The 57,671-nt window shown below is 63.4% G+C and carries 49 protein-coding genes (1 of these 49 running past the window's edge); 24 read left to right on the top strand and 25 right to left on the bottom strand.

Annotated elements, in window-relative coordinates; genetic code table 11:
- The 8 genes from NKK51_RS05825 to NKK51_RS05790 form a co-directional block, all read right to left on the bottom strand.
- Positions 1 to 342, bottom strand: the 5' portion of a protein-coding gene (locus tag NKK51_RS05825) for a TA system VapC family ribonuclease toxin (protein ID WP_023813212.1). The gene continues 96 nt to the left of window position 1, outside the view; the window shows 342 of its 438 coding nt (coding positions 1-342); its start codon is at positions 340 to 342; its stop codon lies off the left edge, out of view.
- Positions 339 to 566, bottom strand: a complete 228-nt coding sequence (locus NKK51_RS05820) for a ribbon-helix-helix domain-containing protein (RefSeq protein WP_023813213.1) — start codon at positions 564 to 566, stop codon at positions 339 to 341. Before NKK51_RS05820 ends, NKK51_RS05825 begins: the two co-directional genes overlap by 4 nt.
- 117 nt (positions 567 to 683) lie before the next feature.
- Positions 684 to 3,032 carry a dipeptide ABC transporter ATP-binding protein gene (locus NKK51_RS05815; protein ID WP_128303439.1) on the bottom strand — a complete coding sequence of 783 codons (2,349 nt, stop codon included), beginning with the start codon at positions 3,030 to 3,032 and terminating at the stop codon, positions 684 to 686.
- 67 nt (positions 3,033 to 3,099) lie between these two features.
- Positions 3,100 to 4,257 (bottom strand): ABC transporter permease, encoded by a 1,158-nt coding sequence (locus tag NKK51_RS05810; protein ID WP_023813215.1) that lies wholly within the window; start codon positions 4,255 to 4,257, stop codon positions 3,100 to 3,102.
- Positions 4,258 to 4,269: 12 nt separating this feature from the next.
- The gene (locus NKK51_RS05805; protein ID WP_027035014.1) at positions 4,270 to 5,304 is read right to left on the bottom strand and encodes an ABC transporter permease; all 1,035 of its coding nucleotides are present in this window, start codon (positions 5,302 to 5,304) and stop codon (positions 4,270 to 4,272) included.
- A 227-nt stretch (positions 5,305 to 5,531) separates the two neighbouring features.
- Complete coding sequence (locus NKK51_RS05800) at positions 5,532 to 7,184, bottom strand: ABC transporter substrate-binding protein (protein ID WP_352551708.1); 1,653 nt, start codon at positions 7,182 to 7,184, stop codon at positions 5,532 to 5,534.
- 266 nt (positions 7,185 to 7,450) lie between these two features.
- On the bottom strand, positions 7,451 to 13,504 hold the full coding sequence (locus NKK51_RS05795; protein ID WP_352551706.1) for a translocation/assembly module TamB domain-containing protein: 6,054 nt from the start codon (positions 13,502 to 13,504) through the stop codon (positions 7,451 to 7,453).
- Positions 13,505 to 13,507: 3 nt separating this feature from the next.
- Positions 13,508 to 15,436: an autotransporter assembly complex protein TamA gene (locus tag NKK51_RS05790; protein ID WP_352551705.1), complete on the bottom strand. Its 1,929-nt coding sequence runs from the start codon at positions 15,434 to 15,436 to the stop codon at positions 13,508 to 13,510.
- A gap of 272 nt (positions 15,437 to 15,708) precedes the next feature.
- On the opposite strand from NKK51_RS05790, the gene NKK51_RS05785 reads away from it, so the two are divergent.
- The 7 genes from NKK51_RS05785 (at position 15,709) to NKK51_RS05755 (ending at position 28,478) form a co-directional block, all read left to right on the top strand.
- Positions 15,709 to 21,207 carry an alpha-2-macroglobulin family protein gene (locus tag NKK51_RS05785; protein ID WP_352551703.1) on the top strand — a complete coding sequence of 1,833 codons (5,499 nt, stop codon included), beginning with the start codon at positions 15,709 to 15,711 and terminating at the stop codon, positions 21,205 to 21,207.
- A 174-nt stretch (positions 21,208 to 21,381) separates the two neighbouring features.
- Complete coding sequence (gene pbpC / locus NKK51_RS05780; RefSeq protein WP_352551702.1) at positions 21,382 to 23,463, top strand: penicillin-binding protein 1C; 2,082 nt, start codon at positions 21,382 to 21,384, stop codon at positions 23,461 to 23,463.
- A gap of 206 nt (positions 23,464 to 23,669) precedes the next feature.
- Positions 23,670 to 24,428, top strand: coding sequence for a M15 family metallopeptidase (locus NKK51_RS05775; RefSeq protein WP_352551700.1), 759 nt, complete (start codon positions 23,670 to 23,672; stop codon positions 24,426 to 24,428).
- A gap of 220 nt (positions 24,429 to 24,648) precedes the next feature.
- Complete coding sequence (locus tag NKK51_RS05770; protein WP_352551699.1) at positions 24,649 to 25,674, top strand: sulfate ABC transporter substrate-binding protein; 1,026 nt, start codon at positions 24,649 to 24,651, stop codon at positions 25,672 to 25,674.
- A gap of 21 nt (positions 25,675 to 25,695) precedes the next feature.
- Positions 25,696 to 26,547: a sulfate ABC transporter permease subunit CysT gene (gene cysT, locus NKK51_RS05765; protein ID WP_013530875.1), complete on the top strand. Its 852-nt coding sequence runs from the start codon at positions 25,696 to 25,698 to the stop codon at positions 26,545 to 26,547.
- Entirely contained in the window at positions 26,540 to 27,424 is an 885-nt protein-coding gene (gene cysW / locus NKK51_RS05760) for a sulfate ABC transporter permease subunit CysW (RefSeq protein WP_352551697.1), read from the top strand. Before cysT ends, cysW begins: the two co-directional genes overlap by 8 nt.
- A 13-nt stretch (positions 27,425 to 27,437) precedes the next feature.
- Complete coding sequence (locus NKK51_RS05755; protein ID WP_023813221.1) at positions 27,438 to 28,478, top strand: sulfate/molybdate ABC transporter ATP-binding protein; 1,041 nt, start codon at positions 27,438 to 27,440, stop codon at positions 28,476 to 28,478.
- A 15-nt stretch (positions 28,479 to 28,493) separates the two neighbouring features.
- Here the strand turns inward: NKK51_RS05755 and NKK51_RS05750 are convergent, their stop codons facing one another.
- The 4 genes from NKK51_RS05750 to NKK51_RS05735 form a co-directional block, all read right to left on the bottom strand.
- Positions 28,494 to 28,892: a type II toxin-antitoxin system VapC family toxin gene (locus NKK51_RS05750; protein ID WP_352551696.1), complete on the bottom strand. Its 399-nt coding sequence runs from the start codon at positions 28,890 to 28,892 to the stop codon at positions 28,494 to 28,496.
- Entirely contained in the window at positions 28,893 to 29,165 is a 273-nt protein-coding gene (locus NKK51_RS05745; RefSeq protein WP_023813223.1) for an AbrB/MazE/SpoVT family DNA-binding domain-containing protein, read from the bottom strand. It abuts the gene before it with no gap.
- 155 nt (positions 29,166 to 29,320) lie between these two features.
- Positions 29,321 to 29,806 (bottom strand): GNAT family N-acetyltransferase, encoded by a 486-nt coding sequence (locus tag NKK51_RS05740; protein WP_128303536.1) that lies wholly within the window; start codon positions 29,804 to 29,806, stop codon positions 29,321 to 29,323.
- Positions 29,806 to 30,087, bottom strand: coding sequence for a type II toxin-antitoxin system TacA family antitoxin (locus NKK51_RS05735; RefSeq protein ID WP_023813225.1), 282 nt, complete (start codon positions 30,085 to 30,087; stop codon positions 29,806 to 29,808). Before NKK51_RS05735 ends, NKK51_RS05740 begins: the two co-directional genes overlap by 1 nt.
- Positions 30,088 to 30,340: 253 nt before the next feature.
- Between NKK51_RS05735 and NKK51_RS05730 the strand changes: the two genes are divergently transcribed.
- Complete coding sequence (locus NKK51_RS05730; RefSeq protein WP_352551694.1) at positions 30,341 to 31,327, top strand: sulfate ABC transporter substrate-binding protein; 987 nt, start codon at positions 30,341 to 30,343, stop codon at positions 31,325 to 31,327.
- A 256-nt stretch (positions 31,328 to 31,583) separates the two neighbouring features.
- The gene (locus NKK51_RS05725; RefSeq protein ID WP_023813227.1) at positions 31,584 to 32,033 is read left to right on the top strand and encodes an RrF2 family transcriptional regulator; all 450 of its coding nucleotides are present in this window, start codon (positions 31,584 to 31,586) and stop codon (positions 32,031 to 32,033) included.
- Positions 32,034 to 32,153: 120 nt separating this feature from the next.
- On the opposite strand, the gene NKK51_RS05720 is transcribed toward NKK51_RS05725, so the two are convergent.
- A complete protein-coding gene (locus tag NKK51_RS05720; RefSeq protein WP_502902446.1) occupies positions 32,154 to 32,993 on the bottom strand; it encodes an NmrA family NAD(P)-binding protein in 840 nt (279 codons plus the stop codon).
- A gap of 43 nt (positions 32,994 to 33,036) precedes the next feature.
- On the bottom strand, positions 33,037 to 33,459 hold the full coding sequence (locus NKK51_RS05715) for a DoxX family protein (protein ID WP_352551691.1): 423 nt from the start codon (positions 33,457 to 33,459) through the stop codon (positions 33,037 to 33,039).
- 119 nt (positions 33,460 to 33,578) lie between these two features.
- Between NKK51_RS05715 and NKK51_RS05710 the strand changes: the two genes are divergently transcribed.
- Positions 33,579 to 34,484, top strand: coding sequence for a LysR family transcriptional regulator (locus NKK51_RS05710; protein ID WP_127295468.1), 906 nt, complete (start codon positions 33,579 to 33,581; stop codon positions 34,482 to 34,484).
- 113 nt (positions 34,485 to 34,597) lie between these two features.
- Positions 34,598 to 34,759, top strand: coding sequence for a hypothetical protein (locus NKK51_RS05705; RefSeq protein WP_352551689.1), 162 nt, complete (start codon positions 34,598 to 34,600; stop codon positions 34,757 to 34,759).
- A 63-nt stretch (positions 34,760 to 34,822) separates the two neighbouring features.
- On the opposite strand, the gene NKK51_RS05700 is transcribed toward NKK51_RS05705, so the two are convergent.
- The 7 genes from NKK51_RS05700 to NKK51_RS05670 form a co-directional block, all read right to left on the bottom strand.
- Positions 34,823 to 35,371 (bottom strand): gluconokinase, encoded by a 549-nt coding sequence (locus NKK51_RS05700; protein WP_352551687.1) that lies wholly within the window; start codon positions 35,369 to 35,371, stop codon positions 34,823 to 34,825.
- Between the two features lie 2 nt (positions 35,372 to 35,373).
- Complete coding sequence (locus NKK51_RS05695; protein WP_127295464.1) at positions 35,374 to 36,360, bottom strand: ABC transporter permease; 987 nt, start codon at positions 36,358 to 36,360, stop codon at positions 35,374 to 35,376.
- On the bottom strand, positions 36,357 to 37,337 hold the full coding sequence (locus NKK51_RS05690) for an ABC transporter permease (protein ID WP_127295462.1): 981 nt from the start codon (positions 37,335 to 37,337) through the stop codon (positions 36,357 to 36,359). The genes NKK51_RS05695 and NKK51_RS05690 overlap by 4 nt, the downstream gene beginning before the upstream one ends.
- On the bottom strand, positions 37,334 to 38,881 hold the full coding sequence (locus tag NKK51_RS05685) for a sugar ABC transporter ATP-binding protein (RefSeq protein ID WP_352551685.1): 1,548 nt from the start codon (positions 38,879 to 38,881) through the stop codon (positions 37,334 to 37,336). Before NKK51_RS05685 ends, NKK51_RS05690 begins: the two co-directional genes overlap by 4 nt.
- A gap of 79 nt (positions 38,882 to 38,960) precedes the next feature.
- Positions 38,961 to 40,088, bottom strand: coding sequence for a sugar ABC transporter substrate-binding protein (locus NKK51_RS05680; protein WP_352441169.1), 1,128 nt, complete (start codon positions 40,086 to 40,088; stop codon positions 38,961 to 38,963).
- A 301-nt stretch (positions 40,089 to 40,389) separates the two neighbouring features.
- Positions 40,390 to 41,418: an HTH-type transcriptional regulator GntR gene (gene gntR, locus NKK51_RS05675; RefSeq protein ID WP_352551684.1), complete on the bottom strand. Its 1,029-nt coding sequence runs from the start codon at positions 41,416 to 41,418 to the stop codon at positions 40,390 to 40,392.
- Positions 41,419 to 41,596: 178 nt separating this feature from the next.
- Positions 41,597 to 42,826, bottom strand: a complete 1,230-nt coding sequence (locus tag NKK51_RS05670) for an MFS transporter (RefSeq protein ID WP_352551682.1) — start codon at positions 42,824 to 42,826, stop codon at positions 41,597 to 41,599.
- Between the two features lie 170 nt (positions 42,827 to 42,996).
- Here NKK51_RS05670 and NKK51_RS05665 point away from each other — a divergent pair, with 170 nt between their 5' ends.
- The gene (locus NKK51_RS05665; RefSeq protein WP_031213606.1) at positions 42,997 to 43,287 is read left to right on the top strand and encodes a DUF3175 domain-containing protein; all 291 of its coding nucleotides are present in this window, start codon (positions 42,997 to 42,999) and stop codon (positions 43,285 to 43,287) included.
- 12 nt (positions 43,288 to 43,299) lie between these two features.
- On the opposite strand, the gene NKK51_RS05660 is transcribed toward NKK51_RS05665, so the two are convergent.
- Both NKK51_RS05660 and NKK51_RS05655 read right to left on the bottom strand, forming a co-directional pair.
- Positions 43,300 to 44,076, bottom strand: a complete 777-nt coding sequence (locus NKK51_RS05660; protein ID WP_023813240.1) for a FadR/GntR family transcriptional regulator — start codon at positions 44,074 to 44,076, stop codon at positions 43,300 to 43,302.
- A 102-nt stretch (positions 44,077 to 44,178) separates the two neighbouring features.
- A complete protein-coding gene (locus NKK51_RS05655; RefSeq protein WP_352551681.1) occupies positions 44,179 to 45,075 on the bottom strand; it encodes an NAD-dependent epimerase/dehydratase family protein in 897 nt (298 codons plus the stop codon).
- A gap of 119 nt (positions 45,076 to 45,194) precedes the next feature.
- Here NKK51_RS05655 and NKK51_RS05650 point away from each other — a divergent pair, with 119 nt between their 5' ends.
- Positions 45,195 to 46,133 carry an NAD(P)-dependent oxidoreductase gene (locus NKK51_RS05650; protein WP_352551680.1) on the top strand — a complete coding sequence of 313 codons (939 nt, stop codon included), beginning with the start codon at positions 45,195 to 45,197 and terminating at the stop codon, positions 46,131 to 46,133.
- Positions 46,134 to 46,157: 24 nt separating this feature from the next.
- On the opposite strand, the gene NKK51_RS05645 is transcribed toward NKK51_RS05650, so the two are convergent.
- Both NKK51_RS05645 and NKK51_RS05640 read right to left on the bottom strand, forming a co-directional pair.
- Complete coding sequence (locus tag NKK51_RS05645) at positions 46,158 to 46,940, bottom strand: FadR/GntR family transcriptional regulator (RefSeq protein WP_023813243.1); 783 nt, start codon at positions 46,938 to 46,940, stop codon at positions 46,158 to 46,160.
- Positions 46,941 to 47,138: 198 nt separating this feature from the next.
- Complete coding sequence (locus NKK51_RS05640; protein ID WP_023813244.1) at positions 47,139 to 48,128, bottom strand: sugar-binding protein; 990 nt, start codon at positions 48,126 to 48,128, stop codon at positions 47,139 to 47,141.
- A gap of 466 nt (positions 48,129 to 48,594) precedes the next feature.
- Here NKK51_RS05640 and NKK51_RS05635 point away from each other — a divergent pair, with 466 nt between their 5' ends.
- From NKK51_RS05635 to NKK51_RS05585, 11 genes are all read left to right on the top strand, one after another.
- Positions 48,595 to 49,335: an ATP-binding cassette domain-containing protein gene (locus NKK51_RS05635; RefSeq protein WP_013530854.1), complete on the top strand. Its 741-nt coding sequence runs from the start codon at positions 48,595 to 48,597 to the stop codon at positions 49,333 to 49,335.
- A 41-nt stretch (positions 49,336 to 49,376) separates the two neighbouring features.
- A complete protein-coding gene (locus NKK51_RS05630) occupies positions 49,377 to 50,375 on the top strand; it encodes an ABC transporter permease (RefSeq protein ID WP_023813245.1) in 999 nt (332 codons plus the stop codon).
- Positions 50,376 to 50,441: 66 nt separating this feature from the next.
- Positions 50,442 to 51,209, top strand: a complete 768-nt coding sequence (locus tag NKK51_RS05625; RefSeq protein WP_352551679.1) for an SDR family oxidoreductase — start codon at positions 50,442 to 50,444, stop codon at positions 51,207 to 51,209.
- 175 nt (positions 51,210 to 51,384) lie between these two features.
- Positions 51,385 to 52,212 carry an AraC family transcriptional regulator gene (locus tag NKK51_RS05620; RefSeq protein ID WP_127266791.1) on the top strand — a complete coding sequence of 276 codons (828 nt, stop codon included), beginning with the start codon at positions 51,385 to 51,387 and terminating at the stop codon, positions 52,210 to 52,212.
- A gap of 112 nt (positions 52,213 to 52,324) precedes the next feature.
- Positions 52,325 to 52,768, top strand: a complete 444-nt coding sequence (locus NKK51_RS05615) for an SRPBCC family protein (protein ID WP_128303426.1) — start codon at positions 52,325 to 52,327, stop codon at positions 52,766 to 52,768.
- Positions 52,769 to 52,781: 13 nt separating this feature from the next.
- Entirely contained in the window at positions 52,782 to 53,576 is a 795-nt protein-coding gene (locus NKK51_RS05610) for an FAD binding domain-containing protein (RefSeq protein WP_352551677.1), read from the top strand.
- 60 nt (positions 53,577 to 53,636) lie between these two features.
- The gene (locus tag NKK51_RS05605) at positions 53,637 to 54,119 is read left to right on the top strand and encodes a (2Fe-2S)-binding protein (protein WP_023813250.1); all 483 of its coding nucleotides are present in this window, start codon (positions 53,637 to 53,639) and stop codon (positions 54,117 to 54,119) included.
- 13 nt (positions 54,120 to 54,132) lie between these two features.
- Complete coding sequence (locus NKK51_RS05600) at positions 54,133 to 55,500, top strand: xanthine dehydrogenase family protein molybdopterin-binding subunit (protein WP_352551676.1); 1,368 nt, start codon at positions 54,133 to 54,135, stop codon at positions 55,498 to 55,500.
- A gap of 1 nt (position 55,501) precedes the next feature.
- The gene (locus tag NKK51_RS05595; RefSeq protein WP_352551674.1) at positions 55,502 to 56,506 is read left to right on the top strand and encodes a xanthine dehydrogenase family protein molybdopterin-binding subunit; all 1,005 of its coding nucleotides are present in this window, start codon (positions 55,502 to 55,504) and stop codon (positions 56,504 to 56,506) included.
- An 8-nt stretch (positions 56,507 to 56,514) separates the two neighbouring features.
- Entirely contained in the window at positions 56,515 to 57,396 is an 882-nt protein-coding gene (locus tag NKK51_RS05590) for an AAA family ATPase (protein WP_127295448.1), read from the top strand.
- On the top strand, positions 57,393 to 57,671 hold a 279-nt coding region (locus NKK51_RS05585), incomplete at its 3' end, for a hypothetical protein (protein ID WP_352551672.1). The genes NKK51_RS05590 and NKK51_RS05585, both read left to right, overlap by 4 nt.

Below are 57,671 nucleotides of genomic sequence, written 5' to 3'. Positions count from 1 at the left end.
CTTGGCCAGCGCCAGCAGATAACTGTCGGTTACTTGCGTCGAAGTCAGGATCTTGCCCGCGTCGATCTCTCTGGAACTGACAAGGCTGATGTCATCGGGCCAGAACTGGTGTCCGGCAAGTGCGTGCAATTTGCCGACGATCGGCGCGACGACGGCAGGGGAGCCAGGAGAGTTGGGGTATTTGGGGTTGCCCACGATCCTGATAACGCCATTCTCGGTGATGGGGCATGTGGCCCATGAGTGATGCCCGGTGGATTCGAACCACCGATGGGCATCGTCATGCGCGACATGAGCCGGATCGATCAGCGCAATCAACACATTGACGTCGAGCAGGAAGGTCACGGCAGCTCGTCGCGAAGCGCATTGACCGTTTCGAGATCGACCATCGGCCCGCCGGGCCGCGACGAAAGCAAGGGAATGCCGTTGCGCTCACCGCCCGCCTGCGGCCGACGCAGCGAACGGCGAACCAGATCGGAAATGACTTCTCCCACGCTGCGATCCTGCTGCCGCGCCATAGCCTTGGCGGCAAGAAGGACATCATCATCGATTGCAAGTGTCGTTCTCACAATTCGTCCTCCTTTCCAAGCATCAAACATCACGCATCACATAGAGCAACAGACTGAGATTCTCAAGGGACGCATGTTTTGCGCAGCATATGAATTGATGGCATTGCCTGATGCCGGTCAGTTCGGTTTCCTAGAAACGCCCGGCTTTGGGGTATCGCCGGTTTCCGAAACCTCGTCGCGGACCTCGTGACGGCGGGCTTTCGAAACGGCTTCCGTCTCCTCGCCGGCCTGCCTCGCTGCATCGGCTTCCGCGCTGCCCGTCTTGCCGCGCGGACGCTTCGGTGGCGTGCCGGCAAAACCGGGGCCATCGCCATGCGGCGCGTCATCCGGCACGCCTTCGTGCGCGGCGTGCTCCTTGTCGAACTTGATCACCGGCTCCATCGTTGCCAGCACGTCGTCGGAGAGCCAGCACAGGCTCATATGGCCGCCGCCGAGATGCTTGACCGGTGGCACCTTGGTCTCGCACAGATTGTCAGGCACCAGCTTCTTGTAGCCGCAGCGGGTCTGGAACGGGCAGCCGGACGGTGGGTTCATCGCCGAGGGAATGTCGCCCTCCAGCACGATGTGCCGCTTGACCACGCTGGTGTCGGCGATCGGGATCGCCGACAGCAGCGCCTCGGTATAGGGATGGTAGGGCGGCGCGAAGATCTGGTCGGTCGTGCCTTGCTCGACAATATAGCCGAGATACATGACCACGACGCGGTCGGCGATGTAGCGCACGACCGACAGATCATGGCTGATGAACAGCATTGTCGTCTTGTTCTTGCGCTGGATGTCCATCAGCAGTTCGGTCACCGCCGCCTGCACCGACACGTCGAGTGCCGAGACCGGCTCGTCGGCCACCACCACCTTGGCGTCGCCGGCAAAGGCCCGCGCCACGCCGATGCGCTGCTTCTGGCCGCCGGATAGCTGGCGCGGCTTGCGGGTCTCGAACGCCCTGGGCAGCTTCACCAGGTCGAGCAGCTCCAGCATGCGCTTGCGGCGGTCGGCGACCGTCTTGCCGACATTGAACTTCTCCAGCGTGCGGATGATCTGCGAACCGACCGAATGGCTGGGATTGAGCGTGTCGAACGGGTTCTGGAACACCATCTGGATCGACGACACCGTGTCGACACTCCGCTTCTCGATGCCCGTCGACTGGATTTCCTTGTTGCCCAGCGTCACCGTGCCGGCACTTGCCGTCTCCAGCCCGAGCAGCACCTTGGCCAGCGTCGACTTTCCGCAGCCGGATTCGCCGACGATGGCAACCGTCTCGGATTCGCGCGCCATGAACGAGATCGTCTCGTTGGCCTTGACGACGCGGCCCTCGCTCGAGCCGAACACCTCGCTGCCGCCCACCCTGTAGTATTTTCTGAGATCCTCGATCTTGAGCACCGGAGCGCCGGGCACGACGCGCTCATTGACCTTTTTGGCGCCGGGCGGCAGCGCCTCCCAGTCGATCTCGTTGAAGCGCACGCAGCGCGAGAAATGGCCTTCGTGACCCGCGACCTCGATCATCGGGATTTCGGCGGCGTTGCAGACGCCCTCGACGAAATGGTGGCAGCGAGGGCCGAAATTGCAGCCCTTGGGCCGCTCGTGCGGCAGCGGCAGCTGGCCGGGGATCGAAATTAGCGGCCGCGAGTTCTTGTCGGCGCCGGGCAGCGGGATCGAGCGGAACAGCCCTTGCGTATAAGGGTGGCGCATCCGGTCGAACACGTCCTTGATCTTGCCCGTTTCGACCGCTTCGCCCGAATACATAACCGTGATGCGGTCGCAGGTTTCCAGGATCAGGCCGAGATTGTGCGACACGAAAATCATCGACGTGCCGAACTTCTCGCCGAGCCCCTTGACCAGGTCGACAATGCCGGCCTCCACCGTCACGTCGAGCGCCGTCGTCGGTTCGTCGAGCAAAAGCAGCGCCGGCTTCGACAGCAGCGCCATGGCAATGACGATGCGTTGCTGCTGGCCGCCCGAGAGCTGGTGCGGATAGGAGCGCATCATGCGCTCGGGATCAGGCAGCTTGACCGCGCGCACCATGTCAAGCGCGCGTTTATGGGCCTCTTCCTTCGACACCTTGTCGTGGATCAGCGGCACTTCCATCAATTGCTGGCCGACCTTCATCGCCGGGTTCAGGCTCGCCATCGGCTCCTGGTAGATCATCGCGATCTTGTTGCCGCGAATGGAGCGCAACTCCTCGTCGGAGAGCTCGCCCATGTCCTTGCCCTGGAACTTGATCTTGCCGCCGACGATCTTCCCGATGTTGGAGAGGTCGCGCATGATGCCGAGCGACACGGTCGACTTGCCGCAGCCGGATTCGCCGACGATGCCCATCGCCTCGCCGGGCATGACGGTGCAGGAAAAATCCATGACCGCCGGGATCTCGCCCTTGCGGGTGAAGAAGGAGATCGACAGGTTCTCGATCTCGATGATCGGCGCGTTGGCCGGCCCATTGGTTGGCGTGGCGGGATTTCGAACTGCCTCGTTCATGGGTCGCTCCAATCCTGGTTCTTCTAGGCCTGTTTCTATCAGGCGCATCGGGTCGAAACCCGCGAGATCAGTCTTTCATCGATTGTTCGCGCAGCGAGTCGGCGAGCAGGTTCAAGCCCAGCACGAACGACATCAGTGCGATCGTCGGCGGCAACGCCGGGTGGATGAAGGAGCGCAGCAGGCGGCTGGCGTCCTTGATCGCAGTGCCCCAGTCCGGACTTTCCGGCGCCAGGCCAAGGCCGAAATAACCGAGCGTGCCGAGCAGGATCGTGGTGTAGCCGATGCGCAGGCAGGCGTCGACGATCAGTGGCCCGCGCGCATTGGGCAGGATCTCCCATAGCATGATGTACCAGGGCGATTCACCGCGCGTCTGCGCCGCCGCCACATAGTCACGCGTCTTGATGTCCATCACCAAGCCACGCACGATGCGGAACACGCCGGGGCTGGACGCGAACACCACCGCCACGAAGATATTGAGCTGGTTGGGGTCGATATGCACGATCTTCAGCGGATCGGCGTCGAAGACCAGGCCGGCATAGATCCAGCCGCCGAGGATCAGGGTGATGCCGAGCAGGATGTAGAGCCGGTCGGGCCGGTTTTTGTAGCGGGTCCAGAACAGCACGCTGAAGAAGATGATCGGGAACAGGAAGAAGACGCCGGCCATGCCATAAGGGATCGGCGTGTCCATGATGCCCGGCGTCACCAAAAGGTAGAACAGCAGGATCACAGGGAAGGCCAGCACGAGATTGGCCAGGAACGACAGCACGGTGTCGATCTTGCCGCCGTAGTAGCCGGCGGGCAGGCCGAGCGTGATGCCGACCATCAGCGCGAAGCCGGTTGCCGCAGGCGCGATGATCAGCACGATCTGGCTGCCATAGACCATGCGCGAAAACACGTCGCGCGCCAGCTTGTCGCCGCCGAACAGATAGGTCAGCCCCGATTTCGGTTCGACGGCGCCCGGCAGCACATCCTTCATGATGGGAATCTGGGCCAGCGGATCGAAGGGAGAAACGGTCGCGGCGAAGATTGCCGTGAACAGCCAGAACAGGCAGATGCCGACGCCGACGATGCCGACACCGCTGTCGAACAGCTGGCCGTAGAGCGCCAGCTTCTTCTTGTAGGCGAAGCTCGCGCCCATGACGATGACGAGCGCGATCCAGACCGGCCAGAAGCGCGACAGCACTTCGAGAACGACGGTGAAGCCACTGATGTATTGAACCGGCATCCGCTTCGCTCCCTACTGAACTCTGATACGCGGATTGAGAAATGCGTAGCCGACATCGGAAATGAGCTGCGTGATCAAGACGATGAACACCGAGACCAGCGAGCAGCCGAGCAAAAGGTCGATGTCGTTGTTGCCGGCCGCCTCGACCAGCGTGTAGCCGAAGCCCTGGTAACGAAACATCACCTCGACGATGACGACGCCGGTGAGCAGCCAGGGAAACTGCAGCATGATGACGGTGAACGGTGCGATCAGCGCGTTGCGCAAGGCATGTTTGACCACGACGCTGCCGAAGGAAAGACCCTTCAACCTGGCAGTGCGGATATATTGCTGCGTCATCACTTCGACCATCGAGGCACGCGTCATGCGGGCGATGTAGCCGATGCCGTAAATCGCCAGCGTCATCACCGGCAAAGTGAAATTATAGAAGGTGATGCCCTGGCTGGCCGAAGCCGCCGAGCCGTTCAGCCAGCCTAGCCATGAGGCGAAGATGACGGTGAAGATGACGCCCGACACATATTCAGGCGTCGCCGTCGAGGCGATCGATGCCACCGACAGCACGCGGTCGGTTCGCGACCCCTCGCGCATGCCGGCCAGAATGCCGATCAGCAGCGAGATCGGCACCATCACCACCAGCACCCAGAACATCAGGATGCCCGTAGCGCCGAGTGCCGGAAACAGTTTTGAGGCGACGGTCGCCTTGAACTTGGTCGAGCAGCCGAAATCGCCCTGGAAAACGCCGGCGAAGGTCGGGACGAGCGGATCGTTGCAGAAGGAGAAACGCTGCGCCGGCTTGCCGGTCGCCGGGTCTGTCACAGGTTGCTTGGGCACCACGCCCAGCCACTGCCCATAGCGGACGAAGAAGTTCTGCCGATAGCCATGGTTGACCAGCCAGCTCTCGAGCTGCTCGGCCGACGTATGCATTTCGGTCTGGCTGATCGCCAGCTTCTTCAGATTGGGTTCGAGGTTGATCAGGAAGAAGACGACCATGGTCAGGCACAGCATCGTCAATGCCATGGTGCCAAGACGCCTGATAACGAAGGAAAGCATGGCGGCCCCCTGCCGATGGGTTGGGGTTTGAGCCGGCTATGAAAGCCAACCCTGCCGTAACCGGCGGGGCTGGCTGTCAAACAGGCCTTCGGATGCGATCAACCCTGTTTTTGTTGCATGGCCTTGCCCGCGAGTCCGCAACTTTTTTGAGAAAGTGCGGACCAGGAGGGACGGACGATGCAAAGAGCAGGGGAAGGGAGCGAGCCCCTTCCCCTATGTCGATGCGATCAAGCCTGCTCGAGCCAGACCTTGCCGTAGTCGCGCTCGAAGGTCGGGTGCATCTTGTAGTTCTGCACCGCCTTGACCGAGTGGCTGTAGAGCTTGCGCCAGTACGGCTGGATCATGATGCCGGAATCCTGCAGGGTCTGCTCGATGTCCTTCATCATCTCCTTGCGCTTGGCGGCGTCGGCAACGGCGAGCGCCGCATTGAGCTTGGCATCCCAGTCCGGATTCGACCAGCCGGCCTCGTTCCAGGCCTCTCCGGTGCGATAGGCGATGGCCAGAACCTGGACGCCGAGCGGGCGCATGTTCCAGTTGGTCATCGACAGCGGATACTTCGTCCAGTCGTTCCAGAACGTCGAACCCGGCAGGACGGTGCGCTTCACCTTGATGCCGGCGTCGCGCAACTGGGCGGCGATCGCATCGCCGGTGTTCTTGTGCCAGTCCTCATCGACGGTGATCAGCTCGTGTTCGAAGTCGGCCTGGCCGGCTTCCGCCATCAGCGCCTTCGCCTTGGCCGGATCACGGGCAACCTTGGGCAGCTCGTAATATTCCGGATGGATCGAGCAGACATGGTGGTTTTCGGCGACCGAGCCGGCATTGCCGTAGCCGAGCTGCAAGACGACATTGTTGTCGACCGCAAGCTGCAGCGCGTTGCGCACCTTCTGGTCGCCATAGGGCTTGTTGTTGACGTTGGTGCGGCAGACGATGGTCGACGCGGTGACGATCTCCGACTTCACCAGGTCCATGCCGTCGAGGATCGATACGTAGTCGGCCGAAGTCTCGAAATTGGTGTGCACTTCGCCGGCTTCGAAAGCGCTGACCATGGCTGCCGGATCGGTGCCGTAGTCGATGAATTCCAGGCCGTCGAGGAACACTTCGCCGTCCCACCACTTGTCGTCGGTGCGGCGCTTGTAGACCACCTTCTGACCGACATCATAGGAGACGAGTTCGAACGGACCGGTGCCGATCGGGCAGGCCTTGAAGTCGCCGCCCTTCTCGTCAAAGGTCTTGTGGACGATGAGGCCGGGATAGTCGCACATGTTCGGAATCAGCGCGATGTCCGGCTTGGTGAGCTTCAGCACGACCGTGTGGTCGTCCGGCTTGGTCACGGCGCTTTCGTCGAGCTTGTCGTCCTTGACCAGCGAGCCGAGACGGCCGGGCATGGAGTTGCCTTCGGCTTTCTTGTCGGCCCAGCGCTTCAGGTTGAAGATGACGTCATCGGCTGTGAAGGCATCGCCATTCGACCAGGTGACGCCCTTGCGCACATGCAGCGTGTACTGCGTGGCATCGTCGTTGACGTCCCAGCTTTCCAGCAGATAGGGGCGGAACGTGTATTCGGACGTGTACTTGACCAGCGGCTCGAGCGCCTGGCGCTCGGCATTGGCGATTTCCGACCAGTCGGCCTTGCGCGGGTCCTTGGGATCCTTGATCCACTGGGCGATCTTCAGCGTGCCGCCCTTCTTGCCCTTTACCTCTTCGGCCTTCGCCGGCGTCGGATCGGCGAGCCCGAGCAAGCCGTAAGCCATTGCCGTCGATGCGCCGAAGACGCTGGCCATGGCCAGGAATTCGCGGCGGTCCACCTTGCCTGCCTTGGCTTCTTCGGCCATGGCCAGGATGTGATCCGGAACGCGATCGCCATTACTCTTATAAATTGTCATGACTTAACTCCCATTGTTGGCTTTCCGCCTTTTAACATTCCGCATCCAGGCCATGATGTCAAAGACGGCGTGGATTGAGAACATGTTAGGGAATGTGCAACTTTGAAAGGGGAGCGGTTCGCGTGATAACGACAGTCTTGGCGCAAATTTGCTACTGTCCGACGGATTCTTCTGGAATCTCGATAGTCGATTAAACTGAGACATTTACTCCAGCCCGAACAGCGCCAGAATCGATCCATCATGAGGCCAAAAGCCCTGCCGAACTATCAGTATTCCTTCTCGTAGAAGATGCCGCCCTTGCCTTCGCCGGCATCGTTGGCCTCGCCGCGCAGCTTGACGCCGCGCCCGACATTGAGGTCGATCGTAGCCTTGCCCGAGCCCGGCTTGTCGCCCTTCTGGATCGTGACATAGGTGCGGTCGTTGAGGTATTTGCCCGCCGAAACCGCCGTGCCGCCCTGGTCGTCGGTGGTGACGTCGAGATCGTCGACGCCAATGGCGCTGCGCAGGTTTTCCAGCAGCGACGTCGAGCCGCCGACGCCGGCCAGTTGCCCGGCGGCCTCTGCGAGCTGGGCGATCTGCAGCGGCGACAGGTTCGACATCGAGCGGCCGAAGATCAATTGCGCCAGCACCTCGTCCTCGGGCAGTGCCGGCACGGAGGAGAAGGTGAACTTCGGATTGGTCGCTTCGCCCGACACCACGATGGTGACGGTGGCGCTGGTCGTCGTCGTGGTCGCCGTCAAATTGAGATAGGGCACCAGCGAGCCGGAAAACCCGACCGTGCCTTCGGTGAAGGTCAGCCGCTTGCCGAGGATCGACAGCCGTCCGCGCTGCAAGGTGAAGGTGCCGACCGCTTGCGGCGACGAGGCCGGGCCGGTCAGCCTGAGCGAGCCGCCAAGTTCGGCATCGACGCCCCTGCCCTGGATGAAGATCTGGTTCGGGGCGTTGACCGTGACATCGAGCGCAAGGCCGCTACCGCCGCCCTTGCCGCTGGTCGTCGGCGGCCGCAGCGCCTTGTCCTGTGCCTTGACCGCAGCTGGCGCGTTCTTGTGCTTGACGTCGAGCGCCGCCAGCGAGCCCGGCAATTTGTCCGGAACCGTGATCACCGTCTTGGCGAGATTCACGGTGCCGGCAATGACCGGTGCGGAGGTCAGCGGTCCCTTGATCGTCAGGTCGCCCCCGAGATTGGCGGTCACCACCCTTCCGTCCGTATAGCGGCCGTCGACCAGCTTGATCGACAAATCGGCCGGAAAACCCTGCGCCGGGTTGATGCCGACCGTGCCGCTGGCCGACAGGCTGCCGCGCGTGGACAGCGTTCCGGTCAGCCGGTTGATCCTGGCGACGCCGCCGGCAATCGAGACATCGGCGGCGAGATCGTTGACGGCGAGGCCGGAGCGCGCATCGACAAGGCGCGCACCGGAGGTGCTGACGCTGCCACCGATGACGGGCGATGTCGCGGGACCGCGCACCTGCACGTTGACATTGGCGGTTCCAGACAGCGACAGGCCCTGCGCGGCAAGCTTCTGGCTGAGCAGGCCGAACGGCACGGCTCCATTGAAATCGAGCGCCAGCGTCGGCGTGCCTGCCGTCGTCACCGTGCCGCCGCCCTTGAGACCTAGGCCGGCTGCACCGCTGACATTGGCGTTGAAGGTCAGCTTGCTGGCGGCAAAGGTGCCGGATGAGGAAATATTCACCGCGCCGACACCAGCACCTCGGGTCTGCGAGGTCTGCACCCCGGCCGCGTCGATCTTGAAGGCAATGGCAGGGTTCGCCGGCGCGCCCGTCACCTTGACCGTGCCCGAAATCGAGCCGGCGGCGTCGAGCCCCGGCGAGAAACTGTTGGCCAGCGACATTGGCACCCGCGCCAGTGTCGCATTGATGTCGAGCGCCGTGCCGACCTTGCCGGTTACCGTCGCCGTGCCACCCCCAAGGTTGAGCACCAGCCTGTCCAGCGTCGTCGTGCCATTGGCGATGCTGACGGTCGAGGCTTGGGCAATGGCCGCCTTGATGCCCTGGACGGTCGCCTGGCCGGAGGCAAGCTCGATGGTCGTCGTGCCGTTGGCCACTTTCACGCGGCCAGCAGCCTGTGCCGGAATGCCCTTGACTGTGGCGCCGCCGGAAAAACCGGTCCAGTCGCCGTCGCGCTTCAAATCGACATCGATGCCGCTGATCACGGTGCCGCCCGAAATGACGGTGTCGGCGTGGATCTTTCCGGAGATCACGGGCGCCGCCAGATAGTTGGCGACCAGCGCATCGATCGAGACGGCTTTCGCCTGCAGGTCGCCGCGCGTAATCGACGCTGTCGCCGCCTTGATGGCGACCTGGGGTGCTGCGCCATTCTTCGAGAAGGCAATCGTGCCGCGTACGTCGCCTTCGGCCTTTTCCAGCGCCAGTGCCGCGAGCGGGCCGATATCGGGCAGGTCGAGCGCGATGGTGCCGACCGGCACGAACTTCTCGTCCAGCGCCAGATCTCCGGAGATCCTGTTCTTGCCCAGCGACAGCAGCAGCCCGTTGATGGCGCTCTTGCCGTCAGCCGTCGCCAGCACCGCGCTGCCTTGCAGCGCCTGGCCGGCGACATTGCCGGTCAGTTGCACGTTGGCTGCCGGATTGGCGGCATCGGCCTTGCCGGTGGCGGTCAGCTTCAACCCGGTGATCTCTCGCGCCGCCACCAGCAGCCTGTCGCTGTCGACCGTCAGTGACAGGTCCGGCGCGGTGGCCGGCCCCTGTGCGTTCAACGCAAAGGCGATGGCGCCCTTGGCATCCTTCGACAGCAGAGAGATGTCGCTCAGCGCGCCCTTGATGTCGGCGGCCACCTTGTTGTCGGCAAGGCTGGCTTGCCCGTCGGCGGTCAGCGCACCCGAGGCCAGCTTCAATCCGCCTATGTTGATGCTGCCCTTGGGATCGCGCTTCAGCGTGGCGCTGATCTCAGCGCGTTCGCCAAGCATGCCGCGCGCCGCCGCCGGCAAGGCCGACGATGGGGCATCCGCCTTGAGATTGAGGTCGATGGCACCGTCTCGCAGCGATACCTGGCCGGCGACCTGGCTGTTCAACGCATCGCTCTTGAGCGAGCCGCTGTCGATGGCAAACAGGTCGGCCGTCAGGCGGCCGCTGACGGCTGCCGTGACCTTGCCGGCGATCAGCGGCGCGATCACCGGATTGTCGAGACCGACCTTGTCCACCGACACTGTGCCGGAAACCGGCCCTGCACGGTTCTTGAGATCGAACGCATCCGAATGCAACGCCAGGGCAAGCCCGTCCACCCTCGCCGGACTGGTGACGATCGAGGGCAGGATCGCGGAGACATCCAGGCGGGCCCGCGTGCTCTCGCCCGCCACCTTTGCCGACAAGGACTGGACCTCGATCTTGACCGGGCTCTCGGCGCTGCCGACAGTCAGGGGCAAGCTGGGGCCGGATGATATGAGATCGAGCACAAAATCGCTGGCGCCGTTCGGGTTGAGGGTGCCGGCCGCCTTGCCGGAAATCTTGTCGCCGGTCAGCGTCGCCTGATCGAGCATCACGCCGCCGGCCAAGGTGTAGCTGCCGGCCGCATCGACGGCGAGCAGCCCGAGCCCGGCCTGCCGGGTCTGGCTGGTTTCGATACCGGCCAGTTGCGCATTGAAGCGGACATCGGGCGCGGCCGGCGGTCCGGTCACACCAGCCGTGCCGCTGAGCGTGCCCACAGCATCGAGGCCGGGCGAAAATTCATTGGCGAGCGCCGCGGGCAGTGCCGAAAATTGCGCCGCAAGGTCGAGCGTCTGACCGGCAGTGCCCGACAGCGTCACCGAACCGCCGCCGACATCGAGAGCCAGTTTCTCGATGCTGGTCGTGCCGTTGGCGATGCTCATTGTCGACGCCTGAGCGATTGCCGCCTTGATGCCGCGAACAGTGGCTTCGCCCGAGGCAATCTCGACGCTGGTCGTGCCATCGGCGATCTTCACCCGGCCGGCAGCGGTTGCCGGAATGCCCGCTATGGTGGCGCCGCCGGTGAAATTAGTCCAGTCGCCTTCGCGCTTCAGGTCGACGCCGATGCCGCCGATTTCGGTGGTTCCGGAGGTGACGCTGTCGGCCTTGATCGTACCCGCGATCGCAGGCGCCTTGAGATAATTGGCGATCAGCGCATTGACGGTGATGGCCTTGGCCGTCACCTCACCGCGCGCGATCGATGTGCTCTTCGCATCGATCGCAACGGAGGGCGCGTCGCCATCCTTGGCGAAGCGGATGGTGCCGTCGATGTCGCCCGTCACCGCCTGCCCGGCCAGTGCGGCCAGCTGGTCGATAGTGGGTGCATCGAGCGTCAGCGTGCCGAGCGGCATGTACTTGTCGTCCAGCGCGAGATCGCCCGAGACCTTGTTGTCGCCCAGCGAGATCAGGAATCCGTTGATCGAACGCTTGCCCTCGCTTGTCACCAGCGCTGCCTTGATGTCGAGCGGCTGGTCGTTGACGGAGCCGGTCAGCGATACGTTGGCGGCGGGACTGGTGATATCGGCCTTGCCGTTTGCCGTCAGCTTGATGCTCTTCACCGTGCGGCCCGATGCCGTCAGGCTGTCGCTATCGGCGGCAACCGTGAAATCCGGCGCCGTCATGGCGCCACTTGCCGACAGCGCGAAATCGACGCCACCGGCAACCGGCACGCCGACTGTCGGCGACAGCACGGAAATATCGCCCAGTTTGCCCTTGATGTCGGCCTGGATGTCGGTGCCTTGCATGCTGGCCGTGCCGGCGGCGCTAAGCGTGCCGGACGTGAACTCGATCGAGTTGGCGGCGAAAGACCCTTGCGGGTCGCGGGCCGCGCTGGCCGAGAATTTCACCCGGGCGCCGAGCACCGAGGCGATCTGCGGCGGAAAGGCCGTCGCCACGGCATCCGCGTTCATCTTGAGCTGCATCGACAGGTCGGCAAGCGCCACCGTCGCGGTCAGCGAAGCGTTGAGCGCGTCGGAACGCAGCGTGCCCTGGTCGATGGCAATGGCGTCCTTGCTGACCGACCCGGCCAGATCGACATCGATCTTGCCGGTGATCAGCGGCGCCAGCGTCGCCACGTCGGTGTTGAGGCCGCCCGCCTCCAGCTTGACGGTGACCGGCCCGGCGCGGCTCTGGATGTCAAAACCGTCGGAATGGATCTGGGCCGCCAGATCATCCAGCCGCGTGCCGCCGGCGACGATGGAGACGAAGGAGGCGCCGACGTCGATGATCGGCGCCTTGCCGTCGCCGAAGGCGCGGGCGGTGGCATTGCTGATCGCCAGCGTGATCGGCTGCGCCTTGCTGCCGACGCTGATCACCACGGGCGGCCCCTTGGCGGCGAGTTCGACCGAGAGGTCGCTGGCGCCGGCAGGATCGACAATGCCGGTCGCGGTGCCGTGCACGGCATCGCTGTCGATGTTGGCGCGGTCGACACTGACGCCACCGGCCGACGTGGCGGTGCCGGCAATGTCGAAACTGGTCTTGCCGGCAAACAGCGGCTTGAGATTCTCAGGCAGGAAGCGAGCGAAATCGCCGTCGCCCTTGGCCTCGATATGATTGCCCTTGTCGGTCAGTTGGTGGCGACCCGTCAGCTGGGTGACGATCTTGCCGTCGACTGAGAACGTGCCGATGCCGTTCCAATTTGCGAGCGGCCCGGTGCCCGAGACATTTATGTCGACCGGCGGCGTGTCGGGCAGCTTGAGCAGGTTGGCGATGATACCGCCTGCCGGCTCCGAGGCCTTCAGGTCGAGATCGAGCCTGTTGTCTGCCGGCGCAAAGTGGATCTTGGCGTCGACATTACCTTGCTTGCCGTCATGGCGGGTGATGTTGAGCACCGTCTCGACCGCCAGCGGCGCGGCATCGGCCTTGACCGATCCCTTGGCCGCAAGCTCGGCGATGCCGCTGCCGGCCAGTTGCTGGCCAAGCGCGATCTCGGGCAGATCGATCTGCTTGATGTCGATGGAAACCGGCAGCGTCGTCGTGCCGCTCGGCGCCGGCTGTTGCGTGCCGGCCACCGGCAGGCGGGCCAGTTCGATGCGCTCGGCAGCGATACGGTCGGCGCTGAAGCTTTTCGACAGCAGCGCCAGCGGCGACCAGTCGACGGCCACCTTGCGCGCCACCAGCCAGGCGCCCCCGCGATCCTCCAGCACGACATGATCGACGCTGAGCGCCCCGGACCAGATGCCGTCTATGCCGCTGACCGTGATCTTGCGGTCGTCGTCCGAGGCCAGCCGCGAAATGATGCCGGCGAGATTGTCGCGGCCGCGCTCGGTCTTGGTCAGCACCACCAGCGCGCCGATCGCTCCCGCAACCACGATCAGCAGCGTATAGAGAACAATGCGGAGGATGCGCCAGACTGTTTTCATCGCTCAGAATGCCTGTCCGATGCCGGCATAGATGCCGAAATGCGGGTCACCCGGATCGCGGTTGAGCGGCACGGCGGCATCGATGCGCAGTGGCCCGAACGGCGTGACATAGCGCAGGCCGACGCCGGCGCCGACCTTGACGTCGGCGAAATCGGGGACCGACTTGGTCGACACGGTGCCGGCATCGACGAACGGCACGATGCCGATCGTGTCGGTGATGGCGATGCGCATCTCGACCGAGGTTTCGAAGAATGACAGGCCGCCGATCGGCTGGCCGGTGAAGTCCTTGGGTCCGATGCCCTGATAGGCATAGCCGCGCACCGAACCGCCGCCCCCGGAATAAAAGCGCCGGTCGGCCGGCACATGTTCGAGGCTGGTGCCGACGATCGAACCGATAGCGACACGTTCGGCCAGGACGAACTTCGAAGCCGAATCCAGCGACTGATAGGCCGACCCTTCGCCTCTCAGTTTCAGGAACGCCGCACCGCTCAAAATGTCGTAGCTGGGCTCGGCATAGGCCAGCACCCGGAAGCCGCTTGTCGGGTTCAGCCGGTTGTCCCGGTTGTCGTAGACATATTGCAGCGGAATGCTGGCGATCAGGTATTTGTGCTTGCCGAAAGCATCGTGGATGCGGGAATAGTCGAGCGCCACTTCCGCCGAAACCGTCTGCTTCTTGGTCAGTTCGTAGGACAGGCCGGTGCTGCCCTTGACCGAGAAATGGTCGTAGGCGTCAGGATGTTCGAGCACCGTCTTGACGCTGGCGAAGAACTTGGATGCCGGCCCGATCACGCCCGGCTTCTCGAACATGATGCCGGCATTGTAGTTGAGTTCGCCGAGATCGTTGCTGCCGATGCCGCTGATCTTGCCCTCGATGCGCAGCTTCTCGGCCCGGCCGAACAAATTGCGGTGGCCCCAATAACCTTCCAGGCCCAGCCCCTCGGTGTTGGAGAAGGTGCCGCCGATGCCGAAATAGCGTGGCTTGCGCTCGCTGACCTGGACGCCGATCGGAATGTTGCCGTCGGCATCGAGCGTGTCGGCTTCCTTGAACGTCACGCTGTTGAAGACCTCGAGCGCCAGCAGCCGGTCGCGCGCGTCGTCGATTTCTTGCGGCGAGTATTGCCGGCCGCGCTTGAGGCCGGTCATGTATTCGGTGAAGTCGCGGTCGACCTTTTCGGTGCCTTCCACCGTGGTCGGGCCGTAGCCGGCGACCGGTCCGGCGGCGACCGTCAGCGTCACGTCGAGCGTCGAGGTCGCATGGTCGGCGACGATCTGGCGGTCCGTCACCTCCGCCAGCGGTCTGCCTTGCTCCTTCAGCGTCCGCACGATCAGCGCCTCGGCCTTGAGCACCGCGCCGGATCCGGCGTCGCCGCCTGATATCAGGCCATAATCGGCGCTCATCAGTCCTGCCGCGTCGCCTTGCAGCCTGATATTGCCCAAGGTGAATTTCGGCCCGCTGGCGACATCGACAACCACCGGAATCGGCTGGGGGCCCTTGAATTCGGCATCCGGCGGCAAATCGTCGAGCGGCTTGCCGTCTATGGTGACGGTGACGACGCCTTCGTAACGGGCATCGGCATAAAGCGCGGCGACAAGCTGTTCGCGGTCGCTGCGCGCCTTGGCCATCAGCCCGAGCGAGCCTGAAACCGGACGCTCCTCGTCACTCTTCAGCGCCGAGGCATTTTCGAGCTTCTTGACCAGATCCTTGTCGGCGTCGGGGGCATTGATGGTCACGGCGTAGCGCAGGGGATCGACGATATCTGCATCCTCGTCGCTGGACGATCCCCACAGCTTGATGCCGAAAAGCTCGAAAGCGGCCGCCGGGCGCGATTCGGCGACGAGCACGGTCGAGCACATCATGGCCAGCAGCAGGGCGCGCGGAAGCGCACGCCCTGGCGCGCGACCTCCTGACATCTGCTCTTCATGCGCCGGCATTAAGACAACCTAGATTACAAAACTAAAATTGGAATGAAGTTCTGAAGCGCTCGTAAAGGGGCCACAATCCAATTGTCTGAAATAGGGCGGGCTTGGAATTCACACCTTTTGCGTCGCCGCAAGAATGCGTGATCCCCTGTCCTATGGAGGTACTACCGGTCATCGGCCGGAAAGGAAACCGCTGGCAGGCGGAACCCTGCCGCGTCCTTGTGTTGACAAGCCTGACTGAAGCTTGATCATGCCCGGACGTCAGCTGTGTCTGGAGGGGTGTTATGGCAATGCGCGCGGCTCGTGGTCTGTCTATCCTGATTCTTCTGTTTTTCGCCTGGGCCAATGTCCTGGCCTGGAGCAGCGCCGCGCAAGCGGCCGAGGCCCGGCGAATAGCGACAACGGACAATTCCGACTATTTCGGCTTTGATCTCAGGTCCGACCAGAATGTGACAATCGACCAGTGCAAGACGACGTGCCTGGGAGACCCGGCCTGCCGCGCCTTCACCTACAACAAAAAAGCCAAATGGTGCTTCCTCAAATCCGACTACAACCAGTTGAAAACCTTCAACGGCGCGGTCGCGGGCAAGGTCGTCAACATCGATGGCGATCCTGATATCGGCGCGCCGCCGGAACTCGCTTTCTTCCCCAACTGGATGGCCGATCAGGCCCAGCAATACCGCAACAAGCTGCTCGGCCCGGCCTATGATAGACCGACAGAAGGCATGGCTGCCTTGCTTAACGCCGCCGAACAGGCCGTGCTGACCGGCGATCACCGCTCCGCCATGCTGAAATACGAGGCCGCGGTCTCGGTGCTGCCCGATGATGGCCAGCTCTGGCTCAACCTGGCGCGTGAAACGCTGGCCGTTCAGCCCGCCGCAAGCACCTCCGAAGCATCCACTTTGCCGGCGAACGGCACGTCGGCCGCTTTCAATGCCTATAAATTGCTGCGCACCACCAAGACGCGCGCCGAAGTGCTGGCGCTGCTCGGCAATGGGCTCGACAAGCGCGATCTCTACCGGCCGGCGCTGCAGGCCTATGAGGCCAGCCTTGCGCTGAACCCTTCGCCGGCGGTCCAGGCCGACTATGCCGATCTCAAGGCCCGCAAGGGTTTTCGCGTGATCGACCATACCGTCGACGCCGACACCAGCGCGCCGCGCATCTGCGCGCAATTCTCCGAGGATCTGGTCAAGACCGGCGTCGACTACGCGCAGTTCGTCACCGTCGACAACGCGCCACCCAAGGGCGTCGAGGCCAAGGACAAGCAAATCTGCGTCGAAGGACTGGAGCATGGCCAGCACTACGACGTCACCTTCCGCGCCGGCCTGCCGGCGGCAATCGGCGAAGTGACCGCGGCACCCGTGGTGCTGTCGATCTATGTGCAGGACCGCGCACCGTCCGCCCGCTTCACGGGTGACAGCTTCGTGCTGCCGGCCGGCGCGCGCCGCGGCATTCCGATCGTCACCGTCAACATGAACGCCGCCGAAATGAAGCTCTACCGCATCGGCGACCGTTCGTTGGCCCAGCTTCTGTCGGGCTACCAGTTCCTGCACCAGCTCGACGGCTATGACATCTCCAACATTTCCGAGCAGATGGGCGCGCCGGTCTGGCAAGGCCAGCTCGACATCGCCAATGATCTCAACAAGGAGGTCACCACCTCCTTCCCGGTCGACGAGGCGGTGCCGCAGCGCAAGCCCGGCGTTTACGTGCTGACCGCCCAGGCCGTCAACGACAAGAGCGACGACTACAATTCGATGGCCACGCAATGGTTCGTCGTCTCCGACATCGGCCTGTCGACTTATACCGGCCAGGACGGGCTCAATGTCTTTGCCCGTTCGCTGGGCAGTGCCAAGCCGATAGCAGGCGCCGAACTGACCCTGGTTGCCAGGAACAATGAGGTTCTCGGCACGGCGACATCGGATGCTGACGGCCATGCCGTCTTCAACCCCGGCCTGACGCGCGGCGACGGCGGCATGGTGCCGGCCGTGCTGATGGCCAAGCAGGGCGACAATGATTTCGTCTTCCTCGACATGGGCCGGGCCGGCTTCGATCTGTCCGACCGCGGCGTCACCGGGCGCGCGGCGCCCGGTGCGCTTGACGTCTATGCCTGGACCGAACGCGGTATCTACCGCGCCGGCGAGGATGTTCATGTCGCGGCCCTTGCTCGCGACGGCGCCGCCAAGGCAGTCGAGAACCTGCCGCTGACCTTCATCTTCTCGCGCCCCGACGGTGTCGAAAACCGCCGTATCGTCAGTGACGGCGCATCCGCGGGCGGCCATGCCGTCGACCTGCCGCTCGAACCCAACGCCATGCGCGGTACCTGGTCGGTGTCGATCTACACCGATCCCAAGCAGCCGGCGGTGGCCAGCCACATGTTCCTGGTCGAGGATTTCGTACCGGATCGCATCGAATTCGACATGAAGGCCGACAAGCAGGAAATCGCCCTGGGCGAAACCGCCAATATCGACATTGACGGCCGCTTCCTCTATGGCGCGCCGGCGGCGGGCCTGGCGCTGGAAGGCGAGCTGACGCTGTCGACGTCGCGCGACTGGGACCGCTTCCAGGGCTTTTCCTTCGGTCTCGCCGACGAGCAGTCCGCCGAACCCACGGTCACTCCCCTGGCCGATCTGCCGGTGGTTGGCGATGACGGCAAGGCGACCTTCCCGGTCTCCGTCGAGCAACTGCCCTCGACCACCAAGCTGGTCGACGCCAAGGTGACGGTGAGGATGCGCGAAACCGGCGGCCGCGCCATCGAGCGTTCGCTCAACATCGGGATCCGCCCGCAAGGCCATATGATCGGCATCCGTCCGGATTTCGCCGACAATGAGGTGCCGCAGGGCGGCACCGCCAAGTTCAGCCTGATCGCCGTCGATCCCGACGGCAAGCGCGAGGCGCTGAAAGGCGCGCAGTGGACGCTGGTCAAAATCGAGCGCAATTACCAGTGGTACCGCTCCAACAATTCCTGGAACTACGAGCCGGTGACCTTCACCAAGTCGATCGCTAACGGCCAGGTCGACCTCAGCGCCGACGGCGACGCGACCGTCTCCCTGCCGGTCGACTGGGGCCAGTATCGGCTTGAGGTCGAGACATCGGATCCCGAGGGACCGGCAACCAGCTACGAGTTCGATGCCGGCTGGTATGTCTCCTCGACCACCACCGAAACGCCTGACGGCCTCGAAATCGCACTCGACAAGGACAACTATGCCGCCGGCGAAGTGGCCAAGCTGAAAGTCTCGCCGCACTTTGGCGGCGAACTTCTCATCAACATCGGCTCCGACAAGCTGTTGAAGACCGTCACGGCATCAGTGCCGGCCGGCGGCAGCACTGTCGACATACCGGTCGGCGACGACTGGGGCGCCGGCGCCTATGTCACCGCAACCCTGTTCCGGCCGGGCGAGGCGCAGGAAACGCGCATGCCGGCGCGCGCCATCGGCGTGAAATGGCTGAAGGTCGATCCGGGCTCGAAGAAGCTGGCCGTCACCTTGACGCCGCCGGACAAGACCATGCCGCGCCAACAGCTGTCGATCCCGGTTTCGGTCGCCGGCGTGCAGCCGGGAAGCAATGCCTACGTCATGGTTGCCGCCGTCGACGTCGGCATCCTCAACCTGACCAACTACAAGGTACCGGACCCGGAGAACTGGTTCTTCGGCCAGCGCATGCTAGGCATGGAAATCCGCGACATATACGGCCGCCTGATCGACGGCTCGCTTGGCAACACCGGCAAGCTCAGGACCGGCGGCGACGGCGCCAACATGCAGGCGCAAGGCAGCCCGCCGACCGAAAAGCTGGTCGCCTTCTTCTCCGGTATCGTCGAGCTCGATGCCGACGGCAAGGCGCGGGTCGACTTCGACATACCGCAGTTCAACGGCACCGTGCGCGTCATGGCCGTCGCCTGGACCAAGGATGCGGTCGGCCACGCCCAGTCCGATGTCATCGTGCGCGATCCCATCGTGATCACCGCCGGCCTGCCGCGCTTCCTGGCGCCTGGTGACGCCGCCGTCATGCGCCTCGATGTCGCCCACACCGATGGTCCGGTTGGCGACTATGCGTTCTCGATCGAAACGACGGGCGACTTGTCGACCGGCGACAAGCCCCTGCCCCAGAAGCTGACGCTCGCCCAGGGCAAGCGCCAGACGCTGACTGTGCCGCTGATCGCTCAGACGGCCGGCAATGCCTCGCTCACCATCAAGCTCGCCCATGCCGACGGCACCAAGGTCGAGCAGACGCTCTATGTGCCGGTGCGCCCGGCGCAATTACCGGTGACCACCCGGCTGGTGGTTGACCTCAAAGGTGATGGCGGAGCGCTGCGCGTCGACAAGGAACTGCTGGCAGCCAGCCTGCTCAACGGCGCCTCCGTCAGCGTCGGCGTTTCGCAGGCCGCCGCCTTCGACGTGCCGTCGCTGCTGATGACGCTCGACCGCTACCCCTATGGTTGCGCCGAGCAGACCACCAGCCGCGCCATGCCGCTTCTCTACGTCAATGAGTTGGCATCCGGCGTCGGCATGGCCAGCGATCCCGATATCCATGGCCGCATCCAGGACGCCATCTACAAGGTTCTGAGCTACCAGGCCTCGGGCGGCAGCTTCGGCCTGTGGGGCCCGGGCTCCGGCGATCTGTGGCTCGATGCCTATGTCACGGACTTCCTGACCAGGGCGCGCGAGCAGAAATACGACGTTCCGAGCCTGGCCATGAACCAGGCGCTGAGCAATCTGCAGAACTCGCTCGGCTACGACCAGAGCGTCCAGGACCGTGGCAGCGAGATCGCCTATGCCCTCTACGTTCTGGCCCGCAACAAGAAGGCCTCGATCGGCGACCTGCGCTACTATGCGGATACCCAACTCGAAGCTTTCTCGAGCCCGATGGCCGTTGCCCAGCTGGCGGCAAGCCTGGCGCTCTACGGCGACACACCGCGCGCCGAAGCCACCTTTAAGACCGCCTTGCAGTTGGCAAAGTCCACCACCGACTACGACTACTACCGCTCCGACTACGGTTCGCGGCTGCGTGATGGTGCGGCGATGCTGGCGCTTGCGGCGGAATCCAAGCCGGTGCCGACAATCGTGCCGGAGTTGATCAAGCTGGTGACCAGGGAACGCGCCGAAGCCCGCTGGACCAGCACCCAGGACGAATCCTGGATGCTGCTGGCGGCCCGCGCGCTCAGGGAAGGCAATGAAACGATCACGCTGACCGTCAATGGCGCGGCGCATTCCGGCGGCTACTCCAACCAAGTCGAAGGCTCTGACCTGGCCGACAGCCCTCTGACCATCGCCAACACCGGCAAGACCCCGCTGCAGGCCGTCGTCACCACGGTGGCGTCGCCGGTCCAGCCCTTGCCGGCAGGCGGCGACGGCTTCACCATCAGCCGCACCTACTACAAGCTCGATGGCACCGAAGCCAATGTCACCGAGGCGACGCAGAACGAACGCTATGTCGTCGTGCTCAAGGTCAACGAGCAGAACACATGGCCGTCGCGCCTGCTGGTCACCGACCTGTTGCCGGCCGGCTTCGAGATCGACAATCCCGGCCTGGTGTCCAGCGCCCAGTTGACGAACTTCTCGTGGCTGGCGCAGACCGATGCGGCCCATCTCGAATTCCGCGACGACCGTTTCGTCGCGGCGTTCAACCCGGCCGACGGCGACCATGACCACAATCTGACCCTCGCCTATGTCGTGCGCGCGGTGACGCCGGGTACCTATGCGCACCCGGCGGCAACGGTGGAGGACATGTACCGGCCGCAATATTCGGCCCGCACCGCCACCGGCATGATGGAGGTCAAGGCGCCGTAAGGCGCTGATGGTGATGGACGCGATAAGCAAAGTGCCCCCTCACCCGCCCTCCGCTTCGCTCGGTCGACCTCTCCCCGAGGGGAGAGGAGACGACCAGCGCCGGCGCCAGTCTCTTCTCCCCATCGGGGAGAAGGTGGCCGCGAAGCGGCCGGATGAGGGGGCGTCTTTCCAGCCATGAAGATACTTCGCAAACTCGCTATTGGAGCCGCAGGGGGCGCCTGCCTTTTGGCGCTCTCCGCAGCCAGCCTCTGGGAACTCGACCGTGCTTTCCCACCCCCGCTTCCAGCCGAACTCACGGTCTCCACCGAAGTCCAGGATCGCGACGGCGAATTGTTGCGCGCCTTTGCCACGCCGGACGGCTACTGGCGGCTCGAAACCCGCCTCGACCAGGTCGACAAGCAGTTCGTCGACATGCTGGTCACCTACGAAGATAAGCGTTTCTGGGACCATGAAGGTGTCGACGTGCTGGCGCTGGCCCGCGCCGCCGGCCAGTTCGCCACGAGCGGCCACATCGTCTCCGGCGGCTCGACGCTTTCGATGCAGCTTGCCCGGCTGATCGAGCCGCGCGAAAGCCGCAGCCTCGGCTCCAAGGTCAAGCAGATGCTGCGCGCCATCCAGATCGAGCGGCGATTGTCGAAACGCGAAATCCTCGAACGCTACCTGACGCTGGCGCCTTATGGCGGCAATCTGGAAGGCGTGCGCGCCGCCTCGCTCGCCTATTTCGGCAAGGAGCCGAAACGGCTCACCGTTTCCGAATCCGCCCTGCTCGTCGCCCTGCCGCAACTGCCGGAAAAGCGCCGGCCTGACCGCAATTTGAAGATCGGCCACGCCGCCCGCGACCGGGTGCTGACCCGCATGGTGTCCTCCGGCCTGCTCGGTGAGCGCGAGGCCGCGCGCGCCGCCCTCGACGATGTGGCGGGCCTGCGCCGCACGCTGCCGGCGCTCGCCCCGCACGCCGCCTATGCGATGTTGCCCAAGGCCGTCCCCGGCCAGCCCTTGCAGCTGACGATCCGCAAGAGCGTCCAGGAGGGGCTGGAACAGGTGGCGAGGGACGCGGCCACCAAGCTCGGCCCTCGCCTGTCGGTCGCTATGGTGCTGGCCGACTCCCGCACCGGCGACATCCTTGGCGAAGTCGGCTCGGCCAATTTCTTCGACGCCAGCCGCTCCGGCTGGATCGACATGACAAAGATCGTCCGCTCGCCCGGCTCGACGCTGAAGCCCTTCATCTACGGTCTGGCCTTCGAACAGGGCCTGGTGGCGCAGGAAACGCTGATCGACGACAGCCCCGTCGATTTCTCCGGCTACCGACCGAAGAATTTCGATATGGGCTACCAGGGCGATGTCAGCATCCGGCAAGCGCTGCAATTGTCGCTCAATGTGCCGGCGATCCGCGTGCTCGACGCGGTCGGGCCAACGCGGCTGATGGCGCGCTTCCGCCAGGCCGGCGTCAGCCCCATACTGCCGGTCAACGAAGCCCCGGGCCTGGCCATCGGTCTTGGCGGCGTCGGGGTGACATTGCGCGACCTCGTCCAGCTCTACACAGGGCTCGCCAATGGCGGCAAGACGCACACGCTGCATGATGGCACCGAGCCTGCCAATGCCGAGCGCACCAGCGCCACCATCCTCGACGGTCAGGCCAACTGGCAGATCATCGACATACTGTCGGGCGTCAAGCCGCCCGAGGGTGCCTTGCAGCGCGGCATCGCCTACAAGACCGGCACGTCCTACGGATACCGCGACGCCTGGTCGGTCGGCTTCGACGGTCGCTATGTGCTGGGCGTCTGGGTCGGCCGCCCCGACGCCGGCGCGGTGCCCGGCCTTTCCGGCTATGTCTCGGCCGCTCCCATCCTGTTCGAGGGTTTTGTCCGCTCGGGCCTCGCCACCGTCCCCTTGCCGGGCAAACCGCCCGGCATGTTCAGCCCCAGGCGCGAGGACCTGCCGGTGACGCTCGCCCGCTTCGGCGCCGGGTCGGACGGCCTGGTGCAGGCGACAGTGACCGAACCCGCGCCGACCATCATCTTCCCGCCCGACGGCGCCCGCGTCGATCTCGGCACCAATTCAGTCGACGCCTCGCCGCTGGTGCTGAAGCTGCAAGGCGGCCGTGCGCCGTTCCGCTGGCTGGCCAACGGCAAGCCACTCATCGGCATCGACCGTCGCCGCACCGCGACCTGGCAGCCCGACGGCGCCGGCTATTCGACGCTGACCGTCATCGACGCCGCGGGACGTGCGGCCAGCGTAAAAGTGTTCGTCGAATAGATCGCGCCAAGAGATTCATGGAATTGGCTTTTCGGACGCTCGGCAAATAGCAGGATACTCACCCCATGCCTGTTCCGAGGCACCCCCCTCTGGCCTGCCGGCCATCTCCCCCGCAAGGAGGGAGATCGGATGTCCTTTCCGCTTTCGCCAACTGTCAAAGACAATACGCAACGGCAAAGCTGCCAATCTCCCCCCTTGCGGGGGAGATGCCCGGCAGGGCAGAGGGGGGTGCCTCGCGCAATCCTCGATCGTTAGCAGCCTCAGCACTGGCAGCAACAATCCTTATCGCGGCAGTCACCCTCCCCGCTTTCGCCGACGCCCTGCCCGCCGGCTTTGTCCGGCTCGCCGATGTCGACCCTTCGATCCGCCAGGACATCCGCTACGCCGGATCGGACAATTTCCTGCACCGCAAGGTGAACGGCTATGACGCGCCGGCCTGCATCCTCACCGAGCAGGCGGCCCAGGCACTCGGCCGTGTGCAGAAGGCGATCGTCGCCAAAAGCCTGACGCTGGTCGTGTTCGATTGCTATCGCCCTGCCCGCGCCGTCGCCGATATGGCTGAATGGACGAAACAGGGCGGGCCGCCCGATCCGCAATGGTATTCGAGGGTCAGGCGCAGCGACCTGATCGCCAACGGCTATGTCGGAGAGCTGTCGACCCATTCACGAGGCTCGACCGTCGACGTCGCCATCGCCCGGACGGACCGCAGGTCCAGCCCCAACCCGGCCTGTGGCGCGGTTGATACCGACACGCTCGATTTCGGTACCGGCTTCGACTGCTTTGATCCGATGAGCGAAACCGCCCACCGCGGCCTTGCCAGTGAAGCGGCGGCAAACCGCAAGATGCTTGTCGACGCCATGCGCGCTGGCAGCTTCAAGAACTATGCAAGGGAATGGTGGCACTTCACGCTGAAAAGCGAACCGTTCGCCAGACAGCGTTTCGACTTTCCCATCACCGCCGATTGATGCACCGGACCAAATTCCACACCTTGCCTCGGCACCGCCCCTTGCTAGATAGGCTGAGTGGCCGGGCCATGGATTCTTCCTTTGGCCGCAAGAGGAAAATATTTCTCCTAACGGCGAAATGGCGTCGAACATTTTCTCAAGAGGGGCAAAAAAGGCAACATTGAATGCATCTAATTTCTACCAATTCGGTAGATTTGGCGCGGGTTCAACGGAGGCAGAAATGACCAAACCTCATTTCAGGAAACTGCTCGGCGCACTGGTCGCCACATCTGTCCAGTTCGGCACGCTCGGTTTCGCGTTTGCCGATACCACCATTCTCAACGTGTCCTACGATCCGACACGCGAGCTCTACAAGGCCTATGACGAAGCTTTCGTCGCGCATTGGAAGGCCGAGACCGGAGAGATGGTCACCGTCCAGCAGTCGCATGGCGGATCGGGCGCCCAGGCCCGCGCCGTGATCGATGGCCTCGACGCCGATGTGGTGACGCTGGCACTTGAAGGCGACATTAATGCCATCGTCTCGAAGGCGAAGAAGATCAATCCGGACTGGCGCACCAAATTCGAAAACAATTCAGCGCCTTACACCTCGACCATCATCTTCCTCGTTCGCAAGGGCAATCCCAAAGGCATTCACGACTGGAGCGACCTCGTCAAGGACGGTGTCCAGGTGATTACGCCTAATCCGAAAACTTCCGGCGGCGCGCGCTGGAACTATCTCGCCGCCTGGGCCTACGCTAACGCCAATGACGGCGGCGACGAGGCCAAGACCAAGGAGTTTGTCGGCAAGCTCTACGCCAATGCCCCGGTGCTCGACACCGGCGCGCGCGGCTCGACCGTGACCTTCGCGCAAAAGGGTCTTGGCGATGTGCTTATCGCCTGGGAAAACGAGGCCTATCTGGCGCTCGACGAGTTCGGTGCCGACAATTTCGACATCGTCTACCCGCCGACCTCCATCCTGGCAGAACCGCCGGTGGCGGTGGTCGACGCCAATGTCGATGCCAAGGGCACGCGCAAGGTCGCCGAAGCCTATCTGAGCTGGCTCTATTCCAAAGAAGCGCAGACGATCATAGCCAAGAACCATTATCGTCCTGCCAAGCCCGATCTGGTGCCGGCCGAGGACCTCGCCAAGCTGCCGCCGATCAAGCTCGTAACCATCGACGATCCACAGTTTGGTGGCTGGAAAAAAGCACAGCCTTATCATTTCGGCGATGGTGGTATATTCGACCAGATCTACAAGCCCCAGTAAGCAGTCGATATTCAGGACGACATGACCACAGCACCCGCCCAGGCGGGGTGGCGATTCAGGCAGCCGAGCGTCATTCCGGGTTTCGGATTGACGCTCGGCTTCTCGCTTGCCTACCTCACCCTCATTATCCTCATCCCGCTATCCGGGCTGCTCTGGCGCTCGGCCGCCCTTGGCTGGCCTGAATTCTGGGCGATCGCCACCGATCGCCGCACCATCAATGCGCTGAGAATCAGCTTCGGCACCGCCTTCGTCGCAGCTGCGGTCAACGTCGTCTTCGGCACGCTGGTCGCATGGGTGCTGGTGCGCTACCGCTTCCCCGGCCGCCGCATCGTCGATGCCATGGTCGACCTGCCCTTCGCCCTGCCGACGGCTGTGGCCGGCATCGCGCTGACCACGCTCTACGCGCCGAACGGCTGGATCGGCAAATTGCTGATGCCGCTCGGCATCAAGGTAGCCTATACGCCGCTCGGTATCGTCATCGCGCTGATCTTCATTGGCCTGCCCTTCGTCGTGCGCACCGTGCAGCCGATCATGGAGGAGATCGACAAGGAAGTGGAGGAAGCCGCCGCCACGCTTGGCGCCAATCGCTTCCAGATCATCACCCGCATCCTGTTTCCGGGCCTGGCGCCGGCCATCGTCACCGGCTTCGCGCTCGCCTTCGCGCGTGGCGTCGGCGAATATGGCTCGGTCATCTTCATCGCCGGCAACTTGCCCTACAAATCAGAAATCGCACCGCTGCTGATCGTTATTCGGTTGGAGGAATACAATTATCCGGCGGCAACCGCGATCGCGGCGATCATGCTCGCTTTGTCGTTCATCATGCTTTTGGTCGTCAATCTCGCACAGTCATGGAGCCGCAAGCGCTATGGCTGACCCGGAGATCAAATCCTACGAACCGCATCATGAAAGCCAGTCGGCGGCGGTCACGGAAAGCCGCCCTGCGCGCCTGGCTCTGATGGCCGTCGCCTTCGCCTTCCTCGGCATTTTCCTGCTCTTGCCGCTGATCATCGTCTTCAACGAAGCCTTCGCCAAGGGCATCGGTGCCTACACCGAAGCGCTCGGCAGTGCCGACACGCGCTCGGCGATCCGGCTGACGCTGCTGGTGGCGGCGATCTCGGTGCCGCTCAACATCGTCTTCGGCATCTCCGCCGCCTGGGCGATCGCCAAGTTCGAGTTCAAGGGCAAGGCCTTCCTGACCACGCTGATCGACCTCCCCTTCTCGGTCTCGCCGGTCATATCGGGCCTCGTTTATGTGCTTCTGTTCGGCGCCCAGGGGCTGCTCGGCACCTGGCTGAAAGCGCATGGCATCGTCATCCTGTTTGCCGTGCCGGGCATCGTGCTGGCCACAATCTTCGTCACCTTCCCCTTCGTCGCCCGCGAGTTGATCCCGCTGATGCAGGAACAAGGCAATGGCGACGAGGAGGCAGCGCTTTCGCTCGGCGCCAATGGCTGGCAGACCTTCTGGTGCGTGACCTTGCCCAACGTCAAATGGGGGCTGCTCTACGGCGTGCTCCTGTGCAATGCGCGTGCCATGGGCGAGTTCGGCGCGGTATCGGTGGTGTCGGGTCACATACGCGGCCTGACCAACACCATGCCGCTGCATGTCGAAATCCTCTACAACGAGTACAACGCCGTCGGTGCCTTCGCCGTCGCTTCATTGCTTGCGGGCCTGGCGCTCGTCACGCTGGTCTTGAAAACACTTCTCGAGATGCGCTACGGCGCCGAGATCGCCGCGACACGCGGGCACTGACAAAGGGACCACTATGGAAGTTCGCGTTGCCAACGTGCGCAAGGAGTTTGACCGGTTTCCGGCGCTTCACGACGTCTCGCTCGACATCAAGTCGGGCGAACTGATCGCGTTGCTGGGACCGTCCGGTTCCGGCAAGACGACACTGCTCAGGCTGATTGCCGGGCTGGAGCGGCCGACACGGGGAAAGATATTCTTCGGCGACGAGGACGCCTCGCACAAGTCGATCCAGGAGCGCAATGTCGGCTTTGTCTTCCAGCACTATGCGCTGTTCCGGCATATGACGGTGGCGGACAATATCGGCTTCGGCCTGAAGGTCCGGCACGGACCGTCGCGCCCGCCGGCGCAGGAGATCCGCCGTCGCGCCTCCGAGCTTCTGGATCTCGTCCAGCTTTCAGGGCTCGAAAAGCGCTATCCGGCGCAGCTCTCCGGCGGCCAGAGGCAGCGCGTGGCGCTGGCGCGCGCCATGGCGATCGAGCCCAAGGTGCTGCTGCTCGACGAGCCGTTCGGCGCGCTTGACGCGCAGGTGCGCCGGGAATTGCGCCGCTGGCTGCGCGAAATCCATGACGCCACCGGCCACACCACCGTCTTCGTCACCCACGACCAGGAAGAGGCGCTGGAGCTTGCCGACCGCGTTGTGGTGATGAGCCAGGGCCGCATCGAGCAGGTCGGCACCGCCGACGATATCTACGACACGCCGAACTCGCCCTTCGTCTACGGCTTCATCGGTGAATCAAGCTCGCTTCCCGTCAAGGTCGAGAATGGCGAGATCTGGCTCGCCGACCGTCCGATCGGGATTGCCGCGCCCAACGAGCCCTCGGGCGATGCGACGCTCTATTTCCGCCCGCATGATGTCGAACTGCTGGACGGCTGCAGCGGCTGCATCGCCGGCACGGTCGCCGCCAGCCGCCGCGTCGCCGGCACGCGCCGGGTCGAGCTTGAGATCGGCGGAGAGCGCCAGCGGGTCGAAATCGAACTGCCGGTCGATCACCCCGCGGCCCAAAAAAGCCGGGTGGCGTTCCGCCCCGGACGCTGGAAGCTTTTTCCGGCGGCTTGATCCTCTGGTCGAGGGCTACGCCAGCCAGTTCTCGACCTTCAGGCCTTTGATCCGGTTGAACTCGCCCGTGTTGGCGGTCACCAGCATGGCGCCCAATGCACAGGCATGAGCGGCAATAAAAAGATCGTTGTGGCCAATGGTCTGGCCTGCCGCTTCAAGCTCGGCGCGAAGTCCGCCATACTCGGCATCCACCGGCACATCGAGCGGCAAGACAGGAATCTCGGCCAGCAAGTCTTCAACCTTCTTGAGCAGCTTGGCCGATCCCTTCCTGGCGCAGCCATATCGCAATTCCGAGGCGACCACGATGCTGGTGCAAACCGCGTCATCTCCCTCGCGCGACATTGCCCTCGCGGCCTTGCCAGCCGGGTTTCGGATCATGTCGCTGATGATGTTCGTATCCAGCATGAACCGCATCTAGAAAATGTCCTCGGATTTGACTGGCGTGTCGTCGATCTCGGGGAAGTCGTCTTCAGGATCGAGCGGCGGCTCTTTCGCCCACTGGGCGAGCAACGCGGTGAGGCCAGGTTTGCGAACCGGCTCGATGACAAGACGATCGCCTTCCCGGCTGATCAGGACTTTTTCGCCGGGAAGCTCGAACTCGACAGGAATGCGCACCGCCTGGCTGCGGTTGTTGCGAAACAGCTTCGCCTCCTTGGGCGGCGTTGTTGAATGACGGTTCTGGGGCATGTTGCAGCTCTTTTGTATATGCCATTTGTATATGCCAAACAGCGCCACGGTGCAAGGCCCGGGAAAACTCGGCACAGGAGACATCGCCTGCCATCGCACCCCGGAACGTTTCGGTCTGATGGCGGTCGGCTTAATTCATGCTTCGAGCGACACGACTATCCTTTCGTCACGCCTTTCAGCGACAGCACCAAGGTCATTGGGTTTTTCGGCGAAGCCGCAAAACCGTAGTGTTCGTAAAAGGCTTTCGCCTCATCCGATATGGCATGAACAAATATCCCGCGAATCCCGAGGATCGTCGCGGCGCGACCTGCCCGTAAAACGGCGTCTTGCAGCAGCGCGGCACCCAGCCCCTTGCCTTGCCAGCCCGCGTCGACGGCAAGACGCCCGAGCACGACCATCGGAATGGGATCAGGCATGTTGCGACGAATGGCGCCGGGTGCCTGCGCGAGATCAAGCCCGCCCGAAGAGAGGCAGGAATAACCGACAACGCGCGCGTCTTCCGCCACCACATAGGTACGCGACGCGCCGCTGACCTGGTTGGCTCGCGCCCTCAGGCGAAGCCATTGGTCGAGACTTTCCGTCCCGCTTCGAAAAAGGTCGAGATCGTGGTTTTCGGCCAGAGGCGCGGGCGCCGATAGTATCATCCCTGCCACGGCCTGGGCACGTTCATAAGGCGTGCAAAACCTTCACCGCTTGGCGTCTCATCGAGGATGTCGAGATAGTGCCGATAGCTCTCGGGATCCACCTTGATCAGTGCCTGGTCGAGCAGCGTGTCCTCGGCCGCACGATATGCAGCATCGATCATAAAGTCGGAACGGGTCTTCCCGCGTATTTTCGCAGCACGGTCGATCAATATGCGCACATCCTCTCGGATGCGCAGATTGACAGGCTTGGCGTGGGTCTCGGGTGTGGTCTTTGTCATGGCAGCGCTCCTTGTCGCTCCCGTAGCACACCTGCATACACAATGTGTATCTTTTTTCGGAACAGTCAAACGAATTGGAACGATCGGCGTCCACCGAGGCGAAGTCGCACTTGAAAGAAAAAACTATGACCCTTCTATTCCGGGGATAGGTTTTCTAGAAGCGATGCATTGATCCTCGGACCCATGCCTCGTCGCACACCACGCACCCCGGCTATGGTCCGACCATAAACACATTGCATCGGAGCCTGTTTTCATGAAGCGATTTTTCCTCGGGCTTGCCACCGTCGCCGGCCTGTTCCTCGCATCCTCCCCGGCCTGGTCGGCTGACAAACTGCTCAACGCATCCTATGATGTCGGCCGCGAACTGTTCGTGCAGGTCAACAAGGCTTTCATCGCTCAGCATCCGGGCGTCACCGTCGACCAGTCGCATGCCGGCACTTCGGCGCAGGCGCGCGCCATCGCCGAGGGCCTTGGCGCCGATGTCGTTACCTTCAACCAGGTCACCGACATCGACTTCCTGGTCAAGAAGGACCTCGTGTCGGCAGACTGGCAGAAGAACTTTCCCGACAACGCCTCGCCCTTCTATTCGCTGCCGTCCTTCCTGGTACGCGCCGGCAACCCCAAGCATATCAAGGACTGGAACGATCTCGTGCGCGACGACGTGCAGGTGATCTTCCCCAACCCGAAGACATCAGGCAATGCGCGCTACACTTATCTGGCGGCCACCGCCTACGCCAAGGAGGCCTTCAAGGGCGACGACGCCAAGGTGAAGGAGTTCATCACCAAGCTGTTCAACAACGTGCCGATTTTCGACACCGGCGGCCGCGCCGCGACCACCACCTTCGTGCAGCGCGAGATCGGTGATGTGCTGATCACCTTCGAGTCGGAGACGCGCGGCATTCGCAAGGAGTATGGCGACGGCAAGTTCGAGCAGGTCACGCCTTCGGTCAGCCTGCTGGCCGAATTCCCCGTCGCGATCGTCGACAAGGTTGCCGACGAGCACGGCACGCGCGATCTGGCCAAGACCTATCTCGACTTCCTCTACACGCCGGAGGGCCAGGACATCGCCGCCCGCAACGGCCTCAGAGCCCGCGACGCCGCTGTGGCGGCAAAATACAAGGTCGATTTCCCCGATATCCGGCTGCTGACGGTGGAAGACGTCTTCGGCGGCTGGGACAAAGTACAGAAAGAGCATTTCGCCGCTGGCGGCCTGCTCGACCAGACCTACGGCAGCCGCTGAAGGCCGCGATATCTGCGGAGTAGACGGAAAAGCCGGCGCCCTGCCGGCTTTTTTCGTTTTTGAACGCCGAAAACCTGGTTATCAGCAGAATATCCGCCTTCTCAGTGCAAAACGTTACAAAGAATCAACGCGTTTATGCCTAACGTGCAATCTGGTGGCTGTTTGCGAAACATCATCGCAGGGCGAAGACGTCATTATTTGCACACAAACAGTCGGCAGATGCGAGTGGTTGGGGCTTTTATGGGTTGATCTGGGCATGCTGACAAAAAAAGGCAAATACGGCCTCAAGGCCCTCGTGCATCTGTCTGGCCTGCCGGCCGGCCAATTGGCCTTCGTCAATGACATCGCTGTGGCCAACAATATCCCGAAGAAATTCCTCGATGCCATCCTGGGCGAGTTGCGCAATGCCGGCTTCGTCCAGAGCCGCAAAGGCAAGGAAGGCGGCTACCGCCTTGCCCGGTTGGCCTCCGAAATCAAGATCGGCCATGTCGTGCGCGTGCTTGACGGGCCGCTGGCGCCGATCCCTTGCGCCAGCCGCACGCAGTATCAGCGCTGCGAGGATTGCGACGAGGCGACCTGCCAGGTCCGCCACATGATGCTGGAGGTGCGGCAGGCTATCGCCGAGGTGCTGGACAATCGCAGCCTCGCCGCCATGCGCGATGCGGACAATGACGATTTTCCGGTCGAGCTGACGTCGCAGATCTAAACCACCGACTGCAAGCTGACCGCGCTCAGACAGACATGAGATTCTTCCATTGAAGAGGGAGTTCTCCAAATCCCGGGTTGCGAAGACCTGAAATCACAGGAGAACCCCATACAGTTTGGCCTACCCGCGTGCGGACGTCGTACCCGCCACGTGCTCCGTACCCGCCACACCGAGGTCCATCCATCCCGCATTCACGGCCTCGTACATTTCTTCGGCAGGTCCGCTGTGGCCCTTCGGGATGCCGAATTGCTCGAGCGCTTCCGCCCACCCCGCACGCGGGATTGCAAAGGCTTTCACGTCGAGATTCAGGACTTCGCCCAATTGCTCGGCGACGTCGTCCGCGCTGACCATCGAACCAAGCTCGACGATGCGCTGCCCTGACCACATTGGCCCGGTCAAAAGCGTTGCGAATTCCGCGCCGATGTCGTTCGTCGCGACCATTGTCGATTTCCGGTTTGTCGGATTGTAGAAAGCCGGCAGCGTTCCGCCCTGGGCGACCTGCAACCCGAAAAGAAAATTCTCGAAGAATCCGCCTGCGCGCACAAAAGCAACTGGCGATGTCAGGTCGCGAAAACCTTGCTCCAGAAGGGACAAGGCCGCGATTACCCCGTGCCCGCTGGTTCTGTTCGCCCCCATAGACGAAAGCGCAACCACTTGCGGCGGCGCTGTCTTGGTGAGCGCCTCGACATAGCTTGCAATCACGCCCTTTGCTTCCTTGTAATCGGGCGAAGGCGCCCAGACAGGGGGCAGCATGACGAACGCGCCTTCGACGCCTTCGAGCGCTCGCTCGATGGCTGCCGAATCGTTCCAATCGCCGTCAACGAGCTCCACGCCCCGGTTCGCCCAGCTCAACGCCTTCTCGCGGTCGCGGACCAGCGCGCGCACCTTCTTGCCTTGCGCTAGCAAATGCCTTGCCGTCGCGCCGCACACGTTTCCCGTGATTCCCATTACTAAGAACATGTGTTTTCTCCTGATGTTTAGGGACAGAGCTGCCCCTGTTGGTTCAATGGATGAGCGGCAGAATGGCCCGGATACGGGGATCGCGCAGATAGAGGCCGCCCCAGGTCATCGCGCCCAGAAGCAGGGAAATGATTTCCGGCGGCGACCCCAACTCACCGATGCGGAGATGGGCGCAGATGGCACCTCCCAGAAAGCCAGTCACCAGGATCGCGCCGAGGACGGCGGTGAACGGGATGGCATAGAGGATGGCGCAGGCGAGTATGATCGGACCCACGACACGGGTCAGGTCCATCGCGAACCCGGTTTCCTGCAACATGCTCGCGATCCGTGCCGGCGCGAAAAGCTGAACAGTGCCGTCTGCCATCAAAGCGATAACGACAAACGCGCTCATTATCCGGCCGACCCACAGGGCGCGATGCAAGGTCATAGTTTCAGGTGTCTGATGCAGGTTCACGGTTTCCGACACTTGTCATTCTCCATTGGGAATATCCCATGTTCCAAGCTTACTGTGCCCCCAAGACGTGATAAACACCGAGGAAATGAACCGACTGTTCTCTTTTCGGGAAACAATACCGGGGCACGAAAATGCAAAATCTCGAACCCATCCTCATTTTCATAACGGTAGCGGAAATGGGGAGCTTCACCCGCGCAGCCGACAGCCTGGGCATCCAAAAGGGGAGAGCCTCAACGGCGGTCCGGAAGCTGGAAGAAGATCTCGGTGTCAGGCTCCTGCACCGGACGACGCGCAGCGTGCGGTTGACGGAAGACGGACGCGCATTTCATGCCCGTGCCCGCGATCTGCTTGCTGAAGTCGATGATCTGCACTCGATGTTCGCCGGCGATCGCGTGGCACTTCGCGGGCGTTTGCGGGTCGACCTTCCAACCGAAGTGGCGCGCACAACGATCGTGCCGGCCTTGCCGGATTTCATGGCGGCGCACCCCGAGTTGGAGCTGGAGGTGTCGAGTACGGATCGGCAAGTCGATCTGGTTCAAGAGGGGTTCGATTGTGTATTGCGGCTTGGACCCATTCGGGACGAGACGCTGATTGCCCGCCCACTGGGCCTGTTGCGCATGGCCAACGCTGCCAGCCCCGCCTATCTGGCGCGCCATGGCGTCCCTCGGTCGCTGGAAGATCTCCAGCGTCAGGAACATAGGACAATTCACTTTTCGACGGTGCTGGGCGCGAGACCCTATGGATGGGAATATCCGGACGGCGACAGCTATGCGACGCTTCAGTTGCCAGGTGCGCTACACGTCAACAGCGCGCAGACCTACGAAGCCGCCGCCCTCGCCGGCCTTGGTGTGATTCAGGCGCCACTCTTGGGCATTGGCCGATACTTGGAGAGTGGAGCGCTTGTCGAGATCATACCCGATTTTCGTCGCCGGGCGCTCGCCGTGTCCCTTGTCGTTGCGCATCGGAGCAATCTGTCGCGCCGAGTCCGCGCATTCATGAAATGGATCGAAGATGTGCTGACGCCATATATGGAATAGCGACACGAATATCTTCGTCCGACCCTCGAAATCAACATTTCTGAAGTTGTGTCTGCCGATCGGCGGTCCGGCGTCGCGGGCGCCGGCTCAAGCACGGACATGAGTACCGGGCCGTGCTCAGCCCCGCGCTGGCGCCGGGGGCGTCTGTCACCCCGGCAACGGACACCGCCAGGGATGGCGCCAAGAACATGGCCGTGCAGGCGCACTACATCCTGCTCAAGCATGACCGCCTGCTGGAGGCGCTGAGGCTCTACCCCGAGCAGATGCTGACGTGATCCCGCCGGCAGCGGCTGACCGAGGCCCAGGACAGCACCGGCATCGGCACTGACGATGAAAGTTCATGACCGGGGTATCAGGCGGACCGCGGCAGCGACGAGCTCACCGACCGGGCGCGTCGCATCGAGCGACAAGGCCCGCTCCTCCACTGCCGGCGGCTCGAGGATGGCGAACTGGCTGTCGACCAGGCTTGCCGGCATGAAATGGCCCTTGCGGTTACCGACACGCTGCCTGGCCGTGGCAGGGTCGATCTCCAGATAGAGGAAGACGATTTCCGGGCAGAAGCCGCTCAACCGTTCGCGGTAGCTGCGCTTCAGTGCCGAGCAGGCGGCAACCACGCCCTGTCCGCCGCCCACCGACTCCGCGATGCGCTCGCCGATCGCGTTGAGCCAGCCTTCGCGCAGTTGATCGGTAAGCGGTTCGCCGCTTGCCATGCGTGCGACGTTTTCCGGCGGGTGCAGCCTGTCGCCCTCGATGAAGGTAACGCCCAGCGCGGCCGCCAGCGCAATACCGACGGCCGACTTGCCGCAGCCGGCGACGCCCATCACCACGATGGCCGGAGACACCGAGCCGGGAGCGCCCGCTGGCGCCTGTGCTGCCTTTTCGTCCACTGTCAGCGGCTTGCCGGCGCGCGGCCGTAGAGCAGCAGCATGGCGACGATGACGACACCGTAGATGATCTGCCGCCCCGCCTCCGGCATCTGCATGACGGAGAGGATGGACTGCAGCAGCGTGATGAGGATGACACCGGCGACAGTGCCGAGATAAGAGCCGCGTCCGCCCAGGATCGAGGTGCCGCCAAGCACCACCGCGGCGATCGACGGCAGCAGATAAGCGTCGCCCATCGACTGCGCCGCCTTGGAGGCATAGCCCGCCAGAAGCACGCCGCCGAAAGCCGAGAGCCCGCCGGAGACGGCGAAGGCGATCATCACCACACGCCGTGTGTCGATGCCGGAGAGATAGGCCGCGCGCTCGCGGTTGCCGATGCCGTAGACGGTGCGGCCGAAGCTGGTACGGGTCAGCACGAACACCATCGCGGCTCCGATCAGCGCCCAGATGATGACCGCGTTGGGCACGCCCGGAATGGCGAAGCCGGTCGCCAGGTAGCGCATCGCGCCCGTCGCCGAATCCTGCGGCGAGAAGCCGCCTGTGTAGACCACCATCAGCCCTTGCGCGACAGCGTTGGTGGCCAATGTGATGATCATCGAGGGGATGCGCAGATAGGCGACGCCGATGCCGTTGACGACGCCGATCAGCATGCCGCAGAAAATACCGAACGGAATGGCCAGCGCCACGCCGACCGGGCCGTACGCCGCCGCAGCGCAGGCCATCATGGCGCCGGCCGCCACCGCCCACGGCACCGACAGGTCGATCTGACCGAGCAGGATGACCAGCATCATCCCGGTGGCGATGACGCCGAGGAATGAAGCCACCTTGAGCTGCTGCAGAAGATATTCAGGCGACAGGAAGCTTCTGGAATAGAGGCTGCCCAGGAACAGCAAGAGAACGATGCAGGCAAAGGCCGTCAGCACCGCCGGATCGGCGCGGCGGATGAATCTGGGCATGCGGCCGGCAATGCCGCCAAGCGTCGTTTCGCTCACAGGAACCACTCCAGCCGGTTGCGGACCCGAAACAGGGCGAAGGCGCCGAGGCTGACGGCGACCAGCAGGATAACGCCCTGGAACAGCGGCTGCCAGAGCGGATCGAAATCGAAGACGAACAACAGGTCGCCGATGGTACGGAAGGCCAGTGCGCCGAAGATGGCGCCGATGGCGCTGCCCTTGCCGCCGAACAGCGAAACGCCGCCGAGCACCACGGCGGCGATCGAAAACAGCGTGTAGGAGTTGCCGCTGGCATAGGCCGCTTCACCCGTATAGGTGAAGAAGGTCAGGAACAGTCCGCCGATCGCCGCCAGCAGGCCGGCCAGCGTGTAGGCGGCGAACTTGCCGCGCCGGATCGGCACACCCGACATGTAGGCCGCCGTCTCCGATGAGCCCGCCGCGTAGGCGGCGCGGCCGAGCACCGAGCGGCTGAACGGCACCCAGATCACCAGCACGACGGCCAGCAGGACGACCAGGCTCGCCGGCACCACGCCAAACACACGGCCGGTCAGCGCATCGGCCAGATCCTCATTGACCGAGCCGCCCGGGAATGGCCGCAGCAAAAGGCCGATGCCGTAATAGACGGCCCCCGTGGCAATGGTGGCGACAATCGGCTGCAGCCGGCCATAGATGACGATGGCGCCGTTGATCGCGCCGCACAGCAGCCCTACCGCCAGCACGGCGATGACACCGAGCGTCGTCTGCATCGGCGTGCCGACCACCAGCCAGGAGGCGAGGCAGTTGGTGAGCAGGAAGATCATACCGACGGACAAGTCGATGCCCGCGGTGATCACCACCAGCGTCTGCGCCATGGCGACAAAGGCGAGCAGCACACCCTTGTTCGACGCCGTCTGCACGACATTGGCGGTGAAGCCCGCCGGATGGTTCGAGGTGTAGATGACGAACATGACGATGAAGATGCCGAACGCCAGCAGCGTTCCGCGCTGCTCGGCCAGCCAGTAGCGCCAATCTTTCACGCGCTTGCTCCCAGGCCCACTGGGCTCTCCTCGCCATGGATGTTGAGCGCGCTTGATATCAGCGCCCGCTCGGTGATCTCGGCACCGACCAACTCGCGCTTGACCGCCCCGTCATAGAGCACCAGCACGCGATCGCAGCAGCCGATCAGTTCGTCATAATCGGTCGAGTAGAACAGGATCGCCGCACCCGCGTCGGCCAATTTGCGCATCAGCTGGTACAACTCCTGCTTGGTGCCGACGTCGATGCCACGCGTCGGATCGTTGAGCAGGATGATGCGCGGCTGGCGCATCAGCCATTTGGCGATGACCACTTTCTGCTGGTTGCCGCCCGAAAGCGCGCCGACCGGAATGTCGAGGCCCGCCGTCTTGATCGCCAAGAGGCCGACCATGTCGTCGATCAGCCGCTGCTCGGCGGCGCGATCGATAATGCCGGCTTTCGACAGCCGGTCGAGCGCCGCGAACGACAGGTTCTCGCGCACCGTCATCGGCAGCATCAGCCCTTCGGTCTTGCGGTCCTCGGGAATGAGCGCCATGCCGATGCCGTCGTCGCGCGCAACGGATGGACTGGTGATCGAGACAGGCTTGCCGTCGATCAGGATCTGGCCGCTGAGGCCCCGCAGCACGCCGAAGAAGGCGAGCAGCAATTCGCGCTGGCCCTGGCCGTCGAGGCCGCCAAGGCCGACCACCTCACCTGCCCTGACGGTCAGCGAGATATCGTGCAGCCGGTCGGCCCATGAGAGCTTGCGGGCCTCGAGCCTGGGGGCCGCGGTGGCAGGCACGGCCGCCGGCTTGGGCGGAAAGATATGGCTGTATTCGCGGCCGATCATCAGTTCGACCACCTCATTGTCGCTCTTCGAGCCGGCTGCATAGCTGGCGACATTGCGGCCGTTGCGGAACACCGTGCACTGATCCGCCAGCTCGGCGATCTCGTTCATGCGGTGCGAGATGTAAAGCAGCGCCAGCCCTTCCGAGCGCAGCCGCTTCAGCACCGCGAAGATCTTCGAGACATCCGCGGCGGTCAGCGCGGAGGTGGCTTCGTCGAGGATGAGGATGCGCGGCTTGCGTGCCAATGCCTTGGCGATCTCGACCATCTGTCGGCGCGACAATGGCAGGTCTTTGACCAGAGCCAGCGGGTGGATGTCGGCGGCGCCCGCACGCGCCAGCGCGTCTTCCGCGATGCGGCGCTGCGCCTTGCGGTCGATCATGCCGAAGCGTTTGGGCGGATCGGAAATGACGATGTTGTCGGCCACGCTGAGCTCAGGGACCAGCGACAGTTCCTGGAAGATGCAGACGATGCCGGCCTTGTTGGCGGCCCCCGGAGAAGCGAAGATCGCCTCGCGCCCGTCCAGCGTCATGCGGCCCTCATCGGGCGCCACGACACCTGCCATGACCTTGATCAGCGTCGATTTGCCGGCGCCGTTTTCACCGAGAATGGCGTGGATGCTGCCGGCTTCGACGACAAGCTCGGCCTTCTCCAGCGCACGTACGCCGCCATAGCGCTTGGATATGCCTTCCATACGAAAGAGCGGAGCCGCACCGTCCATCGGCCCTCCCAGGGCGATTGTGGGATTGAGACAAGCGCCGCGGCTCAAGCCGCGGCGCCAGGTGACAGCCAGCGATGATTTACTGGTTTTCCTTGGTCTGACCCATGATTTCCTGGGCGCTGAAATTGATGCCGCAGGTCGGGAAGGAATTGCCGACGAAGAAATTATCGGATTCCTTGGGGAAATAATCCGTGCCTTCCTTCAAGTTCGGGTCTTCGGCGATCGCCAGCGGCAGCTTCACCTCTTGTGGCACAACCTCGCCTTCGAGTGCGGCGATCGCGGTCTTGATGGCGACGGCGACCTGAGCCGGACCCGAGCCTGCGGACGAGCACTTCAGCCCGTCGGCCGAATGCGCGGCGCAGAACTTGCGGAAGCCGTTCTCGGTCTCGCCGCCAAACGGCACGAACGGATGCTTGGCGTCGATCATCGCCTGCACGATGCCGGTGTCGCCGCCCTGCCCGGTGATGCCGTCGAACGGACCGTTGGTGGCGATCGCATCCGCGGTCACTTTCTGTGCCACGCCGTCATCCCATTTGCCGGCGACTTCGGTCACGTCCCACTTTTTGCCGGACGCATCGAAGACCTCGTGGATGCCGTTGTGACGATCGGTGTCGACGGAGGTGCCGGCGACGCCGCGCACTTCCAGGATCTTGCCGCCGTTCGGTATCTTGGCGACCAGCCACTTGGCCCACAATTCGCCAAGGCCCTTCTGATCGACATTGACGTTGATGGCGTCCTTGGTGTCGAGGATGTTGTCGAAGGCGACCAGCACGATGCCGGCTTCCTTGGCGCGCTTGATGACCGGACCGAAGGCCGTCGGGTTCTGGGCGTCGGTGACGATGGCGTCATAGCCGGAATCGATGAAATTGTTGATCGCCGAGATCTGTGCCGGCACGTCCTCGCCCGTCGAGACGACCTTGAATTCCTTGATCTTGGCTTTAACTTCAGGTTGTGCGGCATAGGCCTTGGCCGTCTGCACCATCTGGATGCGCCAGGTGTTGGCGATGTAGCCATTGGCGAAGGCGATGCGGAACGGCCCTTCCTTCTTGGGATATTTGAAGAATTTGGTCTCCGCGTCCCACGGCGCGAAACAATCCGCCTGAGCGGCGGGACCCGACACGATTTCGGGTCCGGCGGCCATGGCGGCCGAATTGAGCATGACGAATGCAGTGGCGGCAACGACGCCACCAACAAGTGACTTGATCATCGATAGTCCTCCCGATTGCAGTTCAGATTGTTCGTTTCGCAATGCGAATTTTCGCGCGATGGACCGGCACCTCCCGCCTCGCCATGCGCGTCCTTGGCCGCCCGTGGTGGCCGACCCGGTTCCTCCCTTGTCGCCGCCAGCAGTACGAAAACTATCATATTATCCATAATAAACAAGTATTAGTTGTCGCTTATGTATAATAAACAGGTACGCCCTGTCGTTTATGCACCTGCCTGCAGGAAATGGTAGCGCTACCAAATTGGCGTGTAAACCGGCATTCGCACAGTCGCTTCTGTGCGTTTCAACGCGCCGTGCTCTCGCGGCGCTTGAGCTCGAAACCGAGGTCGACGATCCGTTGCTCCGGTCTGTTGCCGGCGATCGCCGCAAGCGCCATGGCAACGGCACGCCGGCCGATCTCATAACGATGGGTGCGGATGCTGGTGACCGAAGGAAACGCCACCTGCATCATGTCGAGATCGTTGAAACCGACGATGCCGATCGTCTTCGGCACCGCGATCGAGGCGCGATGGCATTCGAACAAGACGCCGAGCGCGATATCGTCATTGTTGCAGAAGACACCGTCGAGTGTCGGCACCTTGGCCAGCTCATCGCGGAACATCTCGCGGCCGAGCGACACGCTGGACAGCACCGGCGTAGTGGTGACGAGGCGCGGGTCGAACAGGCCCGCGGCCTCCATCGCCGCGCGATAGCCGGCAAGGCGCCGCTGCGAACGCGGATCCATGCGCGCGCCGATGAAGCCGATGCGGCGATAGCCGGCCTCGATCAGATGCTCGGTCGCCGCCCTGCCGCCATCGAGATGCGAGAAGCCGACCATCATGTCGACGGGATCTGGACCGGTTTCCATGACCTGCACCACAGGGCAGCCGGCACTTTCCAGCAGCTTTCGCGAAGCCGGTGTCTGATCGATGCCGGCGACGATCAGCGCTGCCGGCCGTTGCGAACCGAACACCTGCAGCAGCCGCTCTTCCTCGAGGCCGGAATAGTGGGTGTTGCCAAGCTGGATGCGGAACGGGCTGGCCGACAGGCTGTCATAGATGCCACGCACCACCTCGGCGAAGACGTTGTTGGTCAGCGACGGCACCAGCACGCCGAACACTTCGGCGCGCGCCGAGGCCAGCGCCCGGGCATTCGGGTCCGGCACATAGCCCAGTTCGTCGACGGCGGCCTGGATCTGGCGGCGCAGCTCTTCGGACACACGCTCCGGCTCGCGCAGGGCGCGCGACACGGTGATGGCACCAACGCCGGCCTTGCGCGCGACATCCGCGATGGTAGGGCGGCCGCCGCCCCGGCGCGAGCGCGGCTTGGTCAAGGGCGCACTCCTGGCGACGGGCTTGTGCAGCCAAGCGCCTTTAGAACCATATTCAGGGTCTTTGCCACCGTCGTCATGCCAAATCGGCCTGTTGCCGCACCAATCCGCCTTCCGGCGTCGCGCAGCCTTGGGTGGTTGTCAAGCCGCGCAGCTCCCGGACCATTTGGGCACGTAGAGCTCAGGCCATCACGGCTGTGCTGCGCCGTGCCTTCCACAACAGCAGCCCGATCGCCAGTATGTTCAGCAAATTCCAGGCGATGCCGTTGAGGAACGCAGCCGCATAAGAGCCGGTCAAATCGTAGATCCAGCCCGACATCCAGCCGCCGATCGCCATGCCGAAGATCGTCGCCATCAAGACGATGCCGATACGCTGGCCAGCCTCTTTGGCCGGCATATAGTCGCGCACGATGATCGCGTAGCAAGGCACGATACCGCCTTGCGACAGGCCGAACACCAGCGACACCACATAGAGCGAGGCAAGCCCGTCGAACGGGATGTAGAACAGCAGCGACAGGCATTGCAGCACCGAGCCGATCATCAGTGTCCACACCGCGCCGATGCGGTCGGCGAGAAAGCCCGATGCCAGCCGACTGACGACGCCGCCTGCCATCATGATCGACAGCATGTCGGCGCCATGTGCGACGCCGTAGCCAAGGTCCATGCAATAGGCGACGATATGCACTTGCGGCATCGACATCGCCACGCAGCAGCCGAGGCCGGCGACGACCAGCAGCACCTGCAACGCCGCCGGCGACAGCGGCATCGACTGCACCGGCCGGCTTCCGGGCGAATCGGCGGCAGCCGCAACTGGGGCACCGCGCCGCAGCATCAGCACCAGCGGCACCATAGTCACCAGACAGAAGATGCCGATGGCGGCATAAGTGAAGCGCCAGCCTTCCGCCTTTATCAGCGTCGGCATGATGGTCGGCCAGATCGCTCCGGCGAGGTAGTTTCCGGCGGCCGCCGCGGTCACCGCGACACCGCGCCGGCGGTTGAACCAGTGCGAGATATCGGCGATCAGCGGCCCGAAGATCACCGACGTGCCGATACCGATCAGCACTCCTTGGGCAAGCGTGAATTGCAGGATCGAGGTCGACAGCGCCGCGAGAAGCAGGCCGGCGGAAAGCGCAATCGAAGAGAGCAGCGCCGGGATCCAGTATCCCATCCGGTCGATGGCGCGGCCGACCAGCACGTTGCCGGCGGCAAAGCCGACCATGGTCGCAGTGTAAGGCATGGACGCCGCTGCGCGGTCGACGCCGAACTCGGCCTGCACCGCGGGCAGCACGACGACGACTGCCCACATGCCGACGGCGCCGATCGTCGCCAGCAGCATCGAGATGGCAAGCCGCATCCAGGCATAGGAGCTGTCGATGCCGGGGCCGGGCTGGATGCTGTCGGTTCGGGTCAAGGCGTTTCCTGTCGGCGGTCTCGGAGATCGGCTGCCGTTTGCGCCAGTATCGGCGCATTCTCGGGTCGCAGCAGCGCCACAGCTGGCAAATCCGTGGCTCCAGAGCCAGGGCGGAACCGATGCCGATGTGCGGAGTTTCCTGGCAGCCCACCCTGCAGAGGAGTCCTGCGATGACCGCCACCAGGAAAAAATGGTCGGCCGAGGTGACCGAGCACAGCGACGCGATGGATCTTGAGGATCACGTCTTCGAATCCGACGACGCCAGGAAGATCGCCGCCTCGCTCAAGCGATCCGCCGAACACAGCCACCGGCGCAAGGCCGAGCCGTTCCAGTCGGCCATGTCGATGCTGAACTTCTACATCAACCGCGCCGGCAAGAACTTGCCTGCCGCGCGCAAAAAAGTGCTTGAGGACGCCAAGGACGAACTGCGCAGCGCCTTCGGACGTGACAAGGATGATTAGCGGCGGCCGGCCCTACCGGGCGCGGATGACGCCGTCTGTGTTGGCGAGCAGTTTGCGCACTGCATTGCGCGCCGCGTCGGGGCGCTGCAGGCGGATGTTCTTCTCGATTGCCTCGTGCAGCTTCTGCGCGTGGTTGAGATCGTCGATCTCCCGCGTCGTATAGGCAAAGAGGTGATCGAACGCGGATTCGATCAGTACGCCGAGCGGCACCAACAGGTCGTTGCCCGAAGCCCGCAGGATGGCAAGATGGAAGCGCGTGTCGGCGCGGGTCCGCTCCTGCAGGCTCGTCGCCTCTCCCATCTCACGGCAGGCCAGGCTGATCTCGGCCATCTGCTCGTCGGTTCTTCGCATGGCGGCAAACGCGGTCGCCTCCGGCTCGATGATGTGGCGGAATTCCTGCACGGTCTTGAGGAACACCTCGCGATCCGGCGACGTCGCGTACCAGGCAAGCACATCGCGATCGAGCAGGTTCCAGCGCTCCTTCGGCTCGACCCAACTGCCGATCTTGGGACGTGAGGCGAGCAGGCTCTTGGCCATCAGCATCTTGATCGCTTCGCGCACCGCCGAGCGGCTGACGCTGAAGGTCTCTGACCATTTCGCTTCATTGGGCAGGATGGTGCCGGGCGGATAGTCGCCCCGCACGATCCTGAGGCCGATTTCGCTGGCCAGCGAGGCGTGGACGCTGGAGCCTGGAATACGCGCGGCGTCCGCCCGGCGAACGCCGCCCGGACGGTCCCCGGAGGCCGCTTTCCCCAACGATTTTTCCTTGTTCGGCTTCGCGTCCCGCATGGGTTCCAGAAAGTCCGTATTAAGCAGGCTGTCAAGCGCGGCAAGCGGCTTGCACCGCAAAGCCGCCCGCTGTGCACAGATCAGCCTCGCTTGCTTCGCGGATCAGTCCTGCTTGACGTATCTGCGCCAGCTATGCTCCGGGCGGAAACCGAGCACGTCGCGCGCCTTGCGGTTCGACAGCAGCGTCTCGTATTCACCGAGTTCGGCCTTGACCGGCACGCCGGGGTAGAACCGCTTCAAGAGTTCGGCGGTCGGTAGGTCGGACGAGGTGTCGTCATTGGCCGCGTTGAACACCTGATAGCCGAGCCCGTCCTTCTCTATGGCGCGCAACGTGATCTGGCCAAGGTCGCGCGCGTCGACATAGCTCCAGGCGATGCGCTTGCGGAAACCCGGATCGGCGAACCATTTCGGAAACAGCGAATATTCGTGCGGCTCGATGACGTTGCCGATGCGCAGGGCATAAATGTCGGTGCCGTTGCGCTGGGTGAAGGCCCGCGCCGTCTTCTCGTTGACGACCTTGGACAAAGCATAGCTGTCCATCGGGTCGACGTCATACTCCTCGTCGAGCGGGAAATATTTGGGATCGCGTGGCTCGTTGGCGAACACGAGCCCATAGGTCGTCTCGCTGGAGGCGATGATAACCTTGGGGATGCCGAGCTTCACCGCCGCCTCGATGACATTGTAGGTGCCGAGCGCATTGATGCGGAACACCTCGTTGTCGGTGGTGATCATGATGCGCGGGATGGCGGCGAAATGCACCACCGCATCGACCGCCTGCGGGCGCAGCGAAGGGTCGAATTCGTGCAGGCCCATATAGCTCGACAGTGCGTTGAACACCTGCCCGCTGTCGGTGATATCGGTGATCAGCGTGCGCACCTTGGGATTGTCGAGCGGCCTGGTGTCGATGTTGAGCACCTGGCAGCCTTGCTCGACCAGATACTGGACGACATGGCGTCCGGCCTTGCCGCTGCCGCCGGTGAACATGATCCGCTTCGTCATTTTGCTCTCCACATCCTCAGGAATTTATGTGTATTGTCAGACAATATCGCCATCCGCAACCACCCACGCCTGCAAAACGGCAGCGCCTGACATCAATCATTGCAACAGGACTTGAAGACATGAATACGACTGCCGCGCGCGAAAAGATCGGCTTCATCGGGCTTGGCCTGATGGGCCACGGGATCGCCAAGAACATCGTCGACAAGGGCTACAGCCTGACCTTCCTCGGCCGCAAGAACCGCAAGCCGGCGGAAGACCTGCTTGGCCGCGGCGCCACGGAAGCATCGACCTCGCGCGATGTGGCGGCGGCATCGACAATCGTCTTCATCTGCGTCACCGGTTCGCGCGAGGTCGAAGCCATCATTCGCGGCCCGGGCGGCCTCAAGGAGGGTTTGAAGAAAGGTTCGGTCGTCGTCGACTGCTCGACCTCCGATCCGGTCTCGACCATTGCGCTTGCCGCTGAGCTCAAGGCGCTCGGCATCGATTTTGTCGACGCACCGCTCAGCCGCACGCCGAAGGAAGCCTGGGAAGGCACGCTCGACGCCATGGTCGGCGCGCCGGACGCCCTCTTTGCCAGGGTGAAGCCGGTGATCGAAACCTGGGCCGGCCGCATCGTCCATATCGGCGACACCGGCGACGGCCATCGCATGAAGCTGCTCAACAATTTCATCTCGCTCGGCTACGCCGCGATCTATTCCGAGGCACTGGCGCTGGCTGAGAAGGTCGGCATCTCGCCGCCGCGCTTCGACAGCGTCATTCGCAATGGCCGCATGGATTGCGGCTTCTACCAGACCTTCATGCGCTGGACGCTGGAAGGTGACCGCGATGCGCACAAATTCACCATCGCCAATGCCTTCAAGGACCTGACCTATCTGGAATCGATGGCGGGTGCGGCCGGCATTGCCAACCCGCTCGGCAACGCCACCAAGAACTCCTTCGCCGGTGCCCATGCAACCGGCCCGGCCGAGCAATTCGTACCGATGCTGGCGACGCATATCGCTGGGGTGAACGGTGTTGACCTGATGCCGATGAAGGATGGCAAGAAACAGACCATTTAACCGATTGCCCAACGCCGGCGCCGATCACCGCCGCCACCGCCCTATCCCATCGTCGGTATCTGCAAGCAGCTTGTGCACGGCGTTGCGCGCAGCGGCTGGGCGCTGCAGGCGGATGTTCTTTTCGATCGCCTCATGCAGCTTCTGCGCCTGGCGCTGATCGGCGACCTGCTGTGTCGTGAATGCGAAGAGATGGTCGAGCGCCGATTCGATCAGCACGCCGAGCGGCACCAGAAGGTCGTTGCCGGAAGCGCGCAGGATGGCCAGATGAAAGCGCGTATCGGCGCGGATACGCTCCTGCAGGCTCAAGGCCTCGCCCATGTCGCGGCAGGCCTGGCTGATTTCCGCCATTTGCTCGTCGCTGCGCCGCATGGCGGCAAAGGCCGACGCTTCCGGCTCGATGATATGACGAAACTCCTGCACGGTTCGCAGGAACGCCTCGCGGTCGGGCGCCGTCGCGTACCAGGCCAGAACGTCGCGGTCGAGCAGGTTCCAGCGCTCCTTCGGCTCGACCCAACTGCCGATCTTGGGGCGTGAGGCCAACAGGCTTTTCGCCATCAGCATCTTGATGGCTTCGCGCACCGCCGAACGGCTGACATTGAAGATCTCGGCCCATTTGGACTCGTTGGGCAGGATGGTGCCGGGCGGATAGTCGCCACGCACGATCCGCAGGCCAATCTCGCCGGCCAACGAGACATGGACGCTCGCCCCCGCAAAATGCGCGGCACCAGCCTTCCGCATGACAGCCGGACCGTGGCTCGCTTGTGCCTTGGTTAGGTCGGTTCGCTTGCTTGACTTCTCGTCCGGCATCCACGTTCCAATGCGTCGACCGTCTATCGTCCGGACTGGTCCGAACCGTACGGGCGCCGATCTCGTTGCCGAAAAATCCAGATCACGGGCGCGGCAAAGCCGGAGCCGATTGCCCCAACTATTGCGTCCGTTCGGGAATTACCGCTTCCGTTCAGGAATGACGGGGCGCCCGCAACCGGGCGCCCCGAAATCGAGAACCTACTTCTGGATGCAGGTGTCGACCGTATCCTTGGTGCACTCGTCGAGGCCGGTGAACACCGGATCGGCGACCGCCTTGCCTTCGATCAGGTCGATCATCACCGACGGTGCCTTGTAGCCCATTTCGAACGGCCGCTGGCCGACCAGAGCCGTTACAAGGCCGTCACGAGCGATCGCCACTTCGTCGCCGATCGTGTCGGCGGCGCCGATGACGAAGTCGTTGCTGGCGATCCGGTCCTTGAGCGGCCCGAACAGATCGCGGTAGGGCTGCGGCGCGCCGAACAGCGGCCAGCCGCCCATGATGCCGAAGGCGTCCAGCTTGGGGTTGGCGGCGAGGATGTCGGTCATCGCCTGCACGCCCTTGGCGCCATCGTCATTGGTGAACACCGGGCAGCCGGGAACTTCGGTCCAACCACCTTCACCCGCAAGTGCGGCAAGGCCTTCCTTGCCCGACAGTGCGTCACGCATGCCTTGCGCACGGCGCAGGATGTTGTCGGCTGCCGGGTTGCCTTCGATGGTGCAGATCGTGCCACCATTCGGCTTGCCCTTCTTGATGTACTCGCCGATCTTCTTGCCCATCAGGTAATTGTCGGTACCGAGATAGGTCTTGCGAAGACCTGCGTCTTCCTTGCTGAGATCGGCATCGACCGTCATGATCGGGATCGTCGGATTGGCGCTCTTGATCGTCTGCGCGATCAGCGGCGCGTTGGACGGCGAGATCGCCATCGCGACCGTGTCGGCCTTGCTCAGCATGTCCTGGACGATCTGCGCCTCGCCGGCCTCGTCCGAAGTCGACGCCGGACCGGTGTAGAAGCATTCATACTCCGAGCTGGCGTTTTCCTTGTTCCATTTCTCGCAGCCCTGGTGGATGGCCTCGAAGAACGGATTGTCGAGACCTTTCACGACAATGACGAGCTGTTTCTTGGCCAAAGCCGGCCCGGCACCCAACGCCATTGCGGCGACGGCGGCGAGCAAAAGTGTTTTCCTCATGTCAGTCCTCCCTTGAAACAAACGGACACGGCGTGCCCGCCATACAGATCGACCGGATGCGTGATGACCGAGGGCCGTTTCGCGAGCGCTCGTGTCGCCAGGACAGATCGATAAGCATTTCCAGATTCGGCTTCAGATCAACTCACACACAGGTGCCGCTGGATCTTGGGCCGTCAAACCTCCGCCGATTCCGGCCGGCGAACCGCCAGCGGAGATCGGCATAATCTCCTCCGACGCTTAGCTAATATCGGCTTGGCGCCAACGTCAATGCTATTTGTCCTACAAAACGGATTTTTAAAATAGTCCTGGCCCAATTCGTCCGACAATTGATTGACGTGCGCCGGCTTTTGCGTAAAAGAACGCTAACGCCGTCTTCGGGAGGAGCCGGGGAGAGCGAGGCCAAAGCAGCGTCGGCATCCACGCCGGGAACAGCAGCAGGTCGCAAATCACGGGGAGGCAAAGGCTGGTGGCGGTTCTCGAACTCACCAACATCTCAAGGCATTTCGGCGCCATCCAGGCCGTCAACGACGTGTCGCTGTCGATCGAGCCCGGACAGGTGGTCGGCCTCATGGGCGACAACGGCGCCGGCAAGTCGACGCTGGTCAAGATGATCGCCGGCAATTTCCGTCCGAGCCATGGCACCATGCACATGGACGGCAAGGAATTGATCCTGCACAAGCCGGCGGAAGCCCGCCAGCACGGCATCGAGATCGTCCACCAGGACCTTGCGCTCTGCAACAATCTGACCGCCGCCGCCAACGTCTATCTCGGCCGCGAGTTGCGGCGCGGCGTCGGGCCGTTCCGCATCCTCGACTATGCCTCGATGTACAAGCGTGCCGGCCAGCTCTTCGCCGAATTGAAGTCCGAGACCCGTCCGCGCGATCTCGTCAAGCAGATGTCGGGTGGCCAGCGCCAAGCGGTGGCGATCGCCCGCACCATGCTGTCGCAGGCCAAGATCGTGCTGATGGACGAACCGACGGCCGCTATCTCGGTGCGCCAGGTCGCCGAAGTGCTGAACCTGATCCGCCATTTGCGCGATCAAGGCATTGCCGTCGTGCTGATCAGTCACCGAATGCCTGACGTCTTCACCGTCGCCGACCGCGTCATAGTTATGCGGCGCGGCCGCAAGGTCGCCGACAAGACGATTGCGTCGAGCTCGCCCGAGGAAGTCACCGGGCTGATCACCGGCGCCATCGAACAGGTTTGATTTCAGCGAATTTCACCACGCACAGCAGATGAAGGTCGACGATGGCACTGACAATTGACCAGCCGATCGAACACAAGCAGCAATCCCTGCCGGCAAGAGTGTTTGCCAGCCAGACCTTCTGGGTGGTGATCGCCGTTATCCTCGCCTGCGTGTTCCTGTCGTTTGCCACCGACGCGTTTGCCACGTCGAAGAACCTCTACAACATCACCCGCAACATCACCTTCGTCGCCATTATCGCGCTCGGCATGACCTTCGTCATCATCACCGGCGGCATCGACCTCTCGGTCGGCTCGGTGCTGTGCCTGTCGTCGATGATTTTGGCCGTCACGATGCATGCCGGCTACTCGATCGAGGTCGGCATCCTGGCCTCGATCGCCACCGCGCTCGCCATTGGCGCCTTCAACGGCGTGCTGATCGCCTATCTCGGCTTTCCACCCTTTGTGGTGACGCTCGGCATGCTGTCGATCGCCCGCAGCCTAGCCATGGTCGCCTCCAACAACACGGTCGTCTTCCAGTTCGGGCCGGACCACGCCAAGCTTCTGTCATTGGGCGGCGGCGCCTGGGTGTTCGGCATCGCCAATCCGGTGCTTTACATGATCCTTCTGGCGCTGATCACCGGCTTTATCCTGCGTTGGACGAAGTTCGGCCGCCACATCTTCGCCATTGGCGGCAACGAGCACGCGGCAACGCTGACCGGCGTTCCGGTGCGCCAGATCAAGGTTGCCGTCTACATGATCTCGGCGCTGTCGGCCGGCATTGCCGGCATCATCCAGACCGGCTGGCTGGGTGCCGTCACCACCAATCTCGGCACCGGCATGGAACTGCAGGTAATCGCCGCAACCGTCATCGGCGGCGCCAATCTGGCTGGCGGCGTCGGCACCGCCTTTGGCGCCATCGTCGGTGCGGCCCTGATCGAGGTGATCCGCAACAGTCTCGGTCTGCTCGGCATCAATGCCTTCTGGCAAGGTGTGTTCATCGGCGGCGCCATCCTGCTGGCGGTGCTGTTCGACCGCATCCGCAATTTCCGCCGCAGCGACTAGAACCATGATCCCGAAAAGTGGAAACCGGTTTTCGGGCAAGATCATGGTCAAACAAAAGACGGTTTGATGGCCAACTCCCTGTTCAGCCTCAAGGGGCGGGTGGCGCTGGTGACTGGCTCCGGTCAAGGCATCGGCTTTGCGCTGGCTCGGGGCCTCGCCGGACACGGTGCAAGCATAGTGCTGAACGGTCGCGACACCGCCAGGATCGACAGCGCCGTCGAAAAGCTGCGCGATGTCGGCTTCAAGGCGCACGCCTCGGTATTCGACGTCACCGATTTTCAGGCGGTCAACGCGGACATTGCCCGCATCGAGGCCGAGATCGGCGCCATCGACATCCTCATCAACAATGCCGGCATACAATTCCGCGCCCCGCTCGAGGACTTTCCCGAGGAGCAATGGGAGCGCCTGTTCAAGACCAATGTATCGGGCGCCTTCCATGTCGGCAAGGCGGTCGCCCGCCACATGATCCCCCGCGGCAAGGGCAAGATCATCAACATCGGCTCGGTGCAGAGCGAGCTGGCAAGGCCGAACATCGCGCCATACACCGCGACCAAAGGCGCGATCCGCAACCTGACAAGGGGCATGTGCGCCGACTGGGCCAAACACGGCCTGCAGATCAATGCGATCGCACCCGGCTATTTCCGCACCGAGATGAACCAGGCGCTGGTCGACAATCCGGAATTTTCCGCCTGGCTGGAAAAGCGTACGCCGGCCGGGCGCTGGGGCAATGTCGACGAGTTGATCGGCGCCGCCGTGTTCCTTGCCTCCGACGCATCGTCTTTCGTCAACGGCCATACGCTGTATGTCGATGGCGGCATGACGGCTTCGGTTTGAAGGGCGTTCTTCCCTTGTGGGAGAAGAAGAAACCTATCGCTCAGTCTGAAAATCCGGCCGAATCGGCCGTCATTGGCCCTCGCCGCCGCCGCGCGTCTTGACGCCGCCCCGAACTCCGCCGCACAATCCCTGTTGCAGGCGAAGGGAGGCCAGTCGTCTGCGGGAGGATATACCCATGACGGAAGCGATCAGGCTCTACTGGGGCCGGTTCGGACATGTTTCTATCCTGAATGTCGCAAGCGACTTCGTCACTCATGCCCATGTCGAGGCCCATCTGATCATCTGGCTGGAAGGTACGGCCGGCGAAATGACCATCGGCCGCGAGACCGTCCGGCTTGGACCTGGAACGGCCGCCGGCATCAACTCCTTCCAGCCGCACAGCCATGTTCTGTCGCAAAACGGGACGCCCGGTCTGTTTCTCGCCTTCTACATCGATCCCGACTGGGCGCGGCGCCGCCGCGACCTGCCTTCGTCTGCGCCGCTGTTCTCACAAGCCGCGATCACGCTGGAACCGTGGCTGCATCAGGCCGCCGCCAATCTGCTCGACCACCTCAGCGACAATGAGAGCGTCGACGATATCGCCAACTACGAGATCGAGCGTTTCATCGATAGCGTGCTCGACGCCGCCGACGCCTCGGCGCCGCAGGAGGCCCGTGTCCGCATCAACACCATGCAGGATTTCCGTGTCCGCAAGGCAATCCAGCTGATGAAGGCCAATGTCTGCGAGCGCATCTGCTTCGACGACGTGGCGCGCAGCGTCGGCCTGTCGCGGCCGCATTTCTTCGCTTTGTTCAAGGAACAGACCAATCTGACGCCCAATGTCTACTGGAACACGCTGCGCATGGAGGAAGCGGTGCGGCAGCTGCAATGGTCGCGGGAGCCGCTGATCTCGGTCGCCTGCAATCTCGGCTTCACCACGCAGGGCAATTTCTCACGCTTTTTCCGCGACCATGTCGGCGTGCCGCCGACGCTCTACCGCGAGGCCGCGCGGGCGATTGCCTGAACCAACCGCCCTTTTTCAGACTCCTTGATAGGCGCTCAAGACGCATTGATAAGCGCCGCTGAAATGGCCGCCCTACCCTTGCATCGGATCGCTTTTGCAAGGGAACATTTGAATGGCCAAAGTCACCATATCCAGCGTCATCGACGCACCGGTCGAAAAGGTCTGGGCGCGCATACGCGACTTCAACGGACTGCCGGACTGGCATCCGCGCATGGTGGAAAGCCACATTGAAGACGGCCAGGACGCCACCACGATTGGCTGCGTGCGCAATTTCCAGCTCGCCAGCGGCGCCCGCCTGCGCGAAAAGCTGCTCGACTTTTCCGATCAGAATTTCCTGGTCAGCTACTCCATCCTGGAGACGCCGCAGCCGCTGACCAATCACAAGGCGACGCTTCAATTGCGGCGCGTGACCGATGGCGACCGCACCTACGCCGAATGGACCGCCAGCTTCGACGCCGCGCCCGAGGAGGCAGACAAGCTGGCCGACGGCATGGGCGCCAATGTCTTTCAGGGCGGCTTCAACGCCCTGAAAAGCCATTTCGCCGGCCAGAGCTGACAGGAGCCAAACCATGGCGCTGGCACTGCAGACCTTTGCAACGGTGAAAGACGCGAACGCGGCACTGAAAGCCCAGGGCACACGCTATCTCGGCGGCGGCACGCTGGTCGTCCGCGCGGCCAATGAGGGCGATGTCTCGGTTTCCGGCCTTATCAGGTCGACCGAGCCGTCTTTGTCCACCATCGCCGTTGCCGGTGGAAAAGCCCGTGTCGGCGCTTCGGTGACGATGGCGGCGATCGCCGGCCATCCGGAGCTCGGCACGCTCGCCAAGGCCGCCCGCGCCGTCGGTGGCCCGGCCATCCGCAACATGGCGACCGTCGGCGGCAATCTTTTTGCCCCGGCCCCCTATGGCGATTTCGCTGTTGCCCTGCTGGCACTCGATGCCACGGTCGGCACCGATGGCGGCGAAACGCCGATCGAGACTTTTCTGGCCAATCGGGACGGCAGCCGTGCCGTCGTCATTTCCGTGAGCTTCACGCTTCCGAAGGCCGACAGTTTCCGCTTCCTGAAAGTGTCGAGGGTCAAGCCCAAGGGCGTCTCGGTGCTCAGCATAGCCGGTGCTCTGGAACTGTCGTCGGATGGCACCGTGACCTCGGCGCGGATCGCGCTCGGCTGCATGGCGGATCGGCCAATGCGCGCCAGGGCGGCGGAAAAAGCGCTGATCGGCCGAAAGCTGACCGCTGACGGCATCGCGCCGGCCTTGGCCGCGGCCGGTGATGGCACCTCGCCCATCACCGACCCGATCGCCAGCGCCTGGTATCGCGCCGAAGTCTTGCCGGTTCATCTCGGCCGGTTGCTGCTCGCATAATATTTCGTTCGGGGGCGCGCGTCTGTCCGCCGGTTCGGGCAGGCGCGCTGGGAGGAAAACATGGCAAAGGTTCCGGTTCAATTCACGCTCAACGGCTCGGAAAAGGCCGAATTCATCGACAGCGGCACGACGCTGCTTCAGGCCCTGCGCGACAAGATCGGCGACACCTCACCGAAAGGCGGCTGCCATCAAGGCACCTGCGGCGCCTGTTCGGTCATCATCGACGGCGAACTCAGGCTCTCCTGCCTGACGCTTGCCGAGACCTGCGATGGCGCCGTCATCAGCACGACTTCAGGGCTTTCGGAAAGCGGCGTGCTGCACCCGCTGCAGCGCGCCTTCCTCGACACGTTCGCCACGCAATGCGGCTTCTGCACCCCGGGCATGATCATGGCGGCCAAGGTGTTGCTCGACCATACGCCCAACCCCAGCCGCGACGAGGTGGTCGAGGCGCTGTCGGGCAACATCTGCCGCTGCACCGGCTACGAGCCGATCATCCAGGCGGTGCTGACCGCCGCCCGCGCCAATTCGCAGAACGCGGCCTGAGGGGTCCAAAGCAATGGAACTGCGCAAGAACTACTTCGCTGATATCCGCAAGGACGATCTGAACGAGATCGGCCAGCCCCGGCCGCGCTCGGATTCACCCGGCCATGTCACCGGCAAGACCGCCTTTTTCGCCGACCGCAATTTCCCTGGCATACTGCACCTGAAGATGGTGCGCAGCCCGCATCACCATGCCCGCATCCGCTCGATCGACACCTCGGAAGCGGAAAAGCATCCGGGCGTGGTGAAGATTCTGACCGCCAGGGACGTGCCGCACAATGTCTACACCATCCTGATCCTGATCCAGGTCGGGCCGGAGGACGAGACGGTGCTTGCCGACGGCAAGGTGCGCTGGAAGGGCGAGGCCGTGGTGGCCGTGCTGGCCGAAACCGAGCGTGCCGCGCAAGAGGCCGCAGCCAAGGTCAAGGTCGACTATGAGGTGCTGCCGGCCGTCTTCGACATGGAAGAGGCGCTGAAGCCCGGCGCACCCCTGGTCAACGAATATCACGGCCAGAATTATTACCTCTATGACAGCGGCGAGTGCCGCAAGGTGCGCTTCGGCGATGTCGAGGCGGGCTTCGCCGGCGCCGACCACATCCTGGAGGAGAGCTACCAGTCCTCGCCGATCGAGCACGCGCCGACCGAGACCACCGGCTGCGTGGTGGCACCCGAGGGCAATGACCGCTTCACCTGCTACACCAACACGCAGGCGATGTTCTTCACGCTCGACAACACCTCGATCATCCTGCAGATGCCGGGCAGCAAACTGCATTTCGTCGGCGGCACCGTCGGCGGCGGTTTTGGCGGCAAGGTCGACGTCATCGTCGAGCCGATCGCCATCCTCGGCGCAAAATTAACAGGACGACCAGTCTGTTTTATCTACAGCCGCGAGGAGGAGATGCAGATCTCGTCGCCACGCGCCGCTGAAAAGGTCGTCATCAAGGACGGCGTCATGAAAGATGGCCGCATCGTCGCGCGCAAGGTCACCGGCTACACGGATGCCGGCGCCTATTCGCGCCACTCGCCCTATGGCGCGCAGAAGGGTGCGGGGCACTATCCCGGCCCCTACACCATCCCGAACGTCTGGATCGACACCTACTGCGTCTACACCAACCGCACGCCCTCATCCGCCATGCGCGGCTTCGGCGTCACCATCGGCGATTTCGCGCTGGAGGTGCAGATGGACAAGCTGGCACGGCTGATCGGCATGGATCCGCTCGAATTCCGCTTCATCAACGCCTATCGCGACGGCGACATGAAGGCGCATCGCCAGCCGACCGAGGGCGCCGCGCTGATCGAGTGCATGCAGGAAGCATCGCGCGCCGCCAACTGGCCGGTGGCGGAGAAATACATGGCCATGTCGTCCTACGCGAAGGGAGCTTGAGATGGCGATCAGGCGTGGACGCGGCGTTGCCGCGATCAACTATCCCACCGGCATGAACCTCGGCGGCGACCCGACGCAGGCGCTGGTGCACTCGACGCCGACCGGCAATTTCATGGTGACGCTGTCATCCGTCGATCTCGGTCAGGGCATGAAGCAGATCATGGCGCAGATCTGCGCCGAGACGATCGGCGTGCCGACCGACCGTGTCGTCGTCGACACCGCCGACACCGACACCGGCCCGCACTGCATGGGCACGTTCGCCTCACGCGGCACGCACCGCGCCGGCAACGCCGTCATCCAGGCAGCAAGGGAAGCGCGCCAGGTGATGCTTGAAGTGGCCGCCGAGGAGCTGGAGGTCAACGCCTCCGACCTCGAGACCGATGGACAGGGCAACATCCTGGTCAAAGGCGCACCGCAAAAGTCGATCTCGATCTTCGATGTCGCGCTGTCGGCGCATTTCAAGCGCGGCCGCTCGATCTCCGGTCGCGGCATGTTCCTGATCCCGCGCTCCTATCCCGAGAAAGAAACCGGCGCGATGAAGCCGTCGACTTGTTATGCCCATGCCTGCACGGTGGCCGAGGTCGAGGTCGACGACGAGACCGGCGAGGTTACCGTGCTGACGGTGAAGAACGTCTTCGAGATCGGCCGCGCGCTGAACCCAAAGATGGTCGAACAGCAGCTGGTTGGCGGCTCCTGGATGGGCATCAGCCATGCGCTCTATGAGACAACCGAGCCCTATTATCCCAACCGCGACCATGGCGGCACCGACTTCAACCAGTATCTGATGCCCGGCCCCGGCGATCTCGCCGAGACCGAGATCATCGTTCTGGAGCGGCCTTCGGCGGACGGACCATACGGCGCCAAGGGGCCGGGCGAAATGTGCGCCAACCCGCAGATCCCGGCCGTCGCCAATGCCGTCTTCGACGCCGTCGGCGTGCGCATCGACACTCTGCCGATCACGCCGGAGCGCATCCTGCGCGCGCTGAAGGCGCAAAAGGCGAATTGAGGGCTGGAATGACCGGGACAAGCGCCGAGACTGTCGCGACCTCGCCGGAGGCGGTGGCGCAGCACCTGGCCGCCTCGCGCTACCTTGCCGACGAGAGCCTTTCGACCGCGATCTTCCTGGCAATCCGGCTGGGCAAGCCGCTGCTGCTCGAAGGCGCGCCGGGCGTCGGCAAGACGGAGGCGGCGAAGGCGATCGCCGCGCTGCTCGGCCGTGATCTGGTGCGGCTGCAATGCTATGAAGGCATCGATGCCGCGCATGCGCTCTACGAATGGAACTACCAGCGCCAACTGCTCGCCATCCGCCATGCCGGCGAGCATGAGATCGACATCTACGACGACCGTTTCCTGATCGCCCGGCCGCTGCTGCAGGTGCTGAAGGCGCCCGAGCAGCGCGTGCTGCTGGTCGACGAGATCGACCGCTCGGACCACGAATTCGAAGCGCTGCTTTTGGAATTCCTCTCCGACTTCCAGATCAGCATTCCCGAGCGCGGCACCATCCGCGCCACGGCACAGCCGATCGTCATCCTGACCTCGAACCGCACCCGGGAACTGGCCGAAGCACTGCGCCGCCGCTGCGTATACCACTGGATCGGCTATCCCGACGCCGAGCGCGAGGCCGCCATCATCATGCTGCGCGCCGGCGATGTAGCGCAAGCCACCGCACGCGCGGTGGCGGCGGCCGTGCAGACCATTCGCGCCCGCCCGCTCGCCAAGCCGCCCGGCATTGCCGAGGCGGTCGAATGGGCCAACGCCGCGACCATCCTGGAAAAAGGCGGCAGCCCGTGGCCGGAAGCCTTCCGCCGCGCCATCGGCGTGCTGATCAAGGACGAGGAGGATCTCTCCTACATCGAGCCCGAGCTTGGCCGGATTGTCGAGGAGGCGCTGGCGTGAGCCGAGACCTCAACGGCACGTTCTCCCCGTTCATTCCGCAACGCTGGCGGGACAGCACCCCCCTCTGTCCTGCCGGACATCTCCCCCTCAAGGGGGGAGATTGGCTGTCATTCCGGCTTTCGACAATCTCCAGCGTCGCAGAACGGAGCGAAGCATCGAAGCTGCTGATCTCCCCCCTGTTTGGACCGGAGACATCGCGAACAGGTGTGCGAGGACATCGCGAACAGTTTTGTCACTTATCGTCTGCAGAGGTTGAGGTCGACTGTTTCTATTTT

Source organism: Mesorhizobium sp. M0011 (assembly GCF_040324155.1).
In the GTDB taxonomy this organism is placed as follows: domain Bacteria; phylum Pseudomonadota; class Alphaproteobacteria; order Rhizobiales; family Rhizobiaceae; genus Mesorhizobium.
Note: the sequence above shows the minus strand (reverse complement) of the source record. Positions and strands in the feature narration are given on the sequence as shown.

Excerpts from the sequence above, each read along its gene's own strand:
- NKK51_RS05755 (WP_023813221.1), top strand. The coding sequence starts at position 27,438 with ATGGAAGTTCGCGTTGCCAACGTGCGCAAGGAGTTTGACCGGTTTCCG.
- pbpC (WP_352551702.1), top strand. The coding sequence starts at position 21,382 with ATGAAGATACTTCGCAAACTCGCTATTGGAGCCGCAGGGGGCGCCTGC.
- NKK51_RS05785 (WP_352551703.1), top strand. The coding sequence starts at position 15,709 with ATGGCAATGCGCGCGGCTCGTGGTCTGTCTATCCTGATTCTTCTGTTT.
- NKK51_RS05800 (WP_352551708.1), bottom strand. The coding sequence starts at position 7,184 with ATGACAATTTATAAGAGTAATGGCGATCGCGTTCCGGATCACATCCTG.
- NKK51_RS05625 (WP_352551679.1), top strand. The coding sequence starts at position 50,442 with ATGGCCAACTCCCTGTTCAGCCTCAAGGGGCGGGTGGCGCTGGTGACT.
- NKK51_RS05805 (WP_027035014.1), bottom strand. The coding sequence starts at position 5,304 with ATGCTTTCCTTCGTTATCAGGCGTCTTGGCACCATGGCATTGACGATG.
- NKK51_RS05645 (WP_023813243.1), bottom strand. The coding sequence starts at position 46,940 with ATGCCGGACGAGAAGTCAAGCAAGCGAACCGACCTAACCAAGGCACAA.
- NKK51_RS05745 (WP_023813223.1), bottom strand. The coding sequence starts at position 29,165 with ATGCCCCAGAACCGTCATTCAACAACGCCGCCCAAGGAGGCGAAGCTG.
- NKK51_RS05795 (WP_352551706.1), bottom strand. The coding sequence starts at position 13,504 with ATGAAAACAGTCTGGCGCATCCTCCGCATTGTTCTCTATACGCTGCTG.
- NKK51_RS05660 (WP_023813240.1), bottom strand. The coding sequence starts at position 44,076 with ATGCGGGACGCGAAGCCGAACAAGGAAAAATCGTTGGGGAAAGCGGCC.
- NKK51_RS05615 (WP_128303426.1), top strand. The coding sequence starts at position 52,325 with ATGGCCAAAGTCACCATATCCAGCGTCATCGACGCACCGGTCGAAAAG.
- NKK51_RS05815 (WP_128303439.1), bottom strand. The coding sequence starts at position 3,032 with ATGAACGAGGCAGTTCGAAATCCCGCCACGCCAACCAATGGGCCGGCC.
- NKK51_RS05725 (WP_023813227.1), top strand. The coding sequence starts at position 31,584 with ATGCTGACAAAAAAAGGCAAATACGGCCTCAAGGCCCTCGTGCATCTG.
- NKK51_RS05685 (WP_352551685.1), bottom strand. The coding sequence starts at position 38,881 with ATGGACGGTGCGGCTCCGCTCTTTCGTATGGAAGGCATATCCAAGCGC.
- NKK51_RS05810 (WP_023813215.1), bottom strand. The coding sequence starts at position 4,257 with ATGCCGGTTCAATACATCAGTGGCTTCACCGTCGTTCTCGAAGTGCTG.
- NKK51_RS05640 (WP_023813244.1), bottom strand. The coding sequence starts at position 48,128 with ATGAGGAAAACACTTTTGCTCGCCGCCGTCGCCGCAATGGCGTTGGGT.
- NKK51_RS05610 (WP_352551677.1), top strand. The coding sequence starts at position 52,782 with ATGGCGCTGGCACTGCAGACCTTTGCAACGGTGAAAGACGCGAACGCG.
- NKK51_RS05730 (WP_352551694.1), top strand. The coding sequence starts at position 30,341 with ATGAAGCGATTTTTCCTCGGGCTTGCCACCGTCGCCGGCCTGTTCCTC.
- cysT (WP_013530875.1), top strand. The coding sequence starts at position 25,696 with ATGACCACAGCACCCGCCCAGGCGGGGTGGCGATTCAGGCAGCCGAGC.
- NKK51_RS05710 (WP_127295468.1), top strand. The coding sequence starts at position 33,579 with ATGCAAAATCTCGAACCCATCCTCATTTTCATAACGGTAGCGGAAATG.
- NKK51_RS05735 (WP_023813225.1), bottom strand. The coding sequence starts at position 30,087 with ATGACAAAGACCACACCCGAGACCCACGCCAAGCCTGTCAATCTGCGC.
- NKK51_RS05630 (WP_023813245.1), top strand. The coding sequence starts at position 49,377 with ATGGCACTGACAATTGACCAGCCGATCGAACACAAGCAGCAATCCCTG.
- NKK51_RS05750 (WP_352551696.1), bottom strand. The coding sequence starts at position 28,892 with ATGCGGTTCATGCTGGATACGAACATCATCAGCGACATGATCCGAAAC.
- NKK51_RS05600 (WP_352551676.1), top strand. The coding sequence starts at position 54,133 with ATGGAACTGCGCAAGAACTACTTCGCTGATATCCGCAAGGACGATCTG.
- NKK51_RS05680 (WP_352441169.1), bottom strand. The coding sequence starts at position 40,088 with ATGATCAAGTCACTTGTTGGTGGCGTCGTTGCCGCCACTGCATTCGTC.
- NKK51_RS05720 (WP_502902446.1), bottom strand. The coding sequence starts at position 32,993 with ATGTTCTTAGTAATGGGAATCACGGGAAACGTGTGCGGCGCGACGGCA.
- NKK51_RS05595 (WP_352551674.1), top strand. The coding sequence starts at position 55,502 with ATGGCGATCAGGCGTGGACGCGGCGTTGCCGCGATCAACTATCCCACC.
- NKK51_RS05655 (WP_352551681.1), bottom strand. The coding sequence starts at position 45,075 with ATGACGAAGCGGATCATGTTCACCGGCGGCAGCGGCAAGGCCGGACGC.
- NKK51_RS05775 (WP_352551700.1), top strand. The coding sequence starts at position 23,670 with ATGCCCGGCAGGGCAGAGGGGGGTGCCTCGCGCAATCCTCGATCGTTA.
- cysW (WP_352551697.1), top strand. The coding sequence starts at position 26,540 with ATGGCTGACCCGGAGATCAAATCCTACGAACCGCATCATGAAAGCCAG.
- NKK51_RS05650 (WP_352551680.1), top strand. The coding sequence starts at position 45,195 with ATGAATACGACTGCCGCGCGCGAAAAGATCGGCTTCATCGGGCTTGGC.
- NKK51_RS05620 (WP_127266791.1), top strand. The coding sequence starts at position 51,385 with ATGACGGAAGCGATCAGGCTCTACTGGGGCCGGTTCGGACATGTTTCT.
- NKK51_RS05605 (WP_023813250.1), top strand. The coding sequence starts at position 53,637 with ATGGCAAAGGTTCCGGTTCAATTCACGCTCAACGGCTCGGAAAAGGCC.
- NKK51_RS05665 (WP_031213606.1), top strand. The coding sequence starts at position 42,997 with ATGACCGCCACCAGGAAAAAATGGTCGGCCGAGGTGACCGAGCACAGC.
- NKK51_RS05790 (WP_352551705.1), bottom strand. The coding sequence starts at position 15,436 with ATGCCGGCGCATGAAGAGCAGATGTCAGGAGGTCGCGCGCCAGGGCGT.
- NKK51_RS05770 (WP_352551699.1), top strand. The coding sequence starts at position 24,649 with ATGACCAAACCTCATTTCAGGAAACTGCTCGGCGCACTGGTCGCCACA.
- NKK51_RS05590 (WP_127295448.1), top strand. The coding sequence starts at position 56,515 with ATGACCGGGACAAGCGCCGAGACTGTCGCGACCTCGCCGGAGGCGGTG.